Genomic DNA, 57,671 nt, shown 5'->3' on the forward strand with positions numbered 1-57,671 from the left:
GATGAAAACGCAAAATATAAACTCGGCAGTTACTATACTTGGATTGCCAGAGAGCATTGTCTTGTAATGACAGGATATGATAACTATTATTACTATTTCAATGATCCGTGGACTAATGCTCGAACCCGTTACTCGAAAAGTGTTGTGAATTCACGCTATGCCGAACTCGGCAAACAGGCTGTAATAATGGTAAAAAAATAGCAAAAAGACCATCTCGAACAAATTCGAGGTGGTCTTTTTAGAATTTCACGATTACTCTTAAATTATTCAGCCCAGTTTTCAAGTTTTAAATCTTGTACTCTCGAAAATTCTTTTGTGTTGTTCGTAACCAACACATAATCTAAAGATTTCGCATGCCCTGCAATCATTGTGTCAAGCGGACCAATTGGCGTACCTTGCTTTTCTAAATAGGCTCTTATTTTTCCGTAGGATTCTGCAGCGGCTGAATCAAAATCAAGAACTTCAATATTCGATAGCAACATAGCTAAAGCTAATCGGTTTTTTTCAATAGCTTGGCTTTTTTCAACTCCGTGTACTAACTCAGCATATGTTACCGATGAGATACATATATCTGCCGGATCATGTTCCTGTAATTTAAGAAAAACCTGTTTTGGTTTATGCTTAATAGAATAAATGCAAATATTAGTATCAAGCATGTATCTCATAGTTTTTCACGCTCCTGTGGTTCTGAATCTTCTCTGCCGTTTTCAAAAAAATCATCAGAAAACATATTTACTGCTTGAATGAAAGAACTCCATTGATTGGTCATAGGGATAAGCATAACTATATCACCGATTTTATTGACTGACACTTCATTAGTATCACTATTGAATCTGCATTCTTTTGGAAGTCTTACTGCCTGACTTCTGCCATTCTCAAATATTTTAGCTTTAAGCATAAAATCACTCCTTTCACTATTAGTATATACCAAGATATATATTTTATCAATAGCAATTTTCACATTTACCGTGTTTTAATTCTTATTGTGATTACACCAAATCATAACAAAGTTAAAAAATATATTAGAATTCTCAAGTTATTACGCTATTCGATTATACGAACTTCTGAAATGTAGAGATGGTGAAAGCAAAAATACAAAGTCAGAATTAGAGTTTTCAGTTACAGAATTGAGAGTTTGCTTTGATTGTGAGAAGAAATACAAACTTTTTGCCGATTTCAAACGCAAGGTTATAGATATACCGGTAAGGGAAATTAACGTGAAATCAGATATTTGGGTTAGACCTACATATCAAAAAACAGGACGAGCCATAACAAGCATAATATTTGAAGTGCATAACAATGCGTACAACATATTAAACGATGCCGAAAAATGATTATACAATTGCATAGCAAAAAGTTTTGCCCTCAGTATCCAAAACAAGGTAATCGGCAGGAAATGCTCGGGTTGCGGTAAAGTTGAATATTACTGATAGTCAGTAAGTAATAGGGGAGTTATCGTTAGATAGCTCTCTTTTTTCCCTCATCACGGAAAAATGTGGGATAATCAAAAGTAAATATTGAAAAAGAGCATAGGAAACTCCAAAATTGTAGTTGAAGAGACAGACAATGGAGGAGAGAAACCTATGCTCTATTTAAATGATATCAAAGTTGAATTTGAAAGTCAAGGATTTAAAATCAGTCCTAATAAAGATAAAAGCGTACTGTTTCTGGAGAGCGTAAGGTCTACGCAGTCAGTCCGGTGTCCTTATTGCGGCGGTAGCTATGAACATGAACGCATCTTACAACAAGCTTGTAACAAAGCATTTGACCAAAGCACAGATTGTATATGATCGGTTTCATATGCAGTCGCAATTTGGCAGAGATGTTCTCGGTGTTGTTCGTCTGGATGAAGCCCGCAGGCATAAAGCCAAAGAAAAAGAAATCCTTGTCAATATCTCGAATGATACCGACAAGGATACTATGAAATCTCTTAAACAAGAAGCTAAATCCGAAAAGCAGGGATACAGCCAACTCAAGAAGCGAGCTTGTAAAAGATGTTCAGGGTAGGTGCGTTTTGTGAACTGTCGTATGCGAAAGGAAGAACATATCAAAATGTTTTTTTGACAAAGAACAATGTGTATAACTTCTTGACGAAATGGAAATGTTATGATAATATATGATTAATCACAGATTTTCATAAATTTGCAAATTGGAGGTGCGTTATGAGATATATTACACGAGAGCTGGAGCGTAAGTTTCTCAAGCTCAATGATTTCTTTAAAGTCATCCTTGTGACGGGTGCAAGACAAGTCGGCAAAACAACAATGCTGAAACACTTGTCATCTTCGGACAGAACCTATGTAACGATGGATAACGCAATGGCAAGAGAGCTTGCTCAATCTGATCCTGTACTTTTTTTTCAGACCTACAAACCCCCGATACTCATTGACGAGGTGCAGAAAGCACCGGAGCTGTTTGAACAAATCAAGGTGATTTGTGATGAAAGTGGGGAAAAGGGTCTTATATGGCTGACCGGTTCACAGCAGTACAAGATGATGGAACGAGTACGAGAGACTCTTGCCGGAAGAATTGGAATACTGGAGCTGTACAGTTTGTCTGCAAGAGAAAAAGCAGGAGTTGTGTTTGATGCTGATTTGGACTTTTCACTTGATACCTTACAGGCAAGACAAAGAAAGTTGCCCAAAAATGATGTAGTGCAGGTGTTCAATCACATTTGGGAGGGTGGTATGCCTCAAGTACAAGGTGTAGATGATGAGCTTCGGCAGGAATATTTCAATTCCTATATTGACACCTATTTAATGCGAGATGTAGCAGAATCCGGCGGTATTACCGACACAGTTCGTTTTCGTAAGTTTCTTGTCGGTTGTGCTGCTCTTGTTTCAGAGCAGGTAAATTATTCTACTCTTGCGGAATCCGCTGACATTGCATCAAGTACCGCAAAGGAATGGCTGAAAGTACTTGTGGGACTTCACATTGTTTATCTGCTTGCCCCATATTCAAACAATGAACTGAAACGGCTCAGCAAAACACCGAAACTGTATTTCTGTGACACTGGTCTTTGTGCTTACCTTTCGATGTGGCTGACGGCAGACACTCTCCGTAACGGTGCTGCAAGCGGTCATTACTACGAAAATTATGTGGTAATGGAGCTTGTGAAAAACTACGCTTACGCTAAATCTAAAGTAAATATTACCTATTTTCGTGATTCTAACGCAAAAGAGATTGATGTTTTCATCGAGGAAAACAATGTCATTCATCCGTTGGAAATCAAAAAGAGTGCTTCTCCTGATCGTCGTGAGGTCAAAAAGTACAGCGTAATTGACAAGGCTTCTTTGAACCGCGGAAACGGCGGCATCATATGTATGTGTGAGGAGCCGATACCGATTGACAAGGATAATTGTTTTATTCCGAGCAATCTAATCTGAATCACTCCCATAGCAAAAGTATATTTTCAAGAAACTAAGCAGAGCCCAAAAGCTCTGCTTTTTGTTTTAGTTTGCCAGGAAAATGACAGAAAAGGAATGAACGAAATGCCTAAGAAAAACGACTTCACCGTCTCCAAAAAAATCGTGATATACCTTTTATAATGTTATTTAACTCTGTCTACGCTGTAAATTGTAAATCCGTTGAATTCCTTTTCATCCTTGTAAACAATGACGGAATCCTTTTTGCCGTAATATTGGTTAAGATAATTTTCTTTGATAAAAGTAATTTTTTTATCGATAACATATACATTTCTTCCGTCAACGACCGCCTCATAAATATTTGTTGAGAGGTTGCGGTTCACAAGCTGATTTGTCCGATGAAGATATCCGAAGCCGTCAACATTATGGAGAAAATCGGAAGAAAATCCCCACAGCGGATGAATATAGTTATCGGTATATGAAATGTATTCTTTAGCTGTTACAGGATCGAGAACATAATAATTTTCGGGATGTCTGTCAACCTCAGTATAAAGATCACTCGGCTTTTTGTCATATGAAACAGGAGTGATATGGAAGAAATATGATACACAGCTTGCCGCACTTAATATCACAAGTACAATAACCGAAATAAGAACAGTTTTTCTGCTTTTATCTGTAATATTGCTGTATTCGTCTTTTCTAAGATGACCGAAATCAAACGAATACATTGTAAACGAAAGAATCATCAGCAAAATTCCGTACATTGTGTATGCCGAAGAATCCATTGCATAACGAACATACATACAAGCCGCAAATCCCAACGCAAAATACAAAGCAGGGAAGAAGGCAAATCTTTTTTTCTGAACGGTAACAAAAACAACCATAATGGCAAGTATTACCGCAAAAGCAATAAGATATGAATCAAAATTTATAATATGTCCCCATGCATCTGAAAACAATGCACCCGCATTATCAAAGAAATTATACGGATTTTCCCGTTTTTGAATATCCGCAACCTTTTCAAGTGCAGCAGTATTCAGTCCATTGTTTTCATCATAATATCCGTCAACAAAAAGTTCATACTCATTTGCCGAATTTATTCCGACCGAATTAAGCTCCTCACAGTAATCGGAATAGTTTGGAAAAGCATTATCATCGGTCTTATCGGCAAGGACGCTGTATCTGTACAACCCCGAAGTTTCTGCATTTGCATTATTGACCGAATATGAATAATATTCAAGACCGCAGCCGACAAGAACAATAAAGACAAATACAAGCACAAAAGGTCTGAAATACCAGAAAAATTTTCTGAACGGCAACTTGTACTTTCTTTTTGCAATCATATCACCGATGAAGAATGCAATAAAAAATGCAAGTCCCACAAAGAAATATTTGAAACATAAAAATGTTCCGAATATAACTTCAAGTACACCAATCCAAAACGGGAGAGAGTACCTTTTATTTCTGATTGCATTAAGTGCCATCAGAAACCCTGCCGTAAGCAGCAAAGCGGCGGTTTTACTGCTTAAAATGTTTGAATAATGGTCAAATGAAAACAAAATATTCAGCACAAGAGTGAATATGAAAGCCTTGTGCTTTCCGAATTTATCGACAAAAACAAATGTAACAGAAGAAAAAGCGGCACAGGAGAGAAGAATTTGAAAAAGTACAAAACAGTTGAAATTCAAAAGAATGTACTGCAATGAACCGGTAATTATCGCAAAAATGTAGTTAATATCATTATTGTAATAGTTATGATACTGACAGATATATAAAGAATTGTAAAAATCGTCAGCACTGTCATATGAAAATGCAGTAACAACTATAATCAAAGCCATAATAACAATATTAATTGCCAAAGCAAAGAAGGTCTTGCTTTTTAGTGCGTTTAATATTTTATCTTTCATAATAACTCCTCTGCATTATCTTTCTTGTTTAAATATCACTTTCTTGATCTTCTTTCGTTAATCAAGAGCTGAAGATTCTTCTGTTCGTAAGTATTAAATTTAACATTCTTTTCAAATTCTTCGGGTGTATATTTGCCCTCATACCATGACTGCGAGTTAAAGTATGCATTAAGGCTTGCGTCCTTAAAAATTCTGCCTCGTCTTGCATAAATCTCATTAATTGCAAGCTGTAAGTCGTCATCACTCAAAGCGCTTACCTGTGCGTTGCTGAGATATGAAGAATCGCTGTTAGGGAAGATAAATCCGCCGTTATTATTAGTGTTTGTATTGCTTGATGACTGTGCATTTGAACTCTGTGAATTTGAATTGCCCGATGAGCTGTTCTGACTATTTGATGACTGCTGAGCCTGTGTTGCTGGAGCTTCCGTTTCTCTCTGAATCTGTCCGCTTGAGATAACAAGTTTAACAACTGTACCCGTACTTGCGCTTGTGTCACCTTCCGGAGTCTGAGAGATAATATATCCTTCCGGATAATCATAACTGTATTCATAGTCAGAAATTTCAACGGTAAATCCTGCCTGTTCAAGAAGCTTTTTACCGTAACTGTAACCGTAACCGACAACAGGAACAACATTGTTATATGAAGAAGATGTTGTAACCTGTTCCGTTGTAGTAGGCATCGCCGTACTCGGCGCCTGTGTGGTTACTTCGGCAGATGTTGCAGTTTCGGCTGTAGTAGTTTTATTGTCAGTAGATGAATTTGACAAACCGTTATAAACGCAGAAACCGATAAATCCGAGTGCGGCGGCAATTACAACGGCACAAAGAATTATGATAAATTTATTCTTCTTTTTCTTTACATTTTCTTTATTATCTTCTTCATCTGTATATCCGAATTCATTGTCATTATCTTCAAAGCTGTTATCGTCAAAGTCGTTTTTTTCTTCAATTTTTTTAGTATCGTCAGCTTTATTGTCAGTACGCTTAACAGACGGCTCGTCCTCAAAGAAATCACCGTAGTCCTTGCTTGATTCATTGCTTGTAAGAACATTTTTATGGTCTGCACCGGAGTAATCGTCAAACACTTCAACGCTTGTAACAGGAGAAAGAACTTCCGGAGCTACTTCGCTGTTGCTTGAAACATCTTCAAATTCTTCAGCTTTTTTATCTGTAACAGTTTGTTCTTTCTTGTCATCTTCACTTGATACGGAACTGATATCTTCAAATTCAGGCTGTTTTTCTTCTGATACTTCGTTAGTTTTAACCTCGGAATTTTCAGGCTCATCAACTGCGTCTGTAACATCAACAACCTCAAATCCGCCGTTTTCATCAGCATCAGACTCACTGACTTCATCTGAATCTACAGGAGCATTACCGTCAACAGGCAGGGATTCTTCACCGGCTAAAACTTCGGCAATGCCAAGCTGTTCGCCGCCTTTAAATTCATTATCAAGAACAGCGTCCTCAACTGTCTGAACCTCATCCTTATCGTCAAAATTATCCTGCGATTCAGTCGGCTCTGTATCCTCAAATTCATCATAATCATATTCTTCAAATACATTTCCGTCAAAATCCGTGTTTTTGGGAACAACAACATCGGGATTCGGAACAGGGGAGGATGTACCTATTTCAGCCTTGATAGATGTGAGAGCATTTTTAATGTTGCCAGCATTTTTCCATCGGTTTGTATTATTCGGCTGACATGCAATTACAATAACACTCTTGAGTTTTTCGTCACCCTCAGACGGTGCGGTAACAGCCTTGCCCGAAAATCTTTCTTCACAGGCATTCTTTCTGTCGCATGAATCACTTTCAAACGGAATTTTACCGCCGTTGCACATTGCATACATAATTATTCCGACAGAATAAATGTCGGTGGTATAGTCAACATTTTCCTGCTTGTAAACCTCAGGTGCAACAAATGAGTTATCCGCAATCTTGCCTTCAAAATCAGTAAATCCGCCGATTTTATACCTTCCGTCAGCAGTTACAAAAATATTCTTTGGCGAAATATTACCGTGAAAAATATTCTTTGCTTCCAAAGTTTCAAGCATTTCACTCATCTGAATACCAAAATCAACAACTTCATCCTCAGCGAAAGTTTTGGTTTTCATAAGTTCTTCAAGACTTGTGAGTTCTTCTGTAAATATGTACAAATCACAGGTTTTTTTGTTCTGATTATCCTGAACATAAACATCCAAATAGTTTGAAACACCGTCAAGCTCCTTAACCGATTCAATAAAATCAGCCTCTTCGATGAAATACTCGGCATGTTCATCGGTATAATTGCTTTTGCCGACAAATGCGTGTCTGAGAATCGCATTCTGAGCAGTATTTTTATCAATCTTTCTTGATACCTTGTAAACTTCACAGCCGTTGTCTTCCCCAACAAATGAAGTAACCTTCCAATCCCTTAAATCTGCCGGCAATTTAATCGTTTTTGCCATACTAACACTCCTTAAATATTTCCTTATTTTTCATATTACATATTATATCTAAATCAAGGTCATTAACCCTCACTATCTCATTCTCCGGATTATTGTACCATATTACGAGCTGTTTTACCATAGATATTTCAATTTTTTAAAAAATAATTCTAATTTGTAATTAAATCCGACATAAAAACAGCAGTCCGCCTAAACGAACTGCCGAAAACATAATTTCAGTAAAATATCTTACTCGATCTTATCTGATTTTTATTTTTTCCTTTTTGTTGACTCCGATAATTCCGCCTATTCCTCCTCCCAAAACAGATGACATCAGTTTTAGCAGGGTTAGTATCGTTATAGGCTCACCGTTAAAAATCAATGCAATAGAGGTTATGACAAGAAAAATAAAAAATCCTGTCAGCGAACCCACCGCAAGACCTGCACTTCCTGTAATTCTTGATGATATTATTCCCGACATCAGCGTTGCAACACCGACCATGCCGACCGTGCAGTAATCAAGTATATCTGCTGAAATTACTCCCGACGACATCATCACGGCTGCAAGCAAACACATCAAAATTACCAGTATAAGTATTCCGCATACTGATGAAAACAAAACAGCCTTTGCAAGTAGTTTTTTATCAGACATAAAACAACCCCCGAATATATTCTGTTACAAATATATTCGGGGGAAAGAACATTCATTCAAAAAGTTATTCTTTTGTAGCTTTAGTTTCGTCAGAATCTTTCTTCTTGCCAAAACCGAAGAAGCCTTTCTTTTCAGGCTGACCTGCCTGCTGTGGCTGTTCCTTAACTGTGTCAACAGTAGAAATACACCACTTTTTAAACTTCATCTTAACTCTGTCGGAGCCTGTTTCAATGATGATAGCATCCTCGTCGTCCTTAATGGCAACTACTCTGCCCATAATTCCGCCGATTGTTGTAATTTCATCACCGATCTCAAGAGAGTTACGAAGCTGAGCTTCTTCTTTTTTCTTCTTTGAGTTAGGTCTGATGAGGAAGAAATAGAGAGCTGCAAAAATAGCAACATAGAAGAGAATCATAAAAATCATACTTGATGACTGATTTCCGCCGCTTGCACTTGCTTCTGCAACTACAGGTATAAAGTTTGTCATTTTCGTCATTCCTTTCATACAATGTATTGATTATATCAGTTTTAATCACATCTTGCAAGTATTTTTTCTGTTTTGAAAAAATATTAGATACGCACGCCTAAAATGTTGCGATATTTCTCGTAAAATTCCATATATGTGCCGTTATCAAGCTGAGTTCTGATAACTTCCATAAGATTATTGTAAAAATAGAGGTTGTGCAAAACAGCAAGTCGCATTCCGAGCATCTCACCGCTTTTGAGAAGATGTCTTATGTATGCCCTTGAAAAGTTTCGGCAAACGGGGCAGTCACAATGCTCGTCAATCGGAGATTCATCTGTTTCATATTTTGCATTATTGATGTTACGCACTCCGTCCCAAGTGAAGAGCTGACCGTGTCTTGCGTTTCTGCTCGGCATAACACAGTCAAAAAGATCAACACCTCTTGCAACGCTTTCAAGAATATTCACGGGAGTTCCGACTCCCATAAGATATCTGATTTTATCTTTCGGAGCAAACGGCTCAACCTCTTCAATGATATGGTACATCGTTTCTGCAGGCTCACCCACGGCAAGACCTCCGATTGCATAGCCGTCAAGATTAAGCTCTGCGATTTCTTTCATATGATTGACGCGCAAATCGTCATAGATACCGCCCTGATTTATGCCGAACAGCATCTGGTTTTTATTTATGGTATCATCAAGACTGTTGAGCCTTTTCATCTCTGTAACGCATCTTTTAAGCCATCTTGTGGTTCTTTCAACGCTGTTTTTTGTATATTCATATGGAGAAGGGTTTTCAACGCATTCGTCAAATGCCATCGCAATTGTAGATGCAAGATTTGACTGGATTCTCATACTCTCCTCAGGTCCCATAAAAATTTTGCGACCGTCAATGTGAGAATTGAAGTAAACGCCTTCTTCTTTAATATTTCTCAACTTTGCAAGAGAGAACACCTGAAATCCGCCGCTGTCGGTAAGGATAGGACCGTTCCACCTTGTAAATTTGTGAAGTCCGCCCATTTGCTTAACCTTTTCATCACCCGGACGAAGATGCAGATGATAGGTGTTGCAAAGCTGAACCTGGCATTTTATATTCTTTAAATCAAGCGCAGAAACAGCACCCTTGATTGCACCGCATGTTGCAACATTCATAAAGGCGGGAGTCTGAACCGTACCGTGAACCGTAACGAATTCGCCTCGTCTTGCGCTGCCTTCCTTTTTAATTACCTTAAACATAAATCCGTAAAATCCTCCTATGATATGAACATAGCGTCACCGAAAGAGAAGAATCTGTACTTTTCCTTTACAGCTTCTTTGTATGCATTCATAATAAAATCATATCCCGCAAAAGCGGATACAAGCATAATAAGTGTACTTTCGGGAAGATGAAAGTTAGTAATAAGTCCGTCCAGCACCTTAAATTCAAATCCGGGATAAATAAAAATATCCGTAAATCCCTCACAGGGTTTGATTTCTCCGTACATTGCCGCAACACTTTCAAGCGTTCTGCAGGATGTTGTGCCGACTGCAATAACCCGTCCGCCGTTTTTCTTAGTTTCATTTATGAGCTTTGCGGTTTCTTCGGGGACTTCATAATGCTCGCTGTGCATTTTATGCTTTGTAACATCATCAACCTTAACCGGTCTGAATGTACCGAGTCCCACATGAAGTGTAACATACGCAATCTTTACACCTTTAGCCTTGATTCTGTCCATAAGCTCGGTTGTAAAGTGAAGTCCTGCCGTCGGAGCTGCCGCAGAACCGAGTTCATGGCTGTAAACCGTCTGATAGCGTTCCTTATCCTTAAGCTCGGCTGTAATATAAGGGGGAAGAGGCATCTGACCGATTTTGTCAAGAGTAGCAAAAAAATTCTCTTCACAGTCAAAATCAACTATTCTGTTGCCGTCATCCTTAACATCAACAACTGTTGCACGCAAAATCCCGTTACCAAACGAAAATTTTGTGCCTACTCTTGCTTTTTTGCCGGGTTTGCAGAGTGTTTCCCAACGATTGTTTGCAATTTGTTTCAGAAGCAGAAATTCAACTTTTGCACCTGTTTCGTCTTTGATACCGTAAATTCTTGCAGGCAAAACTCTTGAATCGTTGGCAACAAGAAGGTCACCCTCGTTAAGATAATCAATAATGTCATAAAAATGTTTATGCTCCAGAGTTTGTTTTTCTCTGTCAAGCACAAGCAATCTTGAACTGTCTCTCGGTTCAAGCGGAGTCTGTGCGATAAGCTCTTTAGGCAAATCGTAATAAAAATCACTAGTCTTCATTTTATTTCCTTTCAAGAACTAAAATTGCTTTTTAAAAGCTGTTCTGTCAAAAATCTTTGTAAAACACAAGTATTTGTCCTGTAAAATTCTCAAAATAATTGACATTACCCTTTTAAAATGATATATTATCTTATTATGAGCAGTTTGCATAATCGACAAACAGTCGTGTTTTCAGACATCTCTTCATATAATATAATATTTGTTTGAATAAGGCAACCGCTTTTTTAAAATTTGTTTAATTCGGAGGAATTATTATGAAAAAGTATAAAGTCGGTATTATCGGCGCTACCGGTATGGTAGGCCAGCGTTTTACACTTCTTCTTGAGAATCACCCGTGGTTTGAGGTTACTGTTCTTGCCGCAAGTAAGAGAAGTGCAGGCAAAACATACGGTGAAACAGTTGAAGGCAGATGGCATATGACTACTCCTCTTCCTGAGAAGTACAAGGATATGGTTATCGTTGACGCTGAAAATGTTGAAGAGGTTGCATCACAGGTTGATTTCTGTTTCTGCGCAGTTAATATGAAGAAGGATGAAATCCGTGATCTCGAAGACAGATATGCAAAGGCTGAATGTCCCATCGTATCAAACAACAGTGCTCATCGTTTTACAAATGATGTTCCTATGGTTATTCCTGAAATTAACGCCGATCACATTAAGATTATTGACGCTCAGAGAAAGCGTCTCGGCACAAAAAGAGGCTTTGTTGCAGTTAAGTCCAATTGCTCACTTCAGAGCTATGTTCCTGCAATTCATCCTTTAAAGGCACTCGGCGTTGACAAGGTTCTCGCTTGCACATATCAGGCAATTTCAGGCGCAGGCAAAACATTCAAGACATGGCCTGAAATGGTAGATAATGTTATTCCTTACATCGGCGGTGAGGAAGAGAAGTCAGAGCAGGAGCCGCTTAAAATCTGGGGTAAGATTGAAGGCGACAAGATTGTTAAAACCGATGATATTTCAATCACATCACAGTGCATCCGTGTTCCCGTATCAGACGGTCACACAGCAGCTGTATTTATGTCATTTAAGGACGGCGTAAAGAAACCTACTGTCGAAGAAATTATTGACATTTGGTCAAACTACAGCGGCAGAGCACAGGAGCTCGATCTTCCGAGTGCGCCAAAGCATTTTCTCCACTACTTCACAGAACCTGACCGTCCGCAGATTAAATCTGAAAGAAATCTTGAAAACGGTATGGCAGTATCGGTTGGCAGATTAAGACCTGATACTCAATATGATTATAAGTTCGTTTGTATGTCACACAACACATTAAGAGGCGCAGCAGGCGGTGCAGTTCTTCTTGCAGAGCTCCTTTGTGCTGAGGACTACATGGACTGATTACTTACGGAGGTAAATTATGTCTAACCACATTTTTACAGGCTCAGGTGTTGCACTTATCACTCCTATGAAGTCTGACGGAAGCGTAAACTACGATGTTCTCGGCGATCTCGTAGAATTTCATGTTCAAAACGGTACCGATGCAATTATTGTATGCGGTACAACAGGTGAGGCGGCAACTCTTTCGGAAAAAGAGCATTGCGAAACAATTTCTTTCGTTGCAGAAAAGACAAACGGCAGAATTCCTGTTATTGCAGGTACAGGCAGTAACGATACCTCAACAGCCGTTATGCTCTCAAAATCTGCCGCAAGCACAGGCGTTGACGCACTTCTCTGCGTAACTCCTTACTACAATAAAACATCTCAGCAGGGTCTTGTAAGACACTTCAACGTTGTTGCAGATTCGGTTGATATTCCGATTATTCTTTACAATGTTCCTTCAAGAACCGGCTGTAACATCAAGCCAAAGACTTATCAGGAGCTTTGCAAGCATCCTAACATCGTTGCCGCAAAAGAGGCAAGCGGCGACATCTCTCAGGTTGCTCTCATCCGTTCACTTTGCGGTGACAATCTTGACATCTACTCAGGTAACGATGACCAGACTGTTCCTTTCATGTCACTCGGCGCTCTCGGTGTTATCTCTGTATTCGCAAACATCTGCCCCAAGGAAATGCATGACATCTGTCAGCTTTGTCTTGACAATGACTTTGCAGAGGCACAGAAGCTTAACTTCCACTATCTTGAGCTTATGCATATACTCTTCAGCGATGTTAATCCGATTCCCGTAAAGACTGCCATGAACCTCTTCGGCTATGAAGCAGGCGAATGCAGACTTCCGCTCGTTCCCATGAGCGTTCAGGGTTACCATGACCTCAAGGATTGCATGGAGAAGTATGACCTTTTAAGCAAGAAGGTTAAATAATCAACCTTTGATTCGTTTAAAATTAAGAAGTTTAAAGGGGAATAAAAATGGTAAATACAGCAATAGTCGGTTGTAACGGTAAAATGGGCTGCTTTGTGGCACAGGCTGTTCAGAGCCGTGAGGATTGCAATGTTTTGTTCGGTGTTGACGCATTCGGTGAAAGTAATTATGATTTCGATGTTTTCAAGACTTTTGACGAGGCAACCGAAACACCTGATGTAATCATTGATTTTTCAAATCCTGCAGCTCTTGACGGTATGCTTTCGTATGCAGTTAATAACAAAGTACCTTGTGTTATCTGCACAACAGGCTTTTCTAAAGATCAGATTGCAAAAATCGAAGATGCGGCAAAGACAATTCCTGTTTTCTATTCAGGTAATATGTCACTCGGCATCAATCTTCTTATTGAGCTTTCAAAAGAGGCTGCAAAAATTCTCGGAAACCAGTTTGATATTGAAATCGTTGAAAAGCATCATAATCTCAAGCTCGACGCTCCGAGCGGAACAGCTCTTATGATTGCAGACGGAATTTCGGAACAGCTTGACGAAGATCCGCAGTATGTCTATGACAGACACAGCTACCGCAGAAAGCGTTCAAAGAACGAAATCGGTATTCATTCCGTAAGAGGCGGCACAATTGTAGGCGAACACGAAGTTATCTTTGCAGGTCACGATGAGGTTGTAACAATCTCTCATCAGGCTCAGTCAAAAGAAGTTTTCGCTGTCGGTGCTGTTAATGCGGCAGTATTTCTTAAAGATCAGAAAGCAGGTATGTACAACATGGGCAACCTTCTTTCTGAAAAAATGAACTGAAAAATAACACCTTTAAGCACGGCATAAAAGCCGTGCTTTCTTTTATGTCCAAACTTTGCCTACTTTCATAATATGTAGTGTGATATATTGTTTTGAGATGTCACAAAGATTTAACAAAGGGTGGAAGTTATGGAAAATAATTTAATAATATTCGGCTCGGTAACTCTTGCCATGAAGAGCCGTAACCTACTTTTAAAAAACAATATTAAATCAGGGCTTGTAAGAACTCCTATACACCTCAATCGAAAATCATGCGGATACAGCCTTTATGTCCCGGGAAATTTTGAAAGGGCATTGGAAATTATCAGGAGTAACGGTATTGCTGTCAAAGGAACAGCCGCTGTTGATACCTTATGATATATTTTGACAACGGTGCAACCACCTTTCCGAAACCCTTATCCGTAAGAAAAGCGATTAACGAAGCTATGTCCGACTACGGAGCAAATCCTGGAAGAAGCGGTCACAAAATGTCGGTGAAATCATCTGAAATAATGTATTCCTGCCGAGATAATGCCGCAAAACTTTTTGGCTCGGAAAATCCCGAAAATATAATATTCACGCTTAACTGCACAACGGCTTTGAACACAGTTATTAAAGGCATATTAAAACAGGGTGACCATGCCGTAATTTCATCACTTGAGCATAATGCTGTCGTCAGACCGCTTGAAACACTCAAGAAAAATAAGATTGAATACTCTGTTGCCGAATGTGTCCCTTATGATGATGAGCAAACTATCGAGAATTTCAGAAAACAATTCAAATCTAACACAAAACTTGTAATCTGTACCCATGCTTCAAATGTATTCGGCATCAAACTTCCGATAGAAAGAATAGGCGCTCTTTGCAGATTAAACGGCATCCTTTTTTGTGTAGATGCCGCACAAAGTGCAGGAACAGCAGATATAAACCTTTCTGACAGTTGTATTGATTTTCTCTGCACCGCAGGTCACAAAGGGCTTTACGGACCAATGGGAACAGGCTTGCTTATTATAAACAGCGAAACAACTCCGGACAGTCTTATTCAGGGAGGAACGGGAAGTGATTCCGCAAACCTCAATCAGCCTGAAATTCTCCCCGATAAGTACGAAAGCGGAACGCCGAATCTTCCGGGAATAGCAGGGCTTAATGCAGGAATAAAGTTTGTCCTGAACAAAAAAACAGACAGAATATATAATTCCGAGTTAAGTCTTGCACAAATGCTTTACAAAAGGCTTGAAAAAGCGGAAAATGTAATATTATACACCAAAATGCCTGAGAAAAGTCACAGCGTTCCTGTAATTTCCTTTAATATCAAAAATACCGAAAGCGAAACGGTTGCAAAAATTCTTAATGACAGCTACAACATTGCCGTAAGAGCAGGACTCCATTGTGCGCCCCTTGCACACAAAAGCTTCGGCACTCAGGATACAGGAACCGTAAGAGCTGTTGTATCGGCATTTACAACAAAAAATGATGTTGTATATTTTGCAAATGCCGTAAGTCGTATTTCTAAGAACAACAAACAGAAAAAAACAATTTAAAAAGGTTGCAATTAATAACAAAAGTATGTTAGAATAATAACGAGGAATTTAAAAATAAAGGAAGGGGAAAGCAGATTGGAAATATTTAACAGCATTCTTTCCATTATCAAGACTATACAGCTAAGAGATATTGTTGATATTCTTGCAATTGCACTGTTGATTTTCGGACTGTTCAAGCTTATTCAGGAAACAAGAGCAGTTCAGCTTCTCAAAGGTGTAATTATGCTCCTGATAGTTTATTTTCTTTCGTCTCTGTTTGGTCTTGTTATGCTTTCATCCCTGTTGCGAACATTTTTCGAGGCAGCAGTTGTTGTTATTGCTATCATCTTTCAGCCGGAAATCAGAAAGGCTCTTGAACAGATGGGACGTAACAACACCTATAAAAAATATATAAAAATATTTACTAAGCACCACAAAGGTGATGAATGGAAAAAGGCTGTAGAAAAGTCAATCGTAGATGCGGCTGACACAGCAGTTCTTTTCTCTCGTTCAAAAACAGGTGCTTTGCTTGTGTTTGAAAGAGAAACCATGCTTTCCGATATAGCCGCTACAGGCACAATTATTGATGCCGAAACATCAGTAGCTCTGTTCGGCAATATATTTTTTAACAAAGCACCATTGCATGACGGTGCTAGCATTATCCGTGACGGAAAACTTTTTGCAGCAGGATGTATTTTACCGCTCACATCAAATCCTAATGTAGATATCAATCTCGGTACACGACACAGAGCAGGACTCGGTATCAGTGAACAAAGCGACGCTGTTGTTCTTATAGTAAGTGAAGAAACAGGTGTAATTTCTCTTGCGGTAAACGGTATTTTGCTCCGTGAGTTTACAAGAGAAGAACTAATCAAAAAGCTTGAACAGTTTCTCATCTATGATCGTGGCTATGACGATGATGAACCGCCGAAAAAGTTTTTTCAGAAGAACCCGAAAAGTTCAAAAAGAGAGAAGGCTGAAAAATGAAAAAGAAAAAACTCTCTCTCAACAAACTGTTTCAGAATAACAAATTTCTGATTATACTCGCCCTTGTAATCTCAACAATAACATGGGTTTATATGAGTATGGGTACAACAAATGATACAACCGTAACAATAAGCAATATTCCCATTCAGATTGAATTGCCTGACCAGCTTGATAACAACGGGTTGCAGGTATTCCGTGATGCGGAGCAGACTGCCACGGTAACCGTAACAGGCAGCAGAGCTGTTCTCGGTTCTATCGGAACGAAGGATATTACTGTCACGGGTGCTACAAACGGAATTGACTCGGCAGGAACTTATCAGCTTTCGCTTTCAGCCGTAAAAGCCAACCCGAGTGCCAACTTTCAGATTATCTCAACCGTTACGCCTTCAAATGTCAATGTAATTGTTGATTATCAGCGTGAAACAAGTTTCCCAATTCAGGAAAATGTTGTTTACAAGGTTGCCGACGGATACTATGCGTCAACTTCCCTTGCATCAAAGAATATCACAATCTCAGGACCTCAAACAGAGATTGCCAAAATCGCAAAGGTTTCGGCATCAGCCGAACTTGACAGTATACTAAATGAGCCGACCTCAACGACCGCAAATATTGTGCTTTATGATAAAACAGGAAATAAAATCTCCACCGAGCTTCTTACAATGGAGTTTACGGATGTTGAGGCTACAATTTCCGTTCTCCCCGAAAAGACGGTAAATGTAATTCCTGAGTTTATTAACAAACCCAAAGGTCTTGATTTAAACGATGATATGCTTACGGTTGAGCCTTCAAAGATTCTGCTTGCAGGTCCAAAAGAAGTGCTTGACAATACTGACAGCGTAAAGCTTGAGTCAATCGATTTTGCAACACTTTCAAACAAGCGTTATGAGTACGATACGCAGGGAATAAACATCCCGAGTGACTGCAAAAATATCAGTAACTCAACCTCCGCAAAGCTTGTACTTGACCTCAGCGGTTTGTCCAAGAAAACCTTTACCGTTGATTCATTTAAAGTAAGCGGTCTTTCTTCAAAATACAAAGCCGATGTAACACAGACAAGTATGAATGTTACCGTAATCGGCAGTGAAAAGGAACTTAAAAGCCTTAAAAGCTCAGATATTGAAGGTGTAATTGACACCTCGGATCAGAGCGGAACAGTAGGCTCGGTTCAGATGCCTGTTACTTTCAAACTCAGCGGTACTGACACCTGTTGGGTAAGCGGAAGCTACAAGGCAAATATCACAATCAGCGAAAAATAACCCATAAAAACCGCAGACATTTTGATGTCTGCGGTTTAGTTTATTTGTATTAAATTACATTCTGATTCGATTTGAACTGCCTCGCCTTACAAAAGCTTTGTTCATATCGTCAGTATTGTGATATCTCACACTCTGTACAAGACCAAGACTAATGAGCGTACTCAAAGCCGAAGTACCTCCCGAACTGAACAAGGGAAGGGTTATTCCGACTACGGGAAGAAATCCAAGCACCATTCCTATATTTACAATTGTTTGCGACGCTATCATTGAAAACACACCGTAACAGATATACTTGCCTTCAAATTCACTTGAATTTTTGGCATTCAAAATCACTTTTAATATAATAAAAAACAAAATCAGCAAAAGCGCCATGCATCCGACAAATCCGAGTTCCTCTCCTGCAACGGTAAAGATAAAATCGTTTTCCTGTTCGGGGACGATTGAATGTTCAACACGCTGTCCGTTAAAAAGTCCGCTTCCGAAAGCTCCACCGCTTGCAATTGAAACCTTACCCTGATACTGTTGCCAACCGTAATTTGTCAGTGCATTCCCGTCAAGGTCAAACAAAGCAAGAACCCTGTTGCGATGCTCTTCATTCATAAACACATTCCATATAATCGGAATTGCACACACAAGCAATCCTCCGAAAATGACAAAATATCTCAGTTGAACACCTGCCGCAAATGTCATAACCAAAAACATAAGTGCAAATATAAGAACCGTACCGTCATCGCCCTGAATATGAATAATTGCCATTGGTATCATTGCATGAAGTGCAAGGAAAAGTACTCCCGAAAACTTTTCAATCATTTTCTTTTCTCTCAGCCACGACAAATGCTTTGAAAAAGTTATGATAAAACAGATTTTTATAAACTCAGACGGCTGAATTGAAAATCCGCCCGGAAGATTAATCCATGCCGTATCATCTGTTCCGCTAACCTGAACTCCGAACACAAACACAAGTCCGGCAAGAACAATTCCCACTATTGCGGCAATGTACCATTTTCGTATAAGAAATCTGTAATCGGCAATTGATATAAACACCGATGCCGCAAGACCGACAGACACAGCGATAATCTGAGTTCTTAGATAACTGTATTCGCCCGACCGTTGCATACTCGCAATCAAAAGAAAACTGTACGCAACAGCGGTCAAGGCCAACAGCCACAACACTGCGTCACACTGTCTGAAATATTCATAAATATTTGTAATAACTTTTTTCACCCAAAACAACCTTTGAAATTAATTTTACCCTATAATTATATTAAATTACGCTCTCAATATCAAGTATAATTTCAATACAGAATAATACAAGTTTCGCATTTTGTTATAATAATAAAAACATGAATTTGATTCGGAGGTATATTATGTTATCTGATATCGAAATTGCTCAGAGTGCAGAATTAAAGCCTATTGCAGAAATTGCAAATCAGCTTGGGATTTCTGCTGATGAGCTTGAGTTTTACGGAAAGTACAAAGCAAAACTTTCTGATGAACTTGCAGACCGTGTAAAGGATAATCCTGACGGAAAGCTCATCCTCGTAACAGCAATCAACCCAACACCGGCAGGCGAGGGCAAAACCACCACTTCTGCAGGCCTTGGTCAGGCAATGGCTAAAATCGGTAAAAAGGCAATCATCGCACTCCGTGAACCATCGCTCGGTCCTGTATTCGGAATTAAAGGCGGTGCCGCAGGCGGCGGTTATGCACAGGTTCTTCCGATGGAGGACATTAACCTTCATTTCACCGGTGATATGCACGCAATTACAGCAGCCAACAACCTTTGTTGCGCAATGCTTGACAACCATATTCAGCAGGGCAACACACTCGGCATTGATCCGAGAAGAATTCTCTTCAAGCGTTGTCTTGATATGAATGACCGTGCATTAAGAAATATCACAATCGGTCTTGGCGGTAAGGTAAACGGTGTTCCGAGGGAAGATCACTTCATCATTACAGTTGCATCGGAAGTTATGGCAATTCTCTGTCTTGCAAATGATATCTCCGACCTTAAAGAAAGACTCGGCAACATTCTTGTTGCATACACATACAGCGGTGAACCCGTTTATGCTAAAGATTTGAAAGCAGAGGGAGCAATGACTGCACTTCTCAAGGATGCAATCAAACCTAACCTTGTTCAGACGCTCGAGGGTACTCCTACAATTATGCACGGCGGACCTTTTGCAAATATCGCTCACGGCTGTAACAGCATAAGAGCAACAAAGCTTGCATTAAAGCTTGCCGATTACTGCATTACAGAAGCTGGTTTCGGCTCGGATCTCGGTGCTGAGAAGTTTCTTGACATCAAGTGCAGATATGCCGGCATTGCTCCGTCGGCAATTGTAATCGTGGCAACATGCCGTGCATTAAAATACAACGGCGGCGTTCCAAAGTCAGAGGTTTCAAATGAAAACATTGAGGCACTCAAAAAAGGCATTGTAAACCTCGGTGTTCACATTGACAATATGAGAAAGTACAATGTTCCCGTAGTTGTAGCGATTAATCAGTTCGGTACAGATACAGATGAAGAACTAAAATACATTGAAGAATATTGTATTTCAAAGGGTGCAGACTTTGCCCTTTCAAATGTATTCGGAAAAGGCGGAGAAGGCGGCGTAGAGCTTGCAAATAAGGTAGTAGAGGCTTGTGAAAAGCCGTCTGCATTTAAACCGCTCTATTCACTCGACCTCACACTCAAGGAAAAAGTTGAAAAGATTGCAAGGGAAATCTACGGTGCATCAAAGGTAAACTACACAACAGCCGCAGAAAAAGCAATCAAGGAAGTTGCTGCACTCGGCGGAGACAAACTTCCCATATGTGTGGCAAAAACACAGTATTCGCTTTCAGATGATCCTACAAAGCTCGGTGCTCCAAAGGATTTTGAAATCACAGTAAGAGATGTAACAATTTCAAACGGTGCAGGTTTTGCAGTAATTTATACAGGCAATATTATGACAATGCCGGGACTCCCGAAAGTTCCTGCCGCAGAAAAAATTAATATTGACGAAAACGGCAAAATCAGCGGACTTTTCTGATATGGTTAAATTGATTTCTCACAGCGCCGATGAAACTGAGCAAATCGGCGAAAAAATTGCAAAAAAGCTCCACGGCACAGAGGTAATAGCTCTTTTCGGCGGACTCGGTATGGGCAAAACCGCCTTTACAAGAGGACTGGCAAGAGCCCTTGGTGTTGATGACGGTGTGTCAAGCCCTACTTTCGCCCTTGTAAACGAATACAGCGGAAAGTACAATATCTATCATTTTGATATGTACAGAGTTAATTCATGGGATGATTTGTACTCAACGGGATTTTTTGACTACATTGACAACGGTATTCTCGTAATTGAGTGGAGTGAAAATATAGAAGGCGCACTTCCTGAAAACGCAATCAGAATAACGATTGAAAAAGGGGAGAGCGATGACGAAAGAATCTTTGAAATTGAAGGTGTTGAAATTTGAAAATTCTGTCTGTTGACACATCTGCAACAGCCGCATCTGTTGCACTTTCAGAAGAGGGCAAGCTGATCGGTGAAACTTTCATAAACACAAGTCTTACCCACAGTCAGACGCTCATCCCTATGGTTGAACAGCTTTTGAACAATACAAAAACGGAAATATCAGATATTGATGCAATTGCAGTCAACGCAGGTCCGGGTTCATTCACGGGAGTAAGAATCGGTGTTGCGGCAGTAAAAGGTCTTGCTTTTGCAAATAATATACCGTGTGTTTCGGTTTCAACACTTGAGAGTATGGCTTATAATTTCCTTTCAACCGACTGTATTGTATGTGCCGTAATGGACGCACGCTGTTCACAGGTATACAATGCACTGTTTGAAATTAAAAACGGAGTTGTTACCCGACTTTGTGATGACAGAGCATTATCGCTTGATGACTTAAAAAACGAACTTCTGTCTGTTGACGGAAGAATCATCATAGCAGGTGACGGTACCGATATTACCTGTAAATACATCGGTAATGAAATTAAAAATGCAGAGTCTGCTCCCGTAAATCTTAAATATCAGAGAGCGTCTTCAACTGCACTTGTAGCATTTAAAATGACTAATAACGGAAAAACCGTTTCGGCACAAGAGCTTATGCCGGTATATCTCCGCTTGCCTCAGGCACAGCGTGAGCTTAATAAAAAACTTGGAGGTAGAACAAAATGATAGCACTCGGATGCGACCACGGCGGATATAACCTTATCTGCGCAATCAAAAAATATCTGGATGAAAAAGGACTTGAATATAAAGAGTACGGCACTTTCAGCGAGGAAAGCGTTGATTATCCCGTTTATGCCTACAAGGTAGCAACTGCAATCACCTCGGGCGAATGCTCAACAGGCATTCTCTGTTGCGGTACAGGCATCGGTATCTCAATTGCCGCAAACAAGGTAAAGGGAATCAGAGCCGCAGTTGTTTCAAACGAATTTTGTGCTGAAATGACTCGCAGACACAATAACGCGAATATTCTTTGTATGGGCGGCAGAGTTACAAGCGAAGAAGATGCTGTTAAATTTGCTGACATCTTCCTTAACACACCTTATGAAGGCGGCAGACACGAAAACCGTGTGTCAATGATTACAGACATTGAAAACGGTACTTTTAAAGCATAAACAAATTAAAAATAAGATTAAAACGCTCTTTTTATTAAGGGCGTTTTTCTTTTTGAAACTTAGATTTCTTGTTTGTAATATTTTGTAATTGTTATTTCTGATACAGAACCATTTTATAAATATTAATTCTATTCAGGAAATTAAGAAAAATTATTCTTTCTCAGTCAGAATTATATGTTGTGCTAATTGTATAATATTATTAAAAATATACCTATTTATAAGTGCATTATAACTACTATATTTCAATTTGTAACCAAATTTACGAAAAAATTTCAATTTTTTAAATTTATTTACAAAAAACCCTTGTTTTTTTTCCTTTTTAGTATTATAATAACATCACAATGTTTTTAAAGAATTTTAAAAAAGAATTAAAACGATTTGGGAGAGAGTAAAAATGAGATTAAGAAAACAGGAACTTGGAGACAGAAACCTCGTAGGAAGCAGGGTTGAGGCTGTAAGAAAGCAGAAAGGTATGAAGCAAAAGGAGCTTCTTGCCCAATTACAGGTTAACGGCGTCGATATGAACGCATCAGGACTTTCAAAGCTTGAAGGTCAGATTCGTTTTGTAACAGATGTTGAGCTTGTTGCACTTGCCGATATTCTTGAAGTGTCTGTTGACTACCTTCTCGGAAGAGAAAACTGATTTTTAACCGAATCTTTAAATTGCACCGTAGATTTTTTCTGCGGTGCTTTTATTTTTTGCTGATAAATGTTGACAAGCGAGTATTTTAATTATATAATCATAACAGCGTTACATAACAATGTTATGAATTAGAGGTGACTACTGTGACTGAAAACAAGGCAACTTACACAATTTCATTCGAAACTCTTACGCCAAAACTTTTTGAAAGTTTGTACAGGTCGGTAGGTTGGGAGTCGCCTTGCATTGACCAAATCGAAACCGCCTTAAATAATTCATATGCAAAATTTGTTGCATATGACGGTGACAAACCTGTCGGAATGGTTAGAATTATCGGCGACGGCGGTATGTCATTCTATATAAAAGACTATGCCGTTATTCCAGAATATCAGAGTAAGGGTGTAGGAAAAGCGTTAATGCAATTTCTTGAAGATTACATACGCAATTCTATGCCTAAAAATTGGGCAGTAAGCCTTGAACTTATCAGTTCTAAAGAAGCTGTTGCTTTTTATGAAAAATTTGGATTTGAACAAAGACCGTGCGACTGGGATGGTCCGGGAATGTTCAAAATGTTAAGATAAACTAAGGAGTGTTTCATTTGGCAAAGCAAATTGAGGGCGTTTACGAAAACATAATAGCCTGTGCCACAAAAGAATTTCTGAACAAAGGCTATGCCGATGCCTCACTGCGAACAATTGCTACTGAAGCACACACAACAACAGGTTCAATCTATACCAGATTTGGCGACAAAGAGGGACTTTTTGAGGCAATTGTAGGGAAGCACTACGATAAAATTATCGAGATGTACAAAGCCGCACAAGATGAATTTGCAAGTCTTCCTGAAGAATCACAACCTGACAATATGGCGAGCATATCAGGTAATTGTATGTATGACGGACTTTTGTATTGTTATGATAATCTTGATGTTTTTAAGCTGATTTTATTAAAATCAGAGGGCACAAAGTTTTCTCATATGATAGATGAAATGGTTGAAATCGAGGCTGAGGCTACTCATAAATATTTGAATGTGCTTAAAAGGCTCGGAAAACCGTCACCAAAAATTGATACTAAACTTGAGCATATGATTATTACGGGTATGTTCAATACCTATTTTGAACTTATAATCCACGAAATGCCGATTGAGGACGCAAAACTTTACCTTGATGAAATGCGTGAATTCTACACGGCAGGTTGGACGAAAATAATGGGGCAGGATTAAGTCCTATTATTTTTGAACAGCAGTTAGCGATAGCTAACCTGAATTTGAATGATAACAGAAAATGACTGCAGCGTTTTCGTATCAGATATAAATTATCCACTTGGAGGAGGTCTATTCTTGAAAAAGCAATCAAATTTATCAAGACTTATGTCCTACGCAGGAAATCACAAATACTTTACTTATGCTTCCTGGATTCTCTCGGGAATCAGTGCTGTGTTTGCACTTGTTCCTTTCTATTATCTTTGGAAGATTATCAAAGAAGTACTTGAAGTAATGCCTGACTTTTCAAAGGCAACAAGTCTTGTACACAACGGATGGATGGCAGTAATATTTGCCGCTGCCGCATTTTTAATCTATGTTGCAGGACTTTTATGTTCGCACAAAGCAGCTTTTCGGGTTCAGACAAATCTGCGAAAAGATATGATGCACCACATCATTAAGTTACCCCTCGGAACTCTTGAAGCTCTCGGAAGCGGTAAAGTACGAAAAACGGTCAACGAATGTTCAGAATCAACTGAAACATACCTTGCTCATCAGTTGCCCGATATGGTAACCGCATACATAACACCTATCGGACTTCTGTTTATGCTGTTTTTCTTTGATTGGAGATTCGGTCTTTTCTGCTTAATTCCTATTTTGCTGAGTTTTGTTATTATGTTCACACAGATGACAGGACCTACACTTAAAACTAAAATGGAAGAATATCAGAATGCTCTTGAAGATATGTCAAATGAAGCTGTTGAGTATGTAAGAGGTATTCCTGTAGTAAAAACTTTCGGTCAGTCTGTTTTTTCATTTCACCGTTTCAAAAAGTCTATTGACAACTACAGCACATGGGCAATTTCTTATACCGAGAGTATGAGAAAGCCAATGTGTATTCTTACAATGCTTATTAACGGAATTTTTGCATTTATCCTTGTTGCAGGTATGTGGTTTACTTCAGGCGGAGTAACAACCGATTTAATTCTCAGCATCTTGTTCTATATTATCATAACTCCTGTATTAACCGTTACAATGACAAAAATAATGTTCCAGAGTGAGAACACAATGCTTGTTACAGACGCACTCAAGAGAATTGACTCAATCCTTAATCTTGAACCGCTTGAAAGCACAGATGTAAAAACACCTAAAGATAATTCCGTTGTTCTAAAATCGGTTTCTTACAGCTACGATAAGGAAAATAAAACAAAAAAAGCAATTGACAATATATCGCTTTCAATTAAGCCAAATGAAACAGTCGCATTTGTCGGACAGTCCGGCGGCGGTAAAACCACGCTTGCAAACCTCATAAGCAGATTTTTTGATGCAGATGAGGGAGAGGTGTTTATCGGCGGTGTAAATGTCCAGAACATTGACAAAACCGTTTTGATGAATACAGTATCATTTGTTTTCCAGAACAGCCGATTAATAAAAGGCACAATTCTTGATAATGTCAAAATGGCAAGACCTGACGCTACAAATGAAGAAGTACTTCAAGCTATTCACAAAGCACAATGTGATGACATAATTAAGAAATTCCCCGAAGGTATCAACACAGTAATCGGAACACACGGCACATACCTTTCAGGCGGTGAACAACAGAGAATCAGCATTGCAAGAGCTATTCTCAAAAATGCTCCTATTCTTATTCTTGATGAAGCTACCGCTTTTGCAGACCCCGATAACGAAGCTAAAGTTCAGCAGGCAATCAATGAACTTGCAAAGGATAAAACAGTTATTATGATTGCACACAGACTTTCCACCATTGCAAATGCCGATAAAATCTATCTTCTTGAAAACGGCAAGATTGCCGAATCAGGTACAAATGACGAACTCGTTGCAAAAGGCGGCATATATGCAAAAATGATGAAAAACTATGTTTTATCAGTAAACTGGAAAATTTCAAAGGAGGGTAAATGATGATTAAAAAACTTCAGCATAAATTTGCTCTTTCGGAAAGAGGCGCAAAAGACCTTATTCAAGGTATAATCGCCTGTGCTGTACAGAACATTTCATTTATGTTTCCTGTAGGTTTACTTTACTTTTTCGTAAACGATTTGCTAAACGGCGGCATAAAACCCGAAAAAATATGGTTCTACATTGTGGGATGTATCATAGCACTTGCTCTGATTTTTGCAGTAACATATTGGCAGTACAATTCAACCTTTCTTGCAACATATGTAGAAACAGGCACAAGAAGAATTACGCTTGCTGAAAAGTTAAGGAAAATCCCTCTGTCATTCTTTGGCAAAAAAGACCTTGCCGACCTCACAAGCACAATTATGGCAGACTGTACATACCTTGAAACAGCATTTTCTCATTTCATCCCGCCGTTTATCGGAGCTATGATTTCAACCGTAGTAATCGCAATCAGCCTTTTCTTTTTTGATTGGAGAATGGCAATTGCTTCTCTTTGGGTTCTTCCGGTTGCATTTGCGATAATCGGCTTGTCATCAAAAGTTCAGAAGAGTTTAAACCGCAAGTCAATGGATGCTAAAATGGCTTGTGCAGACGGAATTCAGGAATGTATCGAAACAATTCAGGACTTAAAGGCAAATAACGCCGAACAGTCATATATGGCAGGCCTTGACACAAAGATAGACAATGTAGAAAAACGCTCAATAATCAACGAATTCGGCACATCAACATTTGTTGTATCCGCAGGACTTGTCCTCAAACTCGGCATTGCCACAACAGCACTTGTCGGCTCAATTTTGCTCGTAAACGGACAGCTTGATGTACTTACATTCTTTATGTTTTTGCTTGTTGTATCAAGACTCTATGATCCAATGCAGTCTGCTTTACAGAACCTTGCCGCAATCATCAGCACAAACACGAATGTTGCGAGAATGAACGAAATTCTTGATCATGATGTTCAGACAGGCAACACAAGGCTTACAAATAAAGGCTATGATGTTAAATTTAAGAATGTAGAATTCTCATACAACAACAAAGATAATGTTCTCAAGGATGTTTCGTTCACAGCTAAGCAAGGCGAAGTTACCGCACTTATCGGCCCATCAGGCGGCGGTAAAACTACCGTATCAAGACTTGCCGCAAGATTCTGGGATATTAACAAGGGCAAAATCACCGTGGGTGGTATGGATATTTCCAAGATTGAACCCGAAACTTTGTTATCACTTTATTCAATCGTTTTCCAAGATGTAACCCTCTTCAACAATACGATTATGGAAAACATCAGACTCGGCAAAAAGGACGCTACAGATGAGGAAGTTCTCCTTGCCGCAAAACTTGCAAACTGCGATGAATTTGTTTCTAAACTTCCCAACGGTTATAATACCGACATTGGTGAAAACGGCTGTCAGCTCTCAGGCGGTGAAAGACAGCGTGTTTCAATTGCACGAGCATTTCTTAAAGACGCTCCGATTATCCTCCTTGATGAAGCTACAGCATCACTTGATGTAGAAAACGAAACTCTTATTCAAACAGCTCTTTCAAAACTTATCAAAAATAAGACCGTAATTGTAATTGCTCACAGAATGAGAACAGTTGCAGGTGCAGACAAAATTGTAGTTTTGTCAGACGGTGTTGTTGCAGAAGAAGGTACAGCAGAAAGCCTTAAAAAATTGAACGGAATATTTGTTCATATGATGAACTTACAGTCCGAAAGCAGTAATTGGAAACTCAATTAAATATAACCACTAAACGCAAAAGGAACAACTATAACGTTTGTTCCTTTTCTGCGTTGACATATTAAAAACAATACTGTAACATTATTTTATAGGATAACGGAGGGATGAATGTGATTGACCTCAACAACATTGAAAAATACAGAGAAAACAATCGAATAGAGGCCAAAAAGGCAACAGGCGGATTACCTAAAAGCTTGTGGGAAACATATTCATCATTTGCAAATACACTAGGAGGAATTATACTTTTAGGTGTAGAAGAATACAGGGACAAATCACTTCATCCCGTAAATCTTCCCGATCCGGATGAACTTATCGAGGAATTTTGGGAGATAGCAAACGATATTCAAAAAGTAAGTACAAACATTCTTTCATATGATGATGTTTATGTGCAAAAAATTGAAGAAAAGCATATTATCGTTATTACAGTGCCAAAAGCCAAAAGATTTGACCGTCCCGTGTATCTTGACGGCAGTATTCATAATTCATACAGAAGAAACGGCGAGGGTGACTACCGTTGCACACTCGACCAAATTAACGCTATGGTGCGTGATTCCAAGATTAAAACACAGGATATGAATATCATCGAATGCATGACTGCTTCCGTATTTAATACCGATTCACTCCATAGCTACCGAATAAAAATGTCAACTGTTAAGCCAAATAATCGGCTTCAAAATTTGTCGGATAAAGATTTCTTGCAGGCAATAGGGGCAATCGGAGTAGGGGAAGACCTTTTGTTTCACCCTACAGCCGCAGGACTTCTTATGTTCGGTAAGTCAGAGTTCATCAAAAAAGAATACCCGTCCTATTGTCTTGAATATAAGGAAACAACACAAGATGATAAACACACAATTATTTCATCAGATTTAAATTCTGACTGTGAAAACCTTTATGATTTCTTTATAAAGGTCTTTGAAAAAATTTCATACGATATAAAACTGACAGCAAACATAAAATCAGACATTACACCGATTACAAGTGCCTTACAGGAAGCTCTTGCAAACTGCCTTATAAATGCCGACTATTATGGTTCAAATGGTGTTGTTGTTATGAAAGATGATGAAAGCATTACAATATCCAATCCGGGCGGATTTAGAGTTGAACTCGACGCCGCAAGAGCGGGTGGTATATCCGACCCCAGAAACACGGCAATTATGCGTATGTTTAATTTGATAGGAATCGGCAGTAACGACGGATTCGGTATTTCTAATATTTTCTCCGTTTGGAAAAGTCACGAACTTGTTCTGCCGGTCATTGAAGAAAGTTTCAACCCCGAAAGCATCACCCTAAAGCTTTCGTTTGTTCCTGAAAGCAAATCAACTAAAACTCAAATTTTACAAAATCGTCCCGATATTGAAACAGACAGGCAGGATGCCGTAATTTCATACATTACTGACAATATCACGGTAACTTCAAAAGAAATTTCCGAACTTCTCGGAATAAGTCATAAAAAATCGAAGCAACTTCTTCACAAACTTATGGCAAAGGATTTTGTTATAATCAAAAACGGAAAATACACCCTAAAAGCATAGAAGGAACTTAATCAAATTTCGGAACATCAATCCGCATAAGCGTTGCTTATAATTGCTAGGTTGCTTATTTTTGCAAAAGGAAAACCGTCTTCTGAAAATAAAATCCAAAAGATAAATTTGCCTATATCTGCCTTTCATGTGCCGCAAGAGGCTGTTCATAACCCTGCTGTTCAAAGTCTTGCAAGACGATCTCGCAGGTGCAGTTGTGCCGATTGATAATTTGAGTATGGTTGTTTCAATAATCTTTTCGTACATGATTTTCAAAAAAATGTCCACAAAATCAAGCATAAGTATTCATATAATAATCGCAGACACTTATTTATGCTTTTACGGATTAAATTTAAAATTTACAAATTTGTGTAATTTTACTTGACAATCGCACAAAAAACAAGTACAATAATCAAGGTAAATCACCAATATTCGGAGACGTATCGAAGTGGTCATAACGGACATGACTCGAAATCATGATGCCCCCTGAGGGTCGTGGGTTCGAATCCCACCGTCTCCGCCATAAAAAACACCGTAGTTCTGTTAGAATTACGGTGTTTTTTTGCTCAATATCAATAGTCGGGGGGTAATCCGAAAAAATCGAGTATATTTATGAGTGGCTAATTATTTTCACGCCCTGTATTTATTGATAAGTATAATCTAAAAATCCTGTTATGATTGCAGTACCATTTCTTTTTGATATTCATTGCATTCTAACTTGGTAATATTAGGATTTGAAATAAATCCTAAACACGGTGGAAAGTTCTCTGAAGTCTTAACGGCAGAAGAATGGCGGAAATTCACGCACGCTATGTCAACAGGACTTGATTCGGGATTAAGAATAAATGATAACTCAATTCTTGTTGAGTGTGAAGTGGACTCAAAGTATCAGTACAAATTAGTTATCTACGACAATACTTTTGACGATAATCCTTTAGAAAAGGTTTATGCAATCCGAAATATAGATTATAATATAACCGATGGCAACAAAATCGCAAATTTTATAATTAAATTAGAGGAAAACAATTATGATAGTAAGAAAGTATTTAGACAATTACTCAGAGATTATACTAAACAGTTTGAACTTATACTCGGATAATACAACATTAAGAGTAAGCAATTCAATGACATCGGACGAAACTCTGTTAAAAATGGAAAAGTTAATGAAGGACAATCCAACAGAGCAGGAGTTAATCAAGAGATTGGGCAAGAACTTTCCGCAGGAGTAAAAGAAAAATTCTCGCTTGATGAAGATTATGATTTTACAGATGAAAAAGCCAGTGTAATACACGATACGCTGAAATTTTTAATGGACGAAGAATACGATGATTGGCTTGTGAACGATGACGGCAAAAACAACATCAATGATTTAATCAAAGAAACTGTTGCTTTAGAAACAACAGGGAAAACAGGATTTTTTTATTTAGACAAAAAAAGAACCCAGAATATTTTTAAGAAGTCAGGGTACCAATTACCCAGCCGACTTAAAAATTCGGGTTCCAATATCATTATACGCACTATTGATGATAGTGTCAATAAAAAATCAATAATATTACTCAAAGCAAACAATTTATCTGATGGTTCGGTGATTGGCAAAATAGCCCTGCAAAAGCAAGTAAAGCGGTAGACAGCAACAGCTAATCTGAATAAATGTTGTAGTTGGCATCTCAAAAGATTATCGAACACCGTCTGAGTTGCTTCTATAAAACAGAATTTTCTGTCTGCGTGAATAACACATTTATCACAAGCTTTTTCTTTGTAACAACAAGTTAATTTATGCATAAAATATCATTGAATAAAATAACGGTTGGTGAAAAAAGGTGGCATTGAGTACAAGAGAATTGCTTGCAAGGCTTTTAAAATGTGAGGCAGGTGGGGAAGGTGAAAACGGAATGCGTGCCGTTGCGTCGGTAATTGTAAACCGAACCCGTGTTCCAGACGGGGAATTTGCAAGAGTCAGCAAGGGCGGAGATTTCCGTGCCATAATGGAACAACCAAATCAATTTACCTGTCTTAAAACAACTGTCGGAGGACAATATAATCCTCAGAATGTTTATAATATACGCCCTGACGAAATTCACTATAACATTGCCGATTGGGCATTGGCGGGCAATACCGATTCATCTGTCGGAAATTCAATTTTCTATTTTAATCCATTTTCAGATACCTGTCCAACATTTTTTCCGTCAAACAACGGAGTAATTTACAACAGGGTAGGGGATCATTGCTTTTATTCGCCTACCGAGGCTTATTCCAAAACATAAAGGAGCATAGCTTAATGGATAATTCTTCAAATATGACAGTTAACACAACTCCGATGACAAATCAGATTAATCCCGAACATCATTACGGACTTGACAAAAACAAAGCCTGCCTCAACAATTCATGTCCGTCAAACACAGCGGATATCGGATGTTATATTCCTGCGATTGACGAAATTATGCGACACAATCAGGGCGCACCGTCTGTTGCACACCCCAATATGACAGAAAAAGTTCAAAAATCAAATGACAATCCCTCGCTTGAACAGGCAGAAATAGCATATGAAGAGGGCGGAAGTACATCAGAAGAACAACCTGAAAATATAAATAAATACAGCGGAAGTCTTCAAAATATACCGTTCATTAAGAACTTAAAAAAAATAGATACATCTATACCTGTTTTGCCTGCAACCCCTGCTACAACGGCGAGCTCCGGAGCCACCGTTGCAACGCCGATAAGGCAGAATATTGGAATGTCGATGAGTGATTATCAATATCCGTTTCCTGTAACAGCCGAAAATCTGAGATATCACAACGGTTTTATGCGAACACAAATCGGAAGACGAATCACCGTTGATTTTCTCATGGGAGCAAACACAATTGTTCAGAAAACAGGCTATCTTTTAGGTGTTGCTCAGGATTATATCCTTATAAATGAGATTGACACCAACGACATCACAACCTGTGATTACTACAATATAAAATTTATAAGGTATTATTACTAAACCACAGCGGCAAAAGCTAAAGTTTATAGTTTTTGCCGCTGTTTTATTGTCATTATTTGCTATGTGTACATCATTTCATTATTTTAACATATAATTTTCTGTAGTGTAAAAAATTAAAAAATTGTAAGAAATATTGAATTATTGCTGTAATTTGTGATATAATGTGAGCGTTGATGTTATCACTTCTCAATAAACAAACAACAGGTAGCTATAAGACCTGTTACATATTATTTTATCTTGGAGGAATCACCATGAAATTCTGTAAATATTGTGGAGCACAGCTTGAAGACAATGCTGTTTGCAACTGCGAAAAGTCAAGAGCCGCTCACGCACAGGCTCAGCAGGCAAATGCACAGGCACAGCCTCAGTATCAGCAGCCTGTTCAACCACAACAGCCACAGTATCAGAACCCTGTTCAGCAACAGTATGCACAGCCGCAAAACCCTCAGACACAGCAGTCGCCTTATGCCGTAAATAACACAGCACCCATTGGGGAAAATGCTTTTGTTAAGGCTTTAAAGAACATTCCTGTTGTATTCACTTCATTCTTTAAGGATTCCAAAACTGTTATCAAAACAGCAAAGGCTGAAAAAGATATCATTCTCGGCGCTCTTTTCTCAGCAATTTTCTTTATTGCACTCATTCTTGGCAATATGTTTCTTATGCTTTCTATGAGCGCACTTGATTTTCCGAAAACACTTCTTGTAAGTCTTGTTACTGCTGTCCTTATCGGCGGCTTCTATTCTGTTATTCTCTTTGCATATGTAAAGAAATACAAAACCGAAGAAAACACAGCCAAAGCATTTATTGATTCATTCATTACATTTTCAATTGAATCTATTCCGGCATCAATCGGTTGGATTTTGGCAGGTCTTTGCGCATTAATCAGCGTATATATGTTCCTGTTCTTCTTCGTAATCGTTATGCTTTACCTTGTTATTTCACTTGTAAATCAGGTAAAAGCTAATGTTCCCGAAGCAAAGAACTCTGCATTATTCACTTTAATTCTCACACTCATCGTTGCCGTTGCATTTATGATTGTATTCTTCATCGGCGCAAAACTTACTATGTGGTCATTTAACACAAGTACATTTACAACAAGTGTTCTTACATCGCTTATCGGCGGCGGTTCATACCCTTCATTGTATTAATCTGACATACAAATTCATAACATAAAATTAACGCTCCGAATTTATTCTCGGAGCGTTTTTTATATCAGTTCACTGATTATTGAATTTGAAACAAGAAAACCTTTCGGTGTAAAGCTGATCGACTTGTCTGTAACATTTGTATAGCCGTATTTTTCATACTCTTTAGCTTTTTTGATAATGTAAGAGGGGAGAGTGTATCCGAATTTTTCCTCAAATTCAGAATAATTAAGACCGCTTTTCAGCCTGAGAGAGAGCATAATAAATTCCTCCTCATCTCCGCCCGTACCTTCAAAAGACAGCTTATTGTTATTAAAATCGTCCATGCTTCTCGAATAAAAGAACCTTTTGCCCTCAAAAAATGAGTGTGCAGACGGACCTATGCCGATATATTCACCGCATCTCCAGTAATTGGTATTATGTCGGCTTTCATAACCCTGTTTTGAAAAATTAGAAATTTCATATTGCTTGTATCCGAGAGAATCAAGCATTTCAACAGCTCTCAGATACATTTCAGCCTGCGTATCATCATCGGCAAGCTTAAGTTTATTTTGCACCTTATAAAACGGAGTATTCTCCTCAATTTTCAAAATGTATGATGAAATATGAGTAACTTCGCAATCGGCACAGAAACTGATTGATTTTTCAAGGCTTTCAATTGTCTGATTAGGAATTCCCATCATCAAATCAAGTGAAATATTATTAAATCCCGCACTTTTAGCCCTTTCAACAGAAGTCTTTGCGTCATCTATGCTGTGAATTCTCCCAAGCAGCCTTAATTCATCTTCAACAGCAGTCTGCATTCCCATTGAAATGCGATTAAATCCGCAGGCATACATTTTTTCAAAATCAATAGTTTTGGCGGAGTCGGGATTGACTTCAACCGTAATCTCAGCATTATTTTGAATATTAAAATTGAACTTGATAAAATCAAGAATATCACAAAGTCTGTCTGCACCCAAAACACTCGGCGTACCGCCGCCGAAATATACGGTTGCAACATCTCTTTTGGCTTTTTCAGACCAGTATTTTATTTTATCTTTTAATTCAATCACATAATTATCGAAAGCGTTTTCGTCTGCATTGCCGCTGAAAAAATCGCAATACGGACATTTGTGCTTACAAAACGGTATGTGAATGTAAAGACCGATAGAATTACTCATAAAAAACCTCATAAATGATTTTGAGGCAGAAACACAAGTTTCTGCCTCGATTTGGAAGGTATATGAAAAAATAGGAAAAATCACATTAAGTCCTTCTGTACCAATATATTACAATATATTTACAAATTTGTCAAGTTTTTGTAGCAATTATTTTTCTCACATTTTCTTCATTCTTTATTGACATATACCATCCAAAAATAGTAAAATATAGAATTGTGGATATACTTAACCTCCGAAGGGAAGAAAGATATGAGTTCATTTAAAGAAGAAATCAGCAAGCGCAGAACCTTTGCGATTATTTCACATCCTGATGCGGGTAAAACAACACTTACGGAAAAGCTCTTGCTCTACGGCGGAGCAATTAACCTTGCAGGTTCGGTAAAAGGCAAAAGAACCGCAAAGCATGCTGTGTCCGACTGGATGGAAATTGAAAAACAGCGTGGTATTTCTGTTACATCATCGGTTTTGCAGTTTAAATATAACGGTTATTGCATAAATATTCTTGACACACCGGGACATGAGGATTTCTCGGAAGATACCTACCGTACACTTATGGCGGCAGACTCTGCCGTAATGGTAATTGACGGTTCAAAGGGTGTTGAGAAACAGACTATCAAACTTTTCAAGGTCTGTGTAATGCGTAATATTCCTATCATTACATTCATCAACAAGATGGACAGAGATGCAAAAAATTCTTTTGACCTTCTTGAAGACATTGAAAATGTTCTCGGAATTCACACCTATCCCGTAAACTGGCCAATCGGTTCAGGTAAGGAATTCAAGGGTGTGTATGACAGAAAGTCTAAGAAAATCCTTGCTTTCACCGCTAATAACGGTCAGAAAGAAGTTGAAAAGAAAGAACTTACGCTTGACGATCCTGCCCTTGAAGATACAATAGGCTACTATCATAAGCAGGATTTGTTTGATGAAATAGAACTTCTTGACGGTGCAGGCGATGAATTTGACCTTGAAGCAGTCCGCAACGGTCAGCTTACTCCTGTATTCTTCGGTTCGGCTCTTACAAACTTTGGTGTTGAGCCATTCCTTGAACAGTTCTTACAGCTCACAACTCCACCTCTGCCAAGAGAAACAGTTGATGAAAAGGTTGAGCCTATGTCAGACTTTTTCTCTGCATTTGTTTTCAAAATTCAGGCAAACATGAATAAGGCTCACCGTGACAGAGTTGCATTTATGCGCATCTGCAGCGGCAAGTTTGAAAAGAATATGGAAGTGTTCCATGTTCAGGGCAACAAAAAAATGCGTCTTTCACAGCCACAGCAGATTATGGCTCAGGAAAGAGAAATTGTTGACGAGGCATATGCGGGCGACATCATCGGTGTGTTTGATCCGGGCATTTTCTCAATCGGTGACACAATCTGTTCACCGGGACACAAGGTACAGTTCAGGGGAATTCCTACATTTGCTCCCGAACACTTTGCACTTGTCCGTCAGAAAGACACAATGAAGCGCAAACAGTTCATCAAGGGTACAAGTCAGATTGCACAGGAAGGTGCAATTCAGATTTTCCAGGAGCTTGACGCAGGTATGGAGGAAGTTATCGTTGGCGTTGTAGGCGTACTTCAGTTTGATGTTCTTAAATACAGACTTCAAAACGAGTACAACTGTGATATCATTATGGAAACACTCCCATATGAATTTATCCGTTGGATTGTAAACGATGACATTGATCCGAAAACTCTCGACCTTGCGTCGGATACTAAGAAAATTCAGGATCTTAAAGGCAATCATCTTTTGCTCTTTACAAGCTACTGGAGCATAAACTGGGCGCTTGAACACAACAAGGGACTTGAACTCGCTGAGTTCGGTACAAACTAAATATTTAAAATATCGGAGGATATATGCTGTACGACAAGCTTAAAAATTATTCAAAAAGCGGCATATATCCTTTTCATATGCCCGGACACAAAAGAACGGACATTACAGAAGAGGGTATAATACCGTATAATATCGATATAACCGAAATTCATGATTTTGACAATCTCCATTCACCAAACGAAGTTATTGATGAAATTCAGAAAAAGGCTGCAAAACTTTACAATGCAAAAAATGCTTTCATTCTGATTAACGGTTCAACAGGCGGAATACTTTCTGCAATCCGATCAATGACAAATCAAGGCGACAAAATCTTAATGGCTCGTAACTGCCACAAATCTGTATATAATTCAGCAGAACTGTTTAATCTCAATGTCGATTACATTTTTCCCGATACAGACAGCAGATACAATATTCTTACATCGGTTTCACCTTGCGATATAGAAGATAAACTTACAAAACACAATGATGAAATCAGACTTGTAATCATAACCTCGCCTACATATGAAGGAGTTGTTTCGGATATAAAGTCAATCTCCGAAATCTGTCACAAACACGGAGCAAAATTACTTGTTGACGAAGCTCACGGAGCGCATTTTCCGTTTTCAGACAGTTTTCCCGATGAAGCACTTAACTGCGGTGCAGACGCAGCAGTATTGAGTCTGCACAAAACTTTGCCGTCATTAACTCAAACTGCATTGCTCATAACAAATGACAGCGAGCTTTCTGAAATTCTTGCCGAAAATTTGGCTGTATTTGAAACAAGCAGTCCGTCATATATTTTAATGAGTTCAATCGAAAAATGCCTTGATTTCTGCGAAAACAGCAAAGATAAATTCAAGGAATATTGTTGCAATCTTAAAACGGTCAGAGAAAAACTTAAAAATCTAAAATATCTGAAAATTTATGATAAAAGCGATACTGATTTTGATTATGATATCGGCAAAATTGTAATTTCAACAGCGAACGCAAATATTTCGGGAACAAAGCTTGCCGAAATACTGCGAAATAATTATCAGATTGAAACCGAAATGGCATATTCGGACTATGTAATTGCCATGACATCTGTTTGTGACACTGAAAAAGCTTTTGATATGCTTTCAGACGCTCTGATTTCAATTGACAGCGAACTTTCAAAAGGAGCCGACACCGAGCGTGTTCCGTTAAAAAATCTCTACACAGGCAAAAATTTCAACGCCTGCGAGTTGTACAAATTCAACAAAGAAACTATTCCGTTTCAAAATTCGGAATTCAGAACTTCTGCCGAGTATATCTGGGCATATCCACCCGGAATTCCCCTCATCATACCCGGTGAAATTATAAGCAAGGAACTTATAAATTACATTGAATATCTTTCAGCCTGCAAGGTTGAGATTATGTCAACAAAAGGCGGTATGACGGACAACATAAGCGTAGTTAAAAAAGATTGACAAATCAATGGCTGTGTGATAATATTAAACTAACAAAATCTAACAAGGAGTTTGATTTATTATGAAGAGAATTAAAACTATCGAAACTCGTGACCTCAAGAAGAGCGTTAAGACAGGCGGTTGCGGCGAGTGCCAGACTTCATGTCAGTCAGCGTGTAAGACATCTTGCGGCGTTGCTAACCAGCAGTGTGAAAAGTGCATGAGCGAGAAATAATTCTATTTTAATTTGATTATTAAGGATTATCGCCGTTTTCCCAAAGGGTTAACGGCTTTCCTTTTGTCTAACGGAGATATTATGATTCATCAGTATAAACTTAACGGATACAACATAGTTCTTGATGTTTACAGCGGCAGTGTACACGCAGTCGATGACCTTGCTTATGATGTTATTGCAATGTACAAAAACGCAACAAAAGAACAGATAATCGACGAAATGCTTTCAAAATATGCAGACAATCCTGAGATTACAAAAGAAGAAATCTCAGACTGCATTGATGATGTAAAAGAGCTTGAGAAACAGGGAAAGCTCTTTACAGACGACAAGTACGAAAACCTTGCATTTGACTTTAAAAAGAGAAACACAGTAATCAAAGCACTTTGTCTGCACATTGCTCACACCTGTAACCTTAACTGCGAATACTGCTTTGCAAGTCAGGGCAAATACCACGGCGAGAGAGCGCTGATGAGCTTTGAAGTGGGCAAGAGAGCAATTGACTTTCTCATTGAAAATTCAGGCAGCAGAGTAAACCTTGAGGTTGACTTCTTCGGCGGAGAACCTCTTATGAACTTTGACGTTGTAAAGCAGATTGTTGCCTATGCAAGAAGCATTGAAAAGGAACACAACAAAAACTTCCGTTTTACACTTACAACAAACGGTATGCTTGTTGATGACGATGTAATTGAATTTGCAAACAAAGAATGTCATAATGTAGTTCTCAGCCTTGACGGCAGAAAAGAAGTGCATGACCATCTTCGCAAAACTGTAAACGGCAAGGGCAGTTATGACATTATCGTTCCGAAATTCCAGGAATTTGTCAAAAAAAGAGGCAACAAGGGTTACTATGTAAGAGGCACTTATACACATAATAACACAGACTTTACAAACGATATTTTCCATATGGCGGATTTGGGATTTACAGAGCTTTCAATGGAGCCGGTTGTATGTGCTCCCGATGACCCATATGCACTTACATATGACGATTTGCCTATCCTTTTTGAACAGTACGAAATTCTTGCAAAGGAAATGCTCAAGCGTGAAAAAGAGGGCAGACCGCTCACCTTCTATCATTATATGATTGACCTTACAGGCGGTCCGTGCATTTATAAGAGAATCTCGGGTTGCGGTTCGGGTACAGAATATATGGCTGTAACACCTTGGGGCGACCTCTATCCCTGTCATCAATTTGTAGGCGATGAAAAGTACAAGCTCGGCGATATCTTTAACGGTGTTTCAAACACGAAAATTCAGGACGAATTTAAGCTTTGTAACGCATACGCCCGTCCCGACTGCAAAGACTGCTGGGCAAGACTTTATTGCAGCGGCGGTTGTGCCGCAAACGCTTATCATGCAACAGGCTCAATCACAGGTATTTACGAATACGGCTGTGAGCTTTTCAGAAAAAGAATGGAATGTGCCATTATGATGAAGGTTGCAGAAGCAGAAGGATAAAATTACAATAAAATTTACAGGCAGATACATTTTTCTTGTATCTGCCTGTATTTTCGAGGTGCTGTATGAACGAAAAAATTATTATGCTCGGCACAGGAAGTGCGATGGTTACCGACTGTTATAATACCTGTTTTCTTCTGAAATCCGAAAACGACTGTCTTCTTGTTGACGCAGGCGGCGGAAACGGAATTTTATCCGCAATTAAGAAATCCGGAGTAGCTTGGAACAGCATAAAAACAATGTTTATTACTCATTCTCACACCGACCATATATTAGGTGCCGTGTGGGTAATAAGGCAAATAAGCGCTCTTATGAATTCAGGCAAATATGACGGTAATTTTAATATTTACTGCCACGATGAATGTGTTGATTCAATCACGGCAATTTGCAACCACACACTTGCACCGAAATTTCTCAAAAATATCAATACAAAAATTTTCATCAATGAAGTAAAAGACGGTGAAATGCAAAATGCCGGCAGTATCCGACTCACTTTCTTTGATATATTTTCAGACAAAACAAAGCAATTCGGATTCAAGGCTGTTTTTCCGTCAGGAAAAGTTCTCGCCTGTCTCGGTGATGAACCGTTCAATGAAAAATGCAGAAATTTTGTTCAAAACTGCGATTATCTTATGTGTGAAGCTTTTTGTCTTTACAGTCAAAAAGATATTTTTAAGCCCTACGAAAAATTCCACAGCACAGCGCTTGATGCAGGAAAACTTGCAGAGAGTCTTTTTGCAAAAAATCTTATCCTGTATCACACCGAGGACGAAACACTTCAAACACGCAAAAAAACATATACTTCAGAGGCGAGAACAGTTTTTAACGGAAATATATTTGTTCCCGATGATTTTGAAGTTATTGACTTAAAATAATCTCATAACACCTGCTGTAATCATACAAAGCACAATTCCCATTGCAGTAGGCAAAGCCATAGAAACAAGCGTCCATTTAAGGCTGCCTGTTTCTTTTTTTATTGTCAGACAGGTTGTTGAACACGGATAATGAAGAATACAAAGAATAATCGTGCATACAGCCGTTGTAATCGTCCAGCCGTTCATACTGAGAAGTTGAAACAGCTGATCGTAGCTTGAATAATCAACAAGAGTACCGCTTGCCATATATGACATAATTATAATCGGAATAACGGTTTCATTCGCAGGAAATCCAAGTATAAATGCCATTATTATAACGCCGTCAACCCCGATAAATCTGCCGAACGGATCTAAAAAATCAGTACAGTATTTTAAAAGTGAAACATCGCTTATATGCACATTTGCAAGAATCCAGATTATCGCACCTGCCGGAGCGGCAACCGCAACAGCCCTTCCTAAAACAAATAATGTTCTGTCCAACAGCGAACGGACAATAGTTTTTAAAATCTGCGGCTTTCTGTACGGCGGAAGCTCAAGCACAAATCCGGACTGTTCGCCTTTCAATATTGTGACTGAAAGTACCTTAGATATAACAAGTGTTATAAAAACACAGAAAACTATTATTCCAATCAACAATGCCGCTACCTCAAGCGAACTGCTCAGCGTAAATGCCGTACCTGCAAAGAACATGAGCAGTAATGCAATGATTGTGGGAAACCGTCCGTTACACGGCATAAAATTATTTGTAAGAATTGCAATCAGCCGTTCCTTTGGTGACTCGATGATTCTGCAACCCGTAACTCCGCAGGCATTACAGCCAAGCCCCATTGCCATAGCAAGACTTTGCTTTCCGTGTGCACCGCACTTTGAAAAATACCTATCAAGATTAAATGCAATTCTCGGCAGATATCCCGAATCCTCAACAAGTGAAAATAGCGGAAAGAATATAGCCATAGGCGGCAGCATTACAGATACCACCCATGACAGAGTTGTATAAACTCCGTCAATCAAAAGTCCCGTTACAACATCGGGAGCGTGTAAAAAATCAAAAAGAATATACAGTTTCTCTTTTATAAAGCCAAACAAATTGCTTAACCATTCGCTCGGATAATTTGCACCGACAACCGTTATCCAGAACAATATGCCAAGCATTGCCAGCATAATCGGTATTCCCGTGGTTTTGCTTGTAAGTATTTTATCAAGCTTTCTTGTACAAGCATTTAACTCTGATTTTTCATATTTTACGCAGTCACTTGAAATTTTGTTGCCAATTTGCGAAAGCTTTTCAATATTCTGTTTGTAGTTTTTTTCGGATAGTATATCAACGCCTTCAAAATTTCTTTCTACCCTAAAACATTTTATCTTTCCGCTGCATACATTATAGATCGCTTTTTTTAATTCATCCAAACCTTTTTTGTCTGTTGCACAGGTTTTCACAACAGGTATTCCAAGATTTAGCGATAACTCGTCGCAGTCGATTTTTATACCGTTTTTTTCAGCCTCATCACAAAGATTAAGACAAAGAACAGCATTCTTTGTGACAGATAACACCTGCAATGCAAATGAAAGATTTCTTTCAATAACTCCGCAGTCAACAACTATTACAACGCAGTCATTTTGATTTTGTATAAGACACTCCCTTGTTACCGCCTCTTCGCCCGAAAATGAAAGCAGGGAATAGCATCCCGGTAAGTCCGTAATACAAAATCTTGCGTCTTTGATTTTGCAACAACCTCTGGCAAACTCAACTGTTTTACCCGTCCAGTTTCCCGTGTGCTGTCTTAATCCCGTCAGTTCGTTAAAAATTGTACTCTTGCCTACATTAGGATTACCGGCAAGTGAAATTTTGTAATCCCAATCCGATACATCCTTTTTATTAAAAGATGATTTATCCGTAGAAAACAATAAAAAAGCCTCCTTTTATTCAGGAGTAACAATGATATCTTTGCAATCGTTATTTCTCAGTGCCACAACGGCATTTTTAACAAGATACGCAGACGGATCACCGAACGGACTTGTAAACAAGGGGATAACAGGACTGTTCTCCATAATACCAAAATCAAATATTCTGTTTTTGATATTTTCATTACAGTTCACACGATAGACAATCCCCGTAACTCCAAGCGGTAACTTGTCAAGCGAACATTTTTCTTTCATCTGATTCACCGATTTCAACTTTTTATTAACAGCATATTCAATTCATACAACTGAGTTACACAAAAAGCCGGCCATAAACTAAACTTATATCGTACCCGAATAAACTCTGATATCAGAAAAATTTTAAGGAATTGACACGACTATAAACAGGTGTTATAATTAAATGCAGATTTCAAATGTATATAACTTAATATGGGTTTACGGTTCAAAATGCATCTTGCAGAGTAGATAACAGAGAATTCGGTGAGAATCCGAAGCAACAGTCATTACTGTATTTGGCATTGCCATAAGTCAGGTCGCTGTCCGTATGCCTCGGATTTTGCAAATCTTGGACAAGGAAGAGGTGCAGCCGACCATATCTGTACAGACTTTTGGTCTGTATGGTTTTGTTTGTTGTGCCTTCCAAAAACGGAGGGCTTTTTTATTTTGCCTTTCGATATACACAATACAATATGGAGGAAAACACTATGAACAAATCTTTTAAAAAAATCCTCTCAATTGTACTTTCTGTAATGATGATTTCATCACTTATGACGGTTTCACTTTCAGTAAGCGCAGTTGAAGACGGAAAAGTAAGAGTAATTGTCAGAAATGATACATACTCGGTAGAAAACGGCGCTCCGTGGGACGGCGTTCTCGTTGATGAGTGGGTAAGCATTAATAATGACACTACTATGATGTCAGCCGTTGCTGATGCACTCAACAATCACGGCTACACACAGGAAGGTGCTGAGAACAATTACATCTCGTCAATTAACGGTCTTGCTGCATTTGACGGCGGTACAATGAGCGGTTGGATGGGAACTCTCAATGACTGGTTCACAAATTCAGGTTATGCATCCTATACAGTAGCAAACGGCACACTTGAGAGTGGTGATGAAATCGCTATTATGTATACTTCAAACGGTTACGGCGAGGATATCGGCGGTACATGGGCAAATAACGATACAACTGTTAAATCGGTTGAGATCACAGGTGCCGAGCTTTCGGGCGAATTTGATCCGTCAGTTACAGACTACACACTCACAATCGACACTCCGTCAGCTGATGTAAATGTAGTTCCTACTGCAACTAACAAAAACTTCCAGACAAGAAAATATAAGAATGAATATCTTCCTTCTGACGACAGTGCGTTTTACAAGAGAAGTCAGACTGTTAGTGTTTCTGACGGTGACAAAATTATCATCGGTTGCGGTGATACTGCATGGCCGTCAATGAACACAAGTGAAGGCGGTACTGTATATACATTCACAGTGAAATATGCTCCTTCCGCAGCTGACACAGTTTCAAACAAGATTGACGAGGTTGCAAAACATCTTGCATCACAGGATGCCCCCACAGTTTCTTCAGTAGGCGGCGAGTGGACAGTCCTCGGTCTTGCAAGAGCAGGTAAAATCACAGACGAAATTGCAGACAGTTACTATCAGAATGCAGTTAAGTATGTTGAAGAAAAGGGTTCTGCAAAGCTTCACAATACTAAATCAACAGACAATTCAAGAGTAATCCTTGCACTTACGGCAATCGGTAAGGATGTTACAGATGTTGCATCATATAACCTTCTTGAACCGCTTGCAGATATGGATTATGTTAAGAAGCAGGGTATCAACGGTCCTGTCTTTGCACTCATTGCACTTGATACGGGCGATTATGAAATTCCACAGACTGACGCCGCAAATCCCACAACGAGAGAAAAGCTCGTACAGACAATTCTTGATGCACAGGTAGCAAACGGTGGCTGGACATTCTTCGGCTCAACTGCAGATCCTGATATGACAGGTATGGCAATTCAGGCACTTGCTCCTTACTACTCAACAAACAGCGATGTTAAAGAGGCAATTGATAAAGCACTCACAGCAATGTCAAACGCACAGAATGAAAACGGCGGATTTGCATCATGGGGTTCTGTAAACAGCGAAAGCTGTGCACAGGTACTCGTTGCACTTACAAGCCTTGGAATTGATCCTACAAATGATGAAAGATTCATCAAAAACGGCAACACACTCATCGATGCTATGATGAGTTTCTCCGCTGAAAACGGATTCGGTCATACAGATACAACATACAATCAGATGGCAACCGAACAGGGTTTCTATGCTTTTGTTTCATTTGACCGTCTTGTAAACGGCAAAACTTCACTCTACAATATGACTGACCGACTTGCAGAAAATTATGCCGTAGGTGATGTTAATCTTGACAACACAGTTTCTGTAATTGACGCAACACTCGTTCAGAAGCAGATTGTAAACCTTGAACAGCTTTCAAAGGTTTCACTTATCAAAGCAGATGTAAATCATGACGGTGTTATCAATGTTGTTGATGCAACAGAAATTCAGAAAATCATCGTTAACCTCGTTTGATTAAAGTTCACAAGTAAAGATTGGTTATGGAAAAGATAAAAAAGTTTGTTAAAAAAAATCAAATACTTTTAATTGCGGTGTGCGTTTGTATTGCCGCACTTACAGTAGCATTTTTTGCAGGCGGCAACAGATCGGAAAATAAAGTTCAAACTGCATCAACTGCCTCCTCGCTATCGACAACAAATGCAGACACAGAAACAACTTCTGTGTCTGCAACAGAGAAAACCACTCAAAATCCTACCGATTCCGCTAAATCAAACAAAGATAAAAAGGACAGAAAAAATTCCGAAGATAAAAAGAACAGTAAGGATAATTCGCAGAACAGTAACAGTTCAGCTATTGAAAAAAGTGAGAAATCCGAGCAGAGTTCAAACAACAGTTCTTCGGATAAGAAAAAACCGTCTTCTTCATCAAACAGTTCTTCAAAACCGAACAAAAAGAATGATGTTCAGCCGACAACGCAGGACAAGTACAAAACCGATCCTGTACCGTCGGGAAAGCCAAAGCCGGTTGAACCGGAAGAACAGGAAACAAAAGATACAAATCTTTATTGTACCTTTACAATCACCTGTTCAACAATTCTTGACAATATAGATGACCTTGATCCCGAAAAAATTGAACTCGTTCCAAAGGATGGTATAATCCTCAAAAAACAGAAGGTTCAATTCAAAGAGGGTGAATCTGTATATGATGTCCTTGTAAAAGTTTGTAAGGAAAACAATATTCATATGGAATCAAGCTGGACTCCTATGTATAATTCCGCTTACATTGAAGGAATTAACAACCTCTACGAATTTGACTGCGGTTCTCTTTCGGGTTGGATGTACAAAGTCAATGAATGGTTTCCAAACTACGGCTGTTCACGATATGTACTCAAGAACGGCGACGATGTGGTCTGGTGCTACACTTGTAACTTAGGCTATGATGTCGGCGGAGGATACGCAACAGGAGAATAATGATGAAGGATACTTTTTCAAATATGCACCCCTTTATCAATTTTATATTTTTTGCACTTACAATAGGGTTCACGATGTTTATCATGAACCCTGTTTGTCTTGCTGTAAGTTTTTTATGTGCTCTTGTAACCGCTTTATACCTTAACGGCAAAAAAGCTGTAAGATTGTCACTTGTTTTTCTTTTACCTATGATACTCTTGATCGTTCTCGTAAATCCTGTTTTTAATCATGAAGGAATGACTATACTCACATATTTTCCGTGGGATAACCCACTAACCCTCGAATCAATCGTTTACGGTATTGCAAGTGCATTTTTGCTGTCATCCACAGTTTTGTGGTTTTCTTCATTCAATGCAGTAATCACTTCTGACAAAGTCGTTTTCCTGTTTGGCAGAATAATGCCGTCATTGAGTCTGGTGATTTCAATGGCATTGCGTTTTGTTCCAAGGTTTTCGGCACAAATGAAACTTGTGCGTAATGCACAACACACAATCGGGAGAGATATAAACGAGGGAACATTGTTTCAAAGAATAAGAAACGCAGTAAAAATTCTTTCGATTATGATAACAGGGTCACTTGAAAACGCAATTGAAACAGCCGATTCAATGAAAAGCAGAGGCCACGGTCTTAAAGGCAGAACATCCTATTCACTTTATAAATTTGACAAAAGAGACGCATTTATGCTTTGCACAATCCTTTTTACCGGATTGGTACTTATGATTTTGCTTTTTACAAACGCAATAAAATTCAGATACTATCCGTCAATCAAGGGCGATTTGTTTACGGTGCAAAGTGTTATTTTTTATATATTCTACACATTTTTAATGTTGATTCCGCTATCGGTAAATATAGGAGAGGGGATAAAATGGAAACATATGCAATCAAAAATCTGAGTTTTCGATACCCCGAAACCGGTATTGATGTACTTAAAGATATTACTTTCAGCGTAAATGAGGGCGAGTTTATCACAGTCTGCGGTCCGTCAGGCTGCGGAAAAAGCACACTTCTCAGACATCTAAAACCCGATCTTTCACCGCACGGTGTTCTTTCGGGAGAAATATTCTTTGAAGGAAAACCTATATCAGACCTTTCTCACAGGGAGCAAAGCAGTAAAATCGGCTTTGTTATGCAATCACCTGAAAATCAGATTGTTACCGATAAGGTATGGCACGAACTTGCTTTCGGACTTGAAAGTCTTGGTTATGACAACAATACAATCCGAAAAAGAGTTGCCGAAACAGCTTCATTTTTCGGAATCCAAAATTATTTTGAAAAAAGTGTTCTCGAACTTTCGGGCGGACAAAAGCAAATTTTAAACCTTTCTTCAATTATGGCAATGCAACCGTCCGTTCTCATTTTGGATGAGCCGACAAGCCAACTCGATCCGATTGCGGCAAGCGAATTTTTGCACTGCGTTTCACGCATAAATCACGAACTGGGGACAACGGTGATAATAACGGAACACAGACTTGATGAGGTGCTTCCGCTTTCAGACAGGGTACTTGTCATCGAAAACAACGGAATTTCAGCTTTTGACTCTCCTCAAAAGGTCGGGAAAATTCTTAAAGAAAAAGACAGTAAAACATTTCTTTCTATGCCTGCTCCGATGCAGATATGGCAGGCTGTTACAGGAAATGACAATACCGACTGTCCCGTAACTGTTCCAAGCGGCAAGAAGTGGCTTTCGGAATATGCCCAAAATCATAAAATGTATGAGCTCAAACCCGAAAGCATTCAGAAACATTCTGATAAAGAAGCAGTAAGTCTTAATGATATTTGGTTCAGATACGAAAAGTCGGGTGCAGATGTACTAAAAGGTCTTTCACTAAAAATATATCAGGGGGAATTTGCAGCTATACTCGGCGGTAACGGTATGGGAAAATCAACCGCTTTGTCAATTATCTGTTCACTTAACAAGCCATACAGAGGCAAAGTTGAAATCTCTCCGCTTAACAAAAATTCTTTTGACACGCTCGTAGCAGTATTACCGCAAAATCCTCAGACGCTGTTTTTGAAAAAAACTGTACTTGAAGATTTGTACGAAGTATTTGACGGCAGAAAAATCAGCAAGGAGGAAAAAGAAAGACGGGTTACCGCAGCGGTAAAGCTGTGCAGACTTGAAAACCTCTGCAATCGCCATCCTTATGATTTATCCGGCGGTGAACAGCAGAGAGCGGCTCTTGCAAAAATTCTTCTCATAAGGCCTCAAATTCTTCTTCTTGATGAACCTACAAAAGGACTTGATGCTGAATTCAAGATTGAGTTTGCTCAGATTATATATGACCTCAATAAAGCCGGCATAACCGTTCTCATGGTAAGTCACGATGTAGAGTTCTGTGCTGTATATCCAAGCCGCTGTCTGATGTTTTTTAACGGTGAAGTTGTGTCGGAAGGTACACCGAGAACTTTCTTTTCGTCAAACAGCTTTTATTCCACCTCTGCAAGCCGAATGTCAAAAGGCATAATAGATAACGCAGTATCATCAAATGATGTCATATATGCCTGCACAGGTCAAAACAGAGATATTCAAATTAACAGAAACACACCTGATATTGACCTTTTTAAAAACGACACCGAAAATATTCCCCTCAAAAAAAACAAAGCTGAAAACAAAAAGCTTTCTGTTTTTAAAAAAATCTGCGGATTATTTGGTGCAGTACTGTTCATACTCGGTCTGATTGTAAATCTGGAATATATTCCGAATTTTTCAGCCAAAACTTTGCCTACCTGGTTCAACTGGGGAATAATCGGAGTATCTGTTGCGTTGCTTATGATTGCTTTCGGAACAAAATCAAAACGACCGATTGACCTGCCGAGAAAAAGTTCAAAACTGAGTAAAAGAACCGTCAGTATGGCAATTATGGTTTTGCTTGCAATTCCAGTTACAATTTTTGTTGGAATGACATATCTTCAGGATCAGAAATATCTTTTTATTTCACTCCTTGTTATGATTGAGTGTATGATTCCGTTTTTTCTCGTTTTTGAAGGCAGGCACCCAAAAGCGAGAGAGCTTGTCATAATCTCTGTTCTATGTGCAATAGCAGTTGCAGGACGACTTGCATTTACAATGTTGCCTCAGTTCAAGCCCGTTGTGGCAATTGTGATAATTTCGGGAGTAGCATTCGGCGGTGAATCGGGATTTCTTGTCGGTGCTGTAAGTATGCTTGTTTCAAATCTTATGTTCGGTCAAGGACCTTGGACGCCGTGGCAAATGTTTGCGGCAGGGATAATAGGCTTCATTGGCGGTATTCTCTTTAAGAAAGGTCTTTTGGGCAGAACAAGGACTTCGCTCTGTATATACGGTTTCATTGCCACAATGGTCATTTACGGCGGACTTATGAACCTTTATTCGGCACTCACATCACATTCCGCATTTAATCTAAATATGCTCATAACTTTTTATGTTCAGGGCTTTCCGATGGATATTGTTCACGCAGTTTCGACTGTTATATTTCTGTTTTTCGGAGCAGAACCTATGCTTGAAAAGCTTGACAGAATTAAAGTTAAGTACGGACTTATCGAATAAACCTAAACAGCAGATAAAATTTCTGCTGTTTTTTTGTGCTGTAATTTAAAAATTTTCGACAAAAGTATAGACATAATCCGAAAATAATATTATAATTTTGGTGTGTCTGATTTTAATCAAACAGTATTTACAATCTAAAACGGCAAACTGTAAATACTTTTAATTCAGAATTAAAAAGGTTAAAGGAGAAAAAACATGGGCGGATTTATGGGTGTTGCAGCAAAACAGGACTGCGTATTCGACTTATACTTTGGAATTGACTATCATTCACACCTTGGCACAAGAAGAGGCGGTATGGTTGTTTATGACAAAGAAAAAGGATTTGACAGATCAATCCACAATATTGAAAATGCACCTTTTAGAACTAAATTTGATAAAGATATGCAGAGTATGAAAGGCAAATTCGGTATCGGCTGTATTTCCGACTACGAACCGCAGCCTCTTATAGTTCGTTCACATCACGGTACATATGCAATTACCACCGTAAGCAAAATCAATAATACAGATGAACTTGTTGCAGAGATCTTTGAAAAAGGCGGTTCACATTTTCTTGAAATGAGCGGCGGTGAAATCAACGCAACCGAGCTTATTGCAACTCTAATCAATCAAAAAGAAAACCTTGTTGACGGCATAAGCTATGCTCTTGAAAAAGTTGACGGCTCTGTTTCGCTCCTGTTGATGAATAAAAACGGCATCTATTGCGCAAGAGATAAGTACGGCAGAACTCCTGTTGTTATCGGCAAAAAAGAAGATGCATTTTGTGTAGCGTTTGAATGTTTCTCATACAAAAACCTCGGCTACAATGATTATAAAGAACTCGGACCGGGTGAGATTACGGTAATTACAGACCAAAACTGCATTACACTCAAAAAGCCCGGTGATAAAATGAAAATCTGTACTTTTCTGTGGGTTTACTACGGCTATCCTGCAAGCTCATATGAGGGTACAAGTGTTGAGCAAATGCGTTACAACTGCGGTGCAAAAATGGCTGAAAGAGATTCCGTAAAGCCCGATATCGTTGCAGGTGTACCCGATTCAGGCATTGCTCACGCAGTAGGCTATGCAAATGCATCGGGAATTCCGTTCTCAAGACCGTTTATTAAATATACACCTACTTGGCCAAGATCATTTATGCCGACAATTCAGAGTCAGCGTAATCTTATTGCAAAAATGAAGCTTCTCGCAGTTGAGGATTTAATCAGAGGAAAGAGCCTACTTCTTATTGATGACTCAATTGTAAGAGGCACACAGCTTCGTGAAACAACGGAGTATCTTTTTGAAAGCGGTGCAAAAGAGGTTCATATCAGACCTGCGTGTCCTCCGCTTGTATACGGCTGTAAGTATCTTAACTTCTCAAGATCATCTTCTGAAATGGATCTCATCACAAGACGAGTTATTGAAAGACTTGAGAACGGCAATGTTACAGACGAAATTCTTCAGGAATACACAAATCCCGATTCTGAAAAATACGAGCAGATGGTTGATGAAATCTGTAAAGAACTCAAGTTCACATCCTTGCGTTTTAACAGGCTTGACGATATGCTTGATTCCTGCGGAATTGACAAATGCAAACTCTGTACTTATTGTTGGGACGGTAAGGAATAATTAAATTTTATTTATAAAAATAAGGCATTTGCAATGAGAAATCTCAAAGCAAATGCCTTTTGTTTTTACTTAGTATGCAATAATTTCGTAGCCGTCCTCAGTTACAAGAACCTGAATTTCCCACTGAGCAGACATTGAGTTATCTTCTGTATAAATAGTCCAGCCGTTATCCTCATCAACGAAAATATCAGGTTTTCCTGCGTTCACCATAGGTTCAATGGTGAAAATCATACCGGGTACCATAAGCATTTCCGTACCTTTTTTAGAAATGTAACTTACCCATGGATCTTCGTGGAATTCAAGACCGATTCCATGACCTCCTACTTCACGAACAACAGAGTAACCTTTACTCTTTACATAATCATTGACAGCCTGACCCATATCTCCGAGAAAGCCCCAAGGCTTAACCTGTTTAAGTCCTTCATAAACTGCATTTTTTGTTTCTTCAACAAGCTTTCTGTTTTCTTCGCTTACATTACCGATACAAAACATTCTTGAAGAATCGGAGAAATATCCGTTCAAATTAGTTGAAACATCAACATTGATTATATCGCCATCTTTGATTATTACATCTTCCGACGGAATACCGTGACAAACTTCGTTGTTTATTGAAGTACATACGCTATTGGGAAATCCCTCAAAATTAAGGGGAGCCGGAACACCGCCCATTTTGGTTGTGATATCATACACCCACTTATCAATTTCAGCCGTGCTGATACCTGCCTTAATATGCTCTGCAACATAATCAAGAACTGCAATATTAATCCTTGCACTCTCCTTGATTTTTTCAATCTGCTCAGCATTTTTCAAGATTTCATGGGAGGGAACAATGTGACCCGCACCCTCAAATTCCTCAATTTTTTCATCAAAATCTATATGACATTTTTTATACTTTTTTCCGCTGCCACACCAGCAAGGATCATTTCTGCCAGGTTTTTCCATTTTACTAACTTCCTTTCATTTTTCCAATTCATAATCCTTGATAATTATACCACCAAACAAATTTTATTACAACATCTTTGTCATATGCAAAAATCCAAAAGAAAAATCTTGTCAGAAAAAGTTTTGTAGTATATACTGAATAAGTAATATATAATCTCACACTCGGCATATTTTTATGCAGAGGTGTTTGTATGAATAAAAAAATCCCGACATTTTATGCTCTCTGCTTTATACTGTTTGCAATATTCTGCATTATTATGGTATCTGTTTTTTTCAGACTTAATCCGATAAAATCTGTTATGACCGAAAACAAAACAGAGCCGATAATTGTAATTGACGCAGGTCACGGTGGCGAAGACGGGGGAGCAGTAAGCGAAAGCGGTGTGCTTGAAAAGGACATCAATCTTTCTATAGCAAATAATTCAGCTGATTTATTAAAAATTTTCGGATATAAGGTTGTTCAAACAAGAACAGATGATGTATCTCTTGATAACGGAGAAGATTCGGTTCATTCAAGGAAAGTTGCCGATTTAAAAAAACGGCTCGAAATTTTCAATTCAGACAAAAACAATGTTGTAATCAGTATTCATCAAAACAAATTTTCTCAAAGCAAATATTACGGAACTCAAATTTTTTATTCCCCGAATAACAGTCAAAGTCAAAATCTTGCGGAATGCATTAGAAATTCCGTAAAAAAATGCTTACAGCCTAATAACGAACGGCAATGCAAAAAGGCAGACGGCTCAATCTATCTTTTAAAAAAGGCTGAAAACCCGTCCGTTATTGTGGAATGCGGATTTATTTCAAATCCGGATGAACTTGCTAAGCTGCAAAGTGACGAATATCAAAAAGAAATGGCAACTGCAATCATAACAGGATTTTTAGATTATACTCATCAATAAATACAGGAAGTGAAATAAATGGCTTCAAAAATCAAAAGTGTTTACATATGTTCAGAATGTGGATACGAATCGCCCAAATGGTACGGAAAATGCCCGTCATGCGGCGAATGGAACACAATGAACGAAGAAATTAAAGATACATCAAAACAGTCAGCAACTGCAAAAACACGCTCTTTTGCAACCTACTCAAAACCATACGCCATATCGGATATTTCAACCGAGGATGAGCACAGATATGACACAGGCTGCGGAGAACTCAACCGTGTACTCGGCGGAGGAATTGTAAAGGGCAGTCTTATACTTCTGGGCGGTGATCCGGGCATAGGCAAATCGACCGTTCTTATGCAGATTTGTCAGTACCTCGGCGATACTCTGAAAATTCTCTACATATCGGGAGAGGAGTCAAAAAGACAGCTCAAGCTACGAGCAATAAGGCTGGGTGTAACTTCGCCGAATCTGTATGTAATGACTGAAACCGATGTTGAGGTTATTTGCGAACAGATAAAAAATCTCAAGCCCGACCTTGTTATGATTGACTCAATTCAGACGATGAATCTTTCAGAATTAAACTCGTCCCCAGGCAGCATTACACAGGTACGAGAATCTGCCAATATGCTGATGAGAACTGCAAAAGGACTTGATATTCCTATGTTTATCGTAGGTCATGTTAATAAAGAGGGTTCAATTGCAGGTCCAAAGGTACTTGAACATATTGTTGACACCGTACTGCATTTTGAAGGTGACAAACAGATGAGCTGCCGTATTCTTCGTGCCGTAAAAAACAGGTACGGCTCAACAAATGAAATCGGCGTTTTTGAAATGACTGATAAAGGGCTTAACGAAGTTGCAAATCCGTCTGTTATGTTGCTTTCAGGGCGTCCGAAAAATGTTTCGGGAACTTGCGTCACCTGTACAATTGAAGGATCAAGACCAATTCTTGCCGAAACACAGGGACTTGCCACACAAAGCGGATACGGCAACGCTCGCAGAATGGTTACAGGATATGATTATAACAGACTATCAATGGTACTTGCCGTTCTTGAAAAAAGAGCAGGATACTATTTTTCAAACTGCGACACCTACATAAATATCGTAGGCGGATTGCGAGTTGACGAACCTGCGATTGACCTTTCAATTGCCATGGCTCTTATAAGCAGTCTGAAAGATACTCCGATTGACGAAAACGCTGTTGTATTCGGTGAAATCGGTCTTGCAGGAGAAATTCGTGCTGTATCAAACGCTCAGATGAGAATTAACGAGGCAGTAAGACTCGGCTTTACAAAAATCATTCTGCCGTATCATAATCTAAAAGGTGTTTCATGTGATGACGCTGAATTGATCGGAGTAAAAAACATTCGTCAGGCATTTGAAGCGGTAGGACAATGAGCAGTTTTGTAATATCAAACAAATACCCATGTTTTGCCGATGAGCTTTCAAAAATGGGGCATAATGTTATATATTCGGACACTGTCAAAGCATTTCCGCAACCTGAACAAGCTCATGCCGATATGCAGATTTTGACGATAAATAATACTGTTTTTGTACTTCAAGAGTGCGAAAAGCTAAAAACTTTACCATATAAAGAAAATTTGATTATATGTAAAAATAAAGCAGGGAAGAAGTATCCCGAAAATATATTGCTGAATTTTCTTTTCTTTAATAATAAGCTTTATGGTAAAGTATCTGCAATAGATCCGACTCTTTACAAATATTGTGTAAAAAACGATATTGAAATCGTAAACATAAACCAAGGATACGCAAGATGCTCAACTCTAATACTCAATAATCGCACTGCCGTAACAGCTGATATTTCCATAAAAAATGCCCTTGAAAAAGATGGGGCAGAGGTGTTATTAATATCCTCGGGTGATATAAAACTTGAAGGATATGATTATGGATTTATAGGCGGTGCAAGCGGAAAAATCTCTGATAATACCGTAGTGTTTTTCGGAAACGCTGAAATGCATCCCTGCTATTCTTCTATCAAAGAATTATGTTTAAAAAATAAAATTGAAATTAAAATATTATGCAAAAATATGCCACTCACAGATGTGGGCGGCATAGTAAGAATTCTTTAAACTTTTTTCTTAGGTTTTATTTTTGCAAGCGGATTTGAGTCAGCGGCATTTTTCATTTGTTCGGAACTCAAATGCGTATAAATCTCAGTCGTACCGAGGTTTTCGTGTCCGAGAACCTCTTTAAGCACTCTAACATCAACTCCGCCTTGCTGATACATAAGCGTAGCGGCGGTATGCCTAAGCTTATGACAGGAATATCCCTGAGAATCAAGTCCGATTTTCTCAAGATATTTATATACCATAGCCTGAATTGTTTTCACAGACATTCTGCGGTGATTACGGCTAATAAACAACGCTTTTTTATCCTTAACTTCATCAATCGGACGCACCTTCATATACTCATTATAAGCTTCAATGCAGGCAGCGTTTAGATAAACAATGCGTTCTTTATTGCCTTTACCGACAACACGCATTGTACCGTCACTATGAATATCATTATAGTTAAGACCTGCCATTTCAGACACACGCAGTCCGCAATTGAGGAAGAGAGTCAAAATACAATAATCACGCTGTTTGTTATTTCCGTCAACTGCATTAAGAAGCTCAATGCTTTGTTCAAGAGTAAGATACTTTGGCAAAGCTTTTTTATTTTTTGGCGATTCAAGCTGTTCCACGGGATTTGTATCAACCAAATGTTTATTATTTGTTATGTACTTAAAAAAACCTTTCAGACTGGAACATTTTCTTGCACGGGACGCACTCTTATTGTTGCGGTCACGATAAAGAAAATTCATATAATCATATGCAAGTTCAAGATTAACGGTTTTAATTAAATCAAGGTCAACATCGTCAATTTTAATTTCATCAAACTCAGTACCGTCAGGCACAAGACCACGCATTACTTTTAAAAATCTAAAAAAAGTTCTGAGATCAATAAAATATTCGTCAACGGTTTTCTTCGACATATTTTTGATTGTCTGCTTATAAATTAAATAGTCCTTCAAAATTGCAGGAGCTTCATCACGAAAATCAACTGCCATAAACACACCACCGTAATTTTATTTCTTATAATGGATAACTCAGAAAAGTTGAACTAAAATCTGTATTAAAAGAATTATAAGGCTATTATAACACAAAAAAGGGCGGTGTATATTCCAATTACGAAAATTATACAAAATGAATATTTTGTATAATTCGGGGAACAGGTAAAACAAGATAAATCCGAAACATATTGCTAATGCCAATTTACAGCATTTAAATTACAACAGCCGTACAGACTCAAACGAATCTGTACGGCTGTAAATTTTAAAGGAATTTAACTTTTAAATTAGCAAACGCCCTGCTGAATCATTGAATCAGCAACCTTCTCAAAGCCTGCAATATTAGCACCTACTACATAGTCACCTTCATGACCATACTTCTTAGCTGCAGCAGAAATGTTCTTATAGATGTTAACCATAATGTTCTTGAGCTTAGCGTCAACTTCTTCAAATGTCCATGAAAGACGCTGTGAGTTCTGGCTCATCTCAAGAGCTGATGTAGCTACACCACCTGCATTAGCAGCCTTACCCGGTGCAAAGAGAATGCCGGATTTCTGGAGAAGCTTTGTAGCCTCAAGAGTTGTAGGCATGTTAGCACCTTCGGCAACAGCATAGCAACCGTTAGCGATAAGTCTTTTAGCGTCTTCTTCGTTAAGCTCATTCTGTGTAGCACATGGAAGTGCAACATCACACTTAACTGACCAATCGAATTTGCCTTCGTGATACTCTGAGTTAGGACGATAGTTCTTATACTCTGTAAGACGCTGTCTTTTAACTTCCTTGATTTCCTTAATAGCGTCAAGGTCGATACCTTCAGCATCATAAATCCAACCTGTTGAATCAGCCATTGTAACTACCTTAGCACCAAGCTCTGTAGCCTTTTCTGTTGCATAGATAGCAACATTACCTGCACCTGATACGCAAACAGTAGCACCCTTGATGTCCTTGCCGTTATCCTTAAGCATAGCCTCTGTAAGATAAAGAAGGCCATAACCTGTAGCCTCTGTTCTTGCGAGTGAACCGCCCCAGTTGAGGCCCTTACCTGTAAGAACGCCTTCATATACATTTCTGATTCTCTTATACTGACCGAACATATAACCGATCTCACGAGCACCTGTACCGATATCACCGGCAGGAACATCAGTGTCAGCACCGATGTGCTTACAAAGCTCTGTCATAAAGCTCTGGCAGAATGCCATAACTTCTCTGTCGCTCTTGCCCTTAGGATCAAAGTCAGAGCCACCCTTACCGCCGCCGATAGGAAGACCTGTAAGTGAGTTCTTGAAAATCTGCTCGAAACCGAGAAACTTAATAACGCCGAGGTTTACTGACGGATGAAGTCTTAAACCACCCTTGTAAGGTCCGATAGCACTGTTGAACTGAACACGGAAGCCACGGTTAACCTGAACCTTGCCGTTGTCATCAACCCAAGGTACTCTAAACATAATAACTCTTTCAGGCTCTGTAATTCTTTCGAGAATACCATTCTCTTCATACTTTGGATTCTGCTCGAAAACGGGCTCAAGTGAAG

General features: G+C 38.8%; 53 protein-coding genes, 1 tRNA gene and 1 pseudogene (1 of these 55 running past the window's edge). 40 read left to right on the top strand and 15 right to left on the bottom strand.

Annotated features, from left to right (window positions below; all coding sequences use genetic code 11):
• Positions 1 to 201, top strand: a pseudogene (locus AC2HW8_RS03450) (hypothetical protein); the annotation flags it as partial.
• Positions 202 to 263: 62 nt separating this feature from the next.
• Here the strand turns inward: AC2HW8_RS03450 and vapC are convergent.
• Positions 264 to 665 (bottom strand): type II toxin-antitoxin system tRNA(fMet)-specific endonuclease VapC, encoded by a 402-nt coding sequence (vapC, locus tag AC2HW8_RS03455; RefSeq protein WP_303991887.1) that lies wholly within the window; start codon positions 663 to 665, stop codon positions 264 to 266.
• On the bottom strand, positions 662 to 898 hold the full coding sequence (gene vapB, locus AC2HW8_RS03460) for a type II toxin-antitoxin system antitoxin VapB (protein ID WP_021883210.1): 237 nt from the start codon (positions 896 to 898) through the stop codon (positions 662 to 664). Before vapB ends, vapC begins: the two co-directional genes overlap by 4 nt.
• A gap of 229 nt (positions 899 to 1,127) precedes the next feature.
• Between vapB and AC2HW8_RS03465 the strand changes: the two genes are divergently transcribed.
• The 3 genes from AC2HW8_RS03465 (at position 1,128) to AC2HW8_RS03475 (ending at position 3,386) form a co-directional block, all read left to right on the top strand.
• A complete protein-coding gene (locus AC2HW8_RS03465) occupies positions 1,128 to 1,334 on the top strand; it encodes a hypothetical protein (RefSeq protein WP_484327156.1) in 207 nt (68 codons plus the stop codon).
• Positions 1,335 to 1,707: 373 nt separating this feature from the next.
• Positions 1,708 to 2,007, top strand: a complete 300-nt coding sequence (locus tag AC2HW8_RS03470) for a transposase (protein ID WP_278305435.1) — start codon at positions 1,708 to 1,710, stop codon at positions 2,005 to 2,007.
• A 155-nt stretch (positions 2,008 to 2,162) separates the two neighbouring features.
• On the top strand, positions 2,163 to 3,386 hold the full coding sequence (locus AC2HW8_RS03475) for an ATP-binding protein (RefSeq protein WP_117967032.1): 1,224 nt from the start codon (positions 2,163 to 2,165) through the stop codon (positions 3,384 to 3,386).
• Between the two features lie 164 nt (positions 3,387 to 3,550).
• On the opposite strand, the gene AC2HW8_RS03480 is transcribed toward AC2HW8_RS03475, so the two are convergent.
• From AC2HW8_RS03480 to queA, 6 genes are all read right to left on the bottom strand, one after another.
• Positions 3,551 to 5,272: a hypothetical protein gene (locus AC2HW8_RS03480; protein ID WP_484327157.1), complete on the bottom strand. Its 1,722-nt coding sequence runs from the start codon at positions 5,270 to 5,272 to the stop codon at positions 3,551 to 3,553.
• Positions 5,273 to 5,307: 35 nt separating this feature from the next.
• A complete protein-coding gene (locus AC2HW8_RS03485; RefSeq protein ID WP_484327158.1) occupies positions 5,308 to 7,719 on the bottom strand; it encodes a YARHG domain-containing protein in 2,412 nt (803 codons plus the stop codon).
• A 238-nt stretch (positions 7,720 to 7,957) separates the two neighbouring features.
• Positions 7,958 to 8,350 (bottom strand): TIGR04086 family membrane protein, encoded by a 393-nt coding sequence (locus tag AC2HW8_RS03490; RefSeq protein ID WP_015523868.1) that lies wholly within the window; start codon positions 8,348 to 8,350, stop codon positions 7,958 to 7,960.
• A gap of 64 nt (positions 8,351 to 8,414) precedes the next feature.
• The gene (yajC, locus tag AC2HW8_RS03495) at positions 8,415 to 8,837 is read right to left on the bottom strand and encodes a preprotein translocase subunit YajC (protein WP_484327159.1); all 423 of its coding nucleotides are present in this window, start codon (positions 8,835 to 8,837) and stop codon (positions 8,415 to 8,417) included.
• Between the two features lie 83 nt (positions 8,838 to 8,920).
• On the bottom strand, positions 8,921 to 10,051 hold the full coding sequence (gene tgt / locus AC2HW8_RS03500) for a tRNA guanosine(34) transglycosylase Tgt (protein ID WP_015523866.1): 1,131 nt from the start codon (positions 10,049 to 10,051) through the stop codon (positions 8,921 to 8,923).
• A 17-nt stretch (positions 10,052 to 10,068) separates the two neighbouring features.
• The gene (queA, locus tag AC2HW8_RS03505; protein WP_293639838.1) at positions 10,069 to 11,094 is read right to left on the bottom strand and encodes a tRNA preQ1(34) S-adenosylmethionine ribosyltransferase-isomerase QueA; all 1,026 of its coding nucleotides are present in this window, start codon (positions 11,092 to 11,094) and stop codon (positions 10,069 to 10,071) included.
• Positions 11,095 to 11,348: 254 nt separating this feature from the next.
• Here queA and asd point away from each other — a divergent pair, with 254 nt between their 5' ends.
• The 7 genes from asd to AC2HW8_RS03540 all read left to right on the top strand — a co-directional run bounded on the left by asd (position 11,349) and on the right by AC2HW8_RS03540 (position 17,910).
• Positions 11,349 to 12,434, top strand: a complete 1,086-nt coding sequence (asd, locus tag AC2HW8_RS03510; protein ID WP_484327160.1) for an aspartate-semialdehyde dehydrogenase — start codon at positions 11,349 to 11,351, stop codon at positions 12,432 to 12,434.
• 19 nt (positions 12,435 to 12,453) lie between these two features.
• Positions 12,454 to 13,356, top strand: coding sequence for a 4-hydroxy-tetrahydrodipicolinate synthase (gene dapA / locus AC2HW8_RS03515; RefSeq protein WP_015523863.1), 903 nt, complete (start codon positions 12,454 to 12,456; stop codon positions 13,354 to 13,356).
• Positions 13,357 to 13,403: 47 nt separating this feature from the next.
• Entirely contained in the window at positions 13,404 to 14,168 is a 765-nt protein-coding gene (dapB, locus tag AC2HW8_RS03520; RefSeq protein ID WP_046433258.1) for a 4-hydroxy-tetrahydrodipicolinate reductase, read from the top strand.
• Between the two features lie 129 nt (positions 14,169 to 14,297).
• Entirely contained in the window at positions 14,298 to 14,525 is a 228-nt protein-coding gene (locus tag AC2HW8_RS03525) for a putative Se/S carrier protein (protein WP_021882819.1), read from the top strand.
• Positions 14,522 to 15,688, top strand: a complete 1,167-nt coding sequence (locus AC2HW8_RS03530; RefSeq protein WP_293639840.1) for an aminotransferase class V-fold PLP-dependent enzyme — start codon at positions 14,522 to 14,524, stop codon at positions 15,686 to 15,688. Before AC2HW8_RS03525 ends, AC2HW8_RS03530 begins: the two co-directional genes overlap by 4 nt.
• Before the next feature lie 75 nt (positions 15,689 to 15,763).
• Positions 15,764 to 16,654 (top strand): diadenylate cyclase CdaA, encoded by an 891-nt coding sequence (gene cdaA, locus AC2HW8_RS03535; RefSeq protein ID WP_021882817.1) that lies wholly within the window; start codon positions 15,764 to 15,766, stop codon positions 16,652 to 16,654.
• Entirely contained in the window at positions 16,651 to 17,910 is a 1,260-nt protein-coding gene (locus AC2HW8_RS03540) for a CdaR family protein (RefSeq protein ID WP_303667553.1), read from the top strand. The genes cdaA and AC2HW8_RS03540 overlap by 4 nt, the downstream gene beginning before the upstream one ends.
• Positions 17,911 to 17,964: 54 nt before the next feature.
• On the opposite strand, the gene AC2HW8_RS03545 is transcribed toward AC2HW8_RS03540, so the two are convergent.
• Positions 17,965 to 19,134 carry an FtsW/RodA/SpoVE family cell cycle protein gene (locus tag AC2HW8_RS03545; protein ID WP_484327161.1) on the bottom strand — a complete coding sequence of 390 codons (1,170 nt, stop codon included), beginning with the start codon at positions 19,132 to 19,134 and terminating at the stop codon, positions 17,965 to 17,967.
• Positions 19,135 to 19,277: 143 nt separating this feature from the next.
• Here AC2HW8_RS03545 and AC2HW8_RS03550 point away from each other — a divergent pair, with 143 nt between their 5' ends.
• The 16 genes from AC2HW8_RS03550 (at position 19,278) to AC2HW8_RS03625 (ending at position 33,670) form a co-directional block, all read left to right on the top strand.
• Positions 19,278 to 20,945, top strand: a complete 1,668-nt coding sequence (locus AC2HW8_RS03550) for a formate--tetrahydrofolate ligase (protein WP_484327162.1) — start codon at positions 19,278 to 19,280, stop codon at positions 20,943 to 20,945.
• Between the two features lies 1 nt (position 20,946).
• A complete protein-coding gene (gene tsaE, locus AC2HW8_RS03555) occupies positions 20,947 to 21,369 on the top strand; it encodes a tRNA (adenosine(37)-N6)-threonylcarbamoyltransferase complex ATPase subunit type 1 TsaE (protein ID WP_046433271.1) in 423 nt (140 codons plus the stop codon).
• Complete coding sequence (gene tsaB, locus AC2HW8_RS03560) at positions 21,366 to 22,076, top strand: tRNA (adenosine(37)-N6)-threonylcarbamoyltransferase complex dimerization subunit type 1 TsaB (RefSeq protein ID WP_484327163.1); 711 nt, start codon at positions 21,366 to 21,368, stop codon at positions 22,074 to 22,076. Before tsaE ends, tsaB begins: the two co-directional genes overlap by 4 nt.
• Entirely contained in the window at positions 22,073 to 22,522 is a 450-nt protein-coding gene (rpiB, locus tag AC2HW8_RS03565; RefSeq protein ID WP_021882811.1) for a ribose 5-phosphate isomerase B, read from the top strand. Before tsaB ends, rpiB begins: the two co-directional genes overlap by 4 nt.
• 394 nt (positions 22,523 to 22,916) lie before the next feature.
• Positions 22,917 to 23,165 (top strand): helix-turn-helix domain-containing protein, encoded by a 249-nt coding sequence (locus AC2HW8_RS03570; RefSeq protein ID WP_015523855.1) that lies wholly within the window; start codon positions 22,917 to 22,919, stop codon positions 23,163 to 23,165.
• A gap of 143 nt (positions 23,166 to 23,308) precedes the next feature.
• A complete protein-coding gene (locus AC2HW8_RS03575; RefSeq protein ID WP_484327164.1) occupies positions 23,309 to 23,743 on the top strand; it encodes a GNAT family N-acetyltransferase in 435 nt (144 codons plus the stop codon).
• Positions 23,744 to 23,760: 17 nt separating this feature from the next.
• Positions 23,761 to 24,381, top strand: a complete 621-nt coding sequence (locus AC2HW8_RS03580; protein WP_484327165.1) for a TetR/AcrR family transcriptional regulator — start codon at positions 23,761 to 23,763, stop codon at positions 24,379 to 24,381.
• 117 nt (positions 24,382 to 24,498) lie between these two features.
• Positions 24,499 to 26,280, top strand: a complete 1,782-nt coding sequence (locus AC2HW8_RS03585; protein WP_303830009.1) for an ABC transporter ATP-binding protein — start codon at positions 24,499 to 24,501, stop codon at positions 26,278 to 26,280.
• Entirely contained in the window at positions 26,280 to 28,013 is a 1,734-nt protein-coding gene (locus AC2HW8_RS03590) for an ABC transporter ATP-binding protein (RefSeq protein WP_484327203.1), read from the top strand. The genes AC2HW8_RS03585 and AC2HW8_RS03590 overlap by 1 nt, the downstream gene beginning before the upstream one ends.
• Before the next feature lie 110 nt (positions 28,014 to 28,123).
• The gene (locus AC2HW8_RS03595; RefSeq protein ID WP_484327166.1) at positions 28,124 to 29,545 is read left to right on the top strand and encodes an RNA-binding domain-containing protein; all 1,422 of its coding nucleotides are present in this window, start codon (positions 28,124 to 28,126) and stop codon (positions 29,543 to 29,545) included.
• Positions 29,546 to 29,967: 422 nt separating this feature from the next.
• A tRNA-Ser gene (locus AC2HW8_RS03600) sits at positions 29,968 to 30,056 on the top strand.
• Between the two features lie 288 nt (positions 30,057 to 30,344).
• A complete protein-coding gene (locus tag AC2HW8_RS03605) occupies positions 30,345 to 30,632 on the top strand; it encodes a hypothetical protein (RefSeq protein WP_015523852.1) in 288 nt (95 codons plus the stop codon).
• A 210-nt stretch (positions 30,633 to 30,842) separates the two neighbouring features.
• On the top strand, positions 30,843 to 31,160 hold the full coding sequence (locus AC2HW8_RS03610) for a hypothetical protein (RefSeq protein WP_303664438.1): 318 nt from the start codon (positions 30,843 to 30,845) through the stop codon (positions 31,158 to 31,160).
• Positions 31,161 to 31,353: 193 nt separating this feature from the next.
• A complete protein-coding gene (locus AC2HW8_RS03615; RefSeq protein WP_293601368.1) occupies positions 31,354 to 31,797 on the top strand; it encodes a cell wall hydrolase in 444 nt (147 codons plus the stop codon).
• A 14-nt stretch (positions 31,798 to 31,811) separates the two neighbouring features.
• Complete coding sequence (locus AC2HW8_RS03620) at positions 31,812 to 32,519, top strand: hypothetical protein (protein WP_295024866.1); 708 nt, start codon at positions 31,812 to 31,814, stop codon at positions 32,517 to 32,519.
• A 251-nt stretch (positions 32,520 to 32,770) separates the two neighbouring features.
• Positions 32,771 to 33,670, top strand: coding sequence for a hypothetical protein (locus tag AC2HW8_RS03625; RefSeq protein WP_295024865.1), 900 nt, complete (start codon positions 32,771 to 32,773; stop codon positions 33,668 to 33,670).
• A 59-nt stretch (positions 33,671 to 33,729) separates the two neighbouring features.
• On the opposite strand, the gene hemW is transcribed toward AC2HW8_RS03625, so the two are convergent.
• On the bottom strand, positions 33,730 to 34,830 hold the full coding sequence (gene hemW / locus AC2HW8_RS03630; protein ID WP_295024863.1) for a radical SAM family heme chaperone HemW: 1,101 nt from the start codon (positions 34,828 to 34,830) through the stop codon (positions 33,730 to 33,732).
• Between the two features lie 249 nt (positions 34,831 to 35,079).
• Here hemW and AC2HW8_RS03635 point away from each other — a divergent pair, with 249 nt between their 5' ends.
• The 5 genes from AC2HW8_RS03635 (at position 35,080) to AC2HW8_RS03655 (ending at position 40,637) form a co-directional block, all read left to right on the top strand.
• Positions 35,080 to 36,666 carry a peptide chain release factor 3 gene (locus tag AC2HW8_RS03635; RefSeq protein ID WP_484327167.1) on the top strand — a complete coding sequence of 529 codons (1,587 nt, stop codon included), beginning with the start codon at positions 35,080 to 35,082 and terminating at the stop codon, positions 36,664 to 36,666.
• A gap of 23 nt (positions 36,667 to 36,689) precedes the next feature.
• A complete protein-coding gene (locus tag AC2HW8_RS03640; protein WP_298764973.1) occupies positions 36,690 to 38,093 on the top strand; it encodes an aminotransferase class I/II-fold pyridoxal phosphate-dependent enzyme in 1,404 nt (467 codons plus the stop codon).
• A 61-nt stretch (positions 38,094 to 38,154) separates the two neighbouring features.
• Complete coding sequence (gene scfA / locus AC2HW8_RS03645; RefSeq protein WP_015523845.1) at positions 38,155 to 38,307, top strand: six-cysteine ranthipeptide SCIFF; 153 nt, start codon at positions 38,155 to 38,157, stop codon at positions 38,305 to 38,307.
• A gap of 81 nt (positions 38,308 to 38,388) precedes the next feature.
• Complete coding sequence (scfB, locus tag AC2HW8_RS03650) at positions 38,389 to 39,762, top strand: thioether cross-link-forming SCIFF peptide maturase (RefSeq protein WP_298764969.1); 1,374 nt, start codon at positions 38,389 to 38,391, stop codon at positions 39,760 to 39,762.
• A gap of 65 nt (positions 39,763 to 39,827) precedes the next feature.
• Positions 39,828 to 40,637, top strand: coding sequence for an MBL fold metallo-hydrolase (locus AC2HW8_RS03655; protein ID WP_298764966.1), 810 nt, complete (start codon positions 39,828 to 39,830; stop codon positions 40,635 to 40,637).
• On the opposite strand, the gene feoB is transcribed toward AC2HW8_RS03655, so the two are convergent.
• Together feoB and AC2HW8_RS03665 are read right to left on the bottom strand one after the other, a co-directional pair.
• Positions 40,629 to 42,542, bottom strand: coding sequence for a ferrous iron transport protein B (feoB, locus tag AC2HW8_RS03660; RefSeq protein ID WP_303665549.1), 1,914 nt, complete (start codon positions 42,540 to 42,542; stop codon positions 40,629 to 40,631). The genes AC2HW8_RS03655 and feoB overlap by 9 nt on opposite strands.
• Before the next feature lie 15 nt (positions 42,543 to 42,557).
• The gene (locus AC2HW8_RS03665) at positions 42,558 to 42,794 is read right to left on the bottom strand and encodes a FeoA family protein (protein ID WP_046432725.1); all 237 of its coding nucleotides are present in this window, start codon (positions 42,792 to 42,794) and stop codon (positions 42,558 to 42,560) included.
• Between the two features lie 467 nt (positions 42,795 to 43,261).
• Between AC2HW8_RS03665 and AC2HW8_RS03670 the strand changes: the two genes are divergently transcribed.
• The 5 genes from AC2HW8_RS03670 to AC2HW8_RS03690 all read left to right on the top strand — a co-directional run bounded on the left by AC2HW8_RS03670 (position 43,262) and on the right by AC2HW8_RS03690 (position 51,238).
• Positions 43,262 to 45,151, top strand: a complete 1,890-nt coding sequence (locus AC2HW8_RS03670; RefSeq protein WP_484327168.1) for a dockerin type I domain-containing protein — start codon at positions 43,262 to 43,264, stop codon at positions 45,149 to 45,151.
• 26 nt (positions 45,152 to 45,177) lie between these two features.
• Positions 45,178 to 46,107, top strand: a complete 930-nt coding sequence (locus AC2HW8_RS03675; RefSeq protein WP_484327169.1) for a DUF4430 domain-containing protein — start codon at positions 45,178 to 45,180, stop codon at positions 46,105 to 46,107.
• 23 nt (positions 46,108 to 46,130) lie between these two features.
• A complete protein-coding gene (locus tag AC2HW8_RS03680) occupies positions 46,131 to 47,000 on the top strand; it encodes an energy-coupling factor transporter transmembrane component T (protein WP_484327204.1) in 870 nt (289 codons plus the stop codon).
• The gene (locus AC2HW8_RS03685; RefSeq protein ID WP_484327170.1) at positions 46,973 to 49,633 is read left to right on the top strand and encodes an ATP-binding cassette domain-containing protein; all 2,661 of its coding nucleotides are present in this window, start codon (positions 46,973 to 46,975) and stop codon (positions 49,631 to 49,633) included. The genes AC2HW8_RS03680 and AC2HW8_RS03685 overlap by 28 nt, the downstream gene beginning before the upstream one ends.
• 195 nt (positions 49,634 to 49,828) lie before the next feature.
• Positions 49,829 to 51,238: an amidophosphoribosyltransferase gene (locus tag AC2HW8_RS03690; RefSeq protein WP_021883930.1), complete on the top strand. Its 1,410-nt coding sequence runs from the start codon at positions 49,829 to 49,831 to the stop codon at positions 51,236 to 51,238.
• A gap of 69 nt (positions 51,239 to 51,307) precedes the next feature.
• Here AC2HW8_RS03690 and AC2HW8_RS03695 read toward each other — a convergent pair whose 3' ends face one another.
• The gene (locus AC2HW8_RS03695; RefSeq protein ID WP_484327171.1) at positions 51,308 to 52,180 is read right to left on the bottom strand and encodes a methionyl aminopeptidase; all 873 of its coding nucleotides are present in this window, start codon (positions 52,178 to 52,180) and stop codon (positions 51,308 to 51,310) included.
• Between the two features lie 191 nt (positions 52,181 to 52,371).
• Between AC2HW8_RS03695 and AC2HW8_RS03700 the strand changes: the two genes are divergently transcribed.
• From AC2HW8_RS03700 to AC2HW8_RS03710, 3 genes are read left to right on the top strand one after another with little or no spacing between them, the layout of a single operon-like run.
• Positions 52,372 to 53,082: an N-acetylmuramoyl-L-alanine amidase gene (locus AC2HW8_RS03700; protein ID WP_484327172.1), complete on the top strand. Its 711-nt coding sequence runs from the start codon at positions 52,372 to 52,374 to the stop codon at positions 53,080 to 53,082.
• Positions 53,083 to 53,100: 18 nt separating this feature from the next.
• Entirely contained in the window at positions 53,101 to 54,468 is a 1,368-nt protein-coding gene (radA, locus tag AC2HW8_RS03705; RefSeq protein WP_021883933.1) for a DNA repair protein RadA, read from the top strand.
• Entirely contained in the window at positions 54,465 to 55,160 is a 696-nt protein-coding gene (locus AC2HW8_RS03710) for a DUF6873 family GME fold protein (RefSeq protein WP_484327173.1), read from the top strand. Before radA ends, AC2HW8_RS03710 begins: the two co-directional genes overlap by 4 nt.
• Here AC2HW8_RS03710 and AC2HW8_RS03715 read toward each other — a convergent pair.
• Both AC2HW8_RS03715 and gdhA read right to left on the bottom strand, forming a co-directional pair.
• A complete protein-coding gene (locus tag AC2HW8_RS03715) occupies positions 55,157 to 56,140 on the bottom strand; it encodes a tyrosine recombinase XerC (RefSeq protein WP_484327174.1) in 984 nt (327 codons plus the stop codon). The genes AC2HW8_RS03710 and AC2HW8_RS03715 overlap by 4 nt on opposite strands.
• A 287-nt stretch (positions 56,141 to 56,427) precedes the next feature.
• Positions 56,428 to 57,671: the 3' portion of an NADP-specific glutamate dehydrogenase gene (gene gdhA / locus AC2HW8_RS03720; protein ID WP_015523831.1), read on the bottom strand. 88 nt of this gene lie beyond the right edge of the window; the window shows 1,244 of its 1,332 coding nt (coding positions 89–1,332); the start codon falls outside the window, past its right edge — the gene reads right to left on this strand; the stop codon is at positions 56,428 to 56,430.

The organism is Ruminococcoides sp. (assembly GCF_057037865.1).

Coding starts and splice junctions, on each gene's coding strand:
- vapC (WP_303991887.1), bottom strand. CDS start 665: ATGAGATACATGCTTGATACTAATATTTGCATTTATTCTATTAAGCAT.
- vapB (WP_021883210.1), bottom strand. CDS start 898: ATGCTTAAAGCTAAAATATTTGAGAATGGCAGAAGTCAGGCAGTAAGA.
- AC2HW8_RS03475 (WP_117967032.1), top strand. CDS start 2,163: ATGAGATATATTACACGAGAGCTGGAGCGTAAGTTTCTCAAGCTCAAT.
- AC2HW8_RS03480 (WP_484327157.1), bottom strand. CDS start 5,272: ATGAAAGATAAAATATTAAACGCACTAAAAAGCAAGACCTTCTTTGCT.
- AC2HW8_RS03485 (WP_484327158.1), bottom strand. CDS start 7,719: ATGGCAAAAACGATTAAATTGCCGGCAGATTTAAGGGATTGGAAGGTT.
- AC2HW8_RS03490 (WP_015523868.1), bottom strand. CDS start 8,350: ATGTCTGATAAAAAACTACTTGCAAAGGCTGTTTTGTTTTCATCAGTA.
- yajC (WP_484327159.1), bottom strand. CDS start 8,837: ATGACAAACTTTATACCTGTAGTTGCAGAAGCAAGTGCAAGCGGCGGA.
- tgt (WP_015523866.1), bottom strand. CDS start 10,051: ATGTTTAAGGTAATTAAAAAGGAAGGCAGCGCAAGACGAGGCGAATTC.
- queA (WP_293639838.1), bottom strand. CDS start 11,094: ATGAAGACTAGTGATTTTTATTACGATTTGCCTAAAGAGCTTATCGCA.
- asd (WP_484327160.1), top strand. CDS start 11,349: ATGAAAAAGTATAAAGTCGGTATTATCGGCGCTACCGGTATGGTAGGC.
- dapA (WP_015523863.1), top strand. CDS start 12,454: ATGTCTAACCACATTTTTACAGGCTCAGGTGTTGCACTTATCACTCCT.
- dapB (WP_046433258.1), top strand. CDS start 13,404: ATGGTAAATACAGCAATAGTCGGTTGTAACGGTAAAATGGGCTGCTTT.
- AC2HW8_RS03525 (WP_021882819.1), top strand. CDS start 14,298: ATGGAAAATAATTTAATAATATTCGGCTCGGTAACTCTTGCCATGAAG.
- AC2HW8_RS03530 (WP_293639840.1), top strand. CDS start 14,522: ATGATATATTTTGACAACGGTGCAACCACCTTTCCGAAACCCTTATCC.
- AC2HW8_RS03540 (WP_303667553.1), top strand. CDS start 16,651: ATGAAAAAGAAAAAACTCTCTCTCAACAAACTGTTTCAGAATAACAAA.
- AC2HW8_RS03550 (WP_484327162.1), top strand. CDS start 19,278: ATGTTATCTGATATCGAAATTGCTCAGAGTGCAGAATTAAAGCCTATT.
- tsaE (WP_046433271.1), top strand. CDS start 20,947: ATGGTTAAATTGATTTCTCACAGCGCCGATGAAACTGAGCAAATCGGC.
- rpiB (WP_021882811.1), top strand. CDS start 22,073: ATGATAGCACTCGGATGCGACCACGGCGGATATAACCTTATCTGCGCA.
- AC2HW8_RS03570 (WP_015523855.1), top strand. CDS start 22,917: ATGAGATTAAGAAAACAGGAACTTGGAGACAGAAACCTCGTAGGAAGC.
- AC2HW8_RS03590 (WP_484327203.1), top strand. CDS start 26,280: ATGATTAAAAAACTTCAGCATAAATTTGCTCTTTCGGAAAGAGGCGCA.
- AC2HW8_RS03605 (WP_015523852.1), top strand. CDS start 30,345: ATGTCAACAGGACTTGATTCGGGATTAAGAATAAATGATAACTCAATT.
- AC2HW8_RS03610 (WP_303664438.1), top strand. CDS start 30,843: ATGGACGAAGAATACGATGATTGGCTTGTGAACGATGACGGCAAAAAC.
- AC2HW8_RS03620 (WP_295024866.1), top strand. CDS start 31,812: ATGGATAATTCTTCAAATATGACAGTTAACACAACTCCGATGACAAAT.
- AC2HW8_RS03625 (WP_295024865.1), top strand. CDS start 32,771: ATGAAATTCTGTAAATATTGTGGAGCACAGCTTGAAGACAATGCTGTT.
- hemW (WP_295024863.1), bottom strand. CDS start 34,830: ATGAGTAATTCTATCGGTCTTTACATTCACATACCGTTTTGTAAGCAC.
- AC2HW8_RS03635 (WP_484327167.1), top strand. CDS start 35,080: ATGAGTTCATTTAAAGAAGAAATCAGCAAGCGCAGAACCTTTGCGATT.
- AC2HW8_RS03640 (WP_298764973.1), top strand. CDS start 36,690: ATGCTGTACGACAAGCTTAAAAATTATTCAAAAAGCGGCATATATCCT.
- scfA (WP_015523845.1), top strand. CDS start 38,155: ATGAAGAGAATTAAAACTATCGAAACTCGTGACCTCAAGAAGAGCGTT.
- scfB (WP_298764969.1), top strand. CDS start 38,389: ATGATTCATCAGTATAAACTTAACGGATACAACATAGTTCTTGATGTT.
- AC2HW8_RS03655 (WP_298764966.1), top strand. CDS start 39,828: ATGAACGAAAAAATTATTATGCTCGGCACAGGAAGTGCGATGGTTACC.
- AC2HW8_RS03665 (WP_046432725.1), bottom strand. CDS start 42,794: ATGAAAGAAAAATGTTCGCTTGACAAGTTACCGCTTGGAGTTACGGGG.
- AC2HW8_RS03670 (WP_484327168.1), top strand. CDS start 43,262: ATGAACAAATCTTTTAAAAAAATCCTCTCAATTGTACTTTCTGTAATG.
- AC2HW8_RS03675 (WP_484327169.1), top strand. CDS start 45,178: ATGGAAAAGATAAAAAAGTTTGTTAAAAAAAATCAAATACTTTTAATT.
- AC2HW8_RS03680 (WP_484327204.1), top strand. CDS start 46,131: ATGCACCCCTTTATCAATTTTATATTTTTTGCACTTACAATAGGGTTC.
- AC2HW8_RS03685 (WP_484327170.1), top strand. CDS start 46,973: ATGGAAACATATGCAATCAAAAATCTGAGTTTTCGATACCCCGAAACC.
- AC2HW8_RS03690 (WP_021883930.1), top strand. CDS start 49,829: ATGGGCGGATTTATGGGTGTTGCAGCAAAACAGGACTGCGTATTCGAC.
- AC2HW8_RS03695 (WP_484327171.1), bottom strand. CDS start 52,180: ATGGAAAAACCTGGCAGAAATGATCCTTGCTGGTGTGGCAGCGGAAAA.
- AC2HW8_RS03700 (WP_484327172.1), top strand. CDS start 52,372: ATGAATAAAAAAATCCCGACATTTTATGCTCTCTGCTTTATACTGTTT.
- radA (WP_021883933.1), top strand. CDS start 53,101: ATGGCTTCAAAAATCAAAAGTGTTTACATATGTTCAGAATGTGGATAC.
- AC2HW8_RS03710 (WP_484327173.1), top strand. CDS start 54,465: ATGAGCAGTTTTGTAATATCAAACAAATACCCATGTTTTGCCGATGAG.
- AC2HW8_RS03715 (WP_484327174.1), bottom strand. CDS start 56,140: ATGGCAGTTGATTTTCGTGATGAAGCTCCTGCAATTTTGAAGGACTAT.